Raw genomic sequence first — 57,671 nt, forward strand, 5'->3', positions numbered from 1 at the left:
TCGCATTGTCTGCAATTGCTGTAATGTGGTGCAGTCCTAATATTCGGTTTTCCATTTTGTTTTAATTTTTATACGACAAATTTATGGCAGCAAGAATTCCTGCACATTGAACTAGTTTAATAAATGAATTTTTTAATTAAATACAGATAAAATACTTTCAATATCAAACTCAACGACTCATTTTGCCCGTTCATCGAAAAACCTCTCAATTCCGCAATATTCCGACGGAACTTTACACCAGTAAAAAGAACAATTTAAATCTTACCATTATGAAAGCAAAAATCGGAATCACAGAAATGAATACAGATGCTGTTGCAGAACAATTGGCAAAACTTTTAGCTGATGAAACGCTATTGTATATCAAAACAAGAAACGCACACTGGAACGTAACCGGAGATAACTTCCACGCCAATCATATTTTCTTTGAAGTGCAATACAAACAATTGGATGAACTGATTGACAGCGTTGCAGAACGTATGCGAAAAATCGGGCATTACGCCCCCGCAACAATGAAAATCTATCTGGAATTGACTCACCTTACAGAATACAGCGACCGAACCAATGACGGCTTAGGCTATATGAAAGATCTTTTATCCGATCACGAAAACATCATCAAATTCCTAAGAGGAAACATTACTCCTTTTGCTGAAGAATTCAAAGATTATGGAACCAGCGATTTCATTACTGGACTGATGGAAACCCACGAAGAAATGGCTTGGATGATCCGTTCATATTTCAGATAATTGGGAAAAGAAAAAAGGAATAATTATATTTGTATCAAACATAAATAATTATTCCTATGAATGCTCTCATCGTCGATGACAACGACATTGCAAGAACAACATTATCACATTTGGCAAAACAGATTCCCAATCTCGCAATCGTCGGCGAGTTTTCCAATGCCATCGAAGCTTACAACCACTTGCAGACGAATCACGTCGATTTGATTTTCCTTGATATTGAGATGCCGGAAATGACGGGTATCGAGCTCACAAAAAATCTCTCAGGAAAAGACACTATCATTATTTTCACAACTTCCAATAAGGAATATGCACTGGAAGCTTTTGAACTGAATATTGCAGATTATATCCTGAAACCTATAATGCCTGCAAGGTTTTTACAGGCAGTAAGTAAAGCTCAGTCGATTATCGACAGCCGAAAAGAAAATGTAGAAGTAACCCGAGATGAGTTCCTTTTCGTAAGAGATTCCAATATCACAAGGCGCTTGAAACTGGATGACATTTTTTATGCAGAAGCAATGGGCGACTATGTCAAATTTTACACCCGGGAAAAAATGTTCGCCATCCACGGCAAAATGAAAACTGCGGAAGAACGCCTTCCGAAAGACGATTTTATCAGGGTTCACCGCTCCTACATCGTTTCTGTCGGCAAGATAGACACGCTTCAGGATGGCGGAATAATGATTGACGGAAAATTCATTCCCGTTGCGGATGCTTACCGAAAAGCACTCAATACAAGAATGAATGTTTTCTAAAATTTTTATTTGGGCGGGCAATTCCGCTGTTTTTAACCTAGGAAGTGATTCGGTGAAGTCAATATTTTTTGCAGACAATTTTGGTTTAAACAGAACCTGAAGGTTGGCAAAAAGCATTTCCGCTCAAGTGGGGCTGCAGATTCAGCGTTCAAAAAATGTCAACATAAAAGCAATATCTTGTCATTCCATCCGAATCGAAGATACCAATCTTATGTTCTTTGCTGAATGAAACGCCTTTGCGAACTTAAAAATGCTCTCATCAAGGATAAAAAATCTTTGCAGACTTTGCGTTAAAATTAATTCAGTAATAAAGAATTATGAAAAAAATATCCTCAGTAATGGGCAATAAACGATTCAGCTATTTTATCATTCTCACATTTATTGCGGGTTCTCTCCTGTTGATAGCGGTTCAAATCAATTCAGCTCAAAATACGAAGGAACTTATCCGGAATAACAATAAGCTTCTCAGCGAATTACGTTCCAGCAATCATCTGCGTGAAATCGACCGTGATATTTTGGGTGTTGAAAGTAGGATCAGAGCGTCCATTGCAACCAATGACACCACCCATCTAGAAGGCATCGACCAAAAAATCAGTCAAATAGAAAACTTTCTCGATTCATTATCAAAAGACAATGCAGATGATGTTGAAGAAAAGCTGATTCACAGACTGAGCGTTCTTGCGCTGGAAAAGAAAACAACCAAGGACAAATTACTGCTACGTTACAACACGCTGGGAAATATGGATGACAAAACTTCCATTGCCAATCCCAGAGCCAGAAAAATTTCCAATGAAATCACTTCAATCACAGCAAAAATCTACGAAAGCAGAAAACTACATATGGTCGACCTCAGCAAGGAGACTGAAACAATGGGGCAAAAAGCCAGATTGTATGATATTTCTTTATTGATTTTACTGATTTTAAGCGGTTCAATCGTTGGTTATCATATACTTCGTCAATTCAAGCGTCAGCGGTTATTGATTGAGGAGCTGGATGTTGCCGAGAAAAAAGCCTCTGTAGCCGCACAAACCAAAGAAAATTTCCTTGCCAATATGAGCCATGAAATCCGAACACCTTTAAGTGGAATCTTGGGCTTTACAAATCTTTTACAGAAGAGACCTCTCGATGAAACTTCGAAAGAGTTTGTCTCCTCCATTCAGCGTTCCGGGGAAAATCTGATGGCTATTATTAACGACATTTTGGATCTCTCAAAAATAGAAGCCGGGATGATGCGCATTACCAAAGGAATATTCAGCATTAATGGATTGATAAATTCTGTAGAAACTTTCTTCGCAGAAAGAGCTAAAGAAAAAGGATTAACGATTTCCAGCAAGATAGATTCATCCATTCCTGACACATTATATGGTGATGCGACAAGGCTTACCCAAATTCTGGTCAATCTCATCGGAAATGCCATCAAGTTTACACATCAGGGAAATATTAGCATTGAAATTTACAATAAGCAACAAACCGGAAGCGAAGTCATTGTCGGTTTTAAAGTTTCAGATACAGGAATCGGAATTGATAAAGAAAAGCTCAGCGAGGTTTTTGAAAGATTTAATCAGGGAGAAGATTCCACAACCAGAAATTATGGCGGAACCGGGCTTGGTTTATCCATCGTAAAAAGTTTAATTCAATTACAGAACGGAGATATTGAAGTTATAAGCAAACAGGGGAAAGGCACCACTTTCCATTTTTACCTTCCTTATTCGATTGCGAAAGAACAGCTTAATGTAATGATTCCCAAAGTCGATACAAATTATTTTAAAGATAAATCGAATGCGCCCTTAAAAGTTTTAATCGTGGATGACAACGATATGAACCAAAGCCTGATGAAACATCTTCTTTCACAATGGAATATCGATTTTGATACTGCGAATAACGGTTTGGAAGCGGTAGAATATCTCAGAAATAACGATTGCGCCCTGGTTCTAATGGACATCCAGATGCCACAAATGGATGGTTACACTGCAACACAAAAAATCCGCGAAGAATTAAAACTTGATATTCCGATTATCGCAATGACGGCGCACGCGTTGGCAGGAGAACGGGAAAGATGTATGAGCCGCGGAATGAACGAATATATCTCTAAGCCGGTAAAAGAAGACGAATTATTCAAACTAATTTCAGATTTAGGATTAAAAGAAGCCGAGAAAAGCGAAACGAAAATAGAGGAAACCGACTCTGAGTATGAGTTCATCGATATTACTTATATGAAATCCATCAGCAATGGAGATAAGGATTTTGAAAGGACAGTGACACAACAGTTTCTGGATAAAATCCCGGTTCATCTGCAGGAACTGAAACTAGGTTATGAAAACAAAGATTTTAAATTGCTGAAATTAAGAGCGCATGATTTGAAATCGAGTGTCGCCATAATGGGATTACTGCCATTATTAGAGGAAAAACTCAACATTTTGGAATTAACCAATGAAGACCGTCCATTATCGAAAGATACTTTGGAAGAAACAAAAGATATTTTGCTGAAATCACTTTTTGAAAGCAAATTATTTTTACAATCACTATAAATCTAAAACAAAATGAACTTATTCTCACCTTTAACCCTACGCCAGTTGACCCTGAAAAACAGAATCGTGGTATCGCCAATGCAACAGTACAGCGCAAAAAACGGAATCCCGGGAAATTGGCATCTTGTACATCTCGGTGGAAGAGCCGTTGGCGGAGCAGGTCTGATAATGACTGAATGCACCGCCGTTTCTCCCAGAGGTTTAGCCACTTTAAGCGACGTCGGAATCTGGAATGACGAGCAGAAAGATGCATGGAAAACCATTGTCGATTTTGTACACGAGCAGGATGCAAAAATAGGAATACAACTGTGGCATTCCGGTGGAAAAGGAAGTTTGAAACATCCCAGCGAAAGGATGAAACCCCTTACCAAAGAAGAAGGTGGCTGGGCTGTAAAATCCTCCTCACCTACAGAAATGAACGGTATAATTCCCCAGGAGCTGACAGTTGATGAAATTCAGGAATTGAAAGTAAAATTTGTACAAGCAGCACACAGAGCTGTGGAAGCAGGTTTTGACACTATAGAACTGCACGCCGGCCACGGCTATCTCTTCCACCAGTTCTATTCCGCAGTCATTAATAAAAGAAATGACGAATATGGCGGAAGTCTGCAAAACAGAATCCGCTTTCTGGTAGAGACTGTTGGCGAAGTACGAAGATCAATTCCCGATGGAATGCCCCTTTTAGTGAGAATCTCGGCAGTCGATTACCTGGATACACCGGATGCATGGACTTTGGATGACAGTATTATTCTCGCAAAAATTCTCAGAGAAAATGGTGTCGACCTCATCACGGCTTCAGGCGGTGGATTTTCCAACGTCAGCAAAGACCGTGTTTTTCCTAACTATCAGGTTCCGTTTTCATCAACCATCAAACAACAGACCGGGATTTCCACAGGTGCGGTTGGGATGATTACTGAAGCTGTCCAGGCAAATGATATTATTGTGAATGAAGAAGCAGATCTGATTTTCATCGCCAGAGAACATTTGCGTGACCCTTATTTTGCACTACATTCCGCTAAAGAATTGGGTGTGGAAGTTGAGATTCCCTGGCAGTATAAAAGAGCTTTTTAATTCTTATTCATTTAAAATTAAGGTTATGGAAACCCAGGGCGCATCGGTCGTAATTACCCATCACGTTTTAGACGGCAAAGAGACGGAATATGAAAAATGGCTGGAGCAGATTGTTCCGCTCACCAAGCATTCGGAAGGTTTTATTGACCATCAGATTGTGCGCCCGATTCCTCATCTTACCTTTATTTACACGGTTATTATCCGTTTTGACACGATTGAAAACCTCAAAAAATGGATGGAATCTGACGAAAGAAAAAAACTGATTGAAAAAGCTAATCCGCTGTTTCGGAAAAATGATAACTACAAAATCAGATCGGGGCTAGATTTTCTTTTTGAAACCGGAAATGAAACAAAGGTTCCCGTAAGATGGAAACAGTTTTTGGTAACCTGGTCAGCTATTTATCCTTTGTCATTGTTGATTCCACTGGTACTTCTCCCTTTTTTAAGGTTTTTAAAAATCCCTGCAAATCATTATTCCGACGGACTTATGATTTCAGGATGTATTGTTTTTCTAATGGTTTTCGTTGTAATGCCCAATTATACAAAACTGATCAGAAAGTGGCTTTTCAAGTAGTATTCTCTGACATCGATATGACTACAGATCACTGTTTTTTACAGTGATTTTTTCGTTTATCGCAAAAAGAAGAATCTCTATTTATCTTTTATAATTTCTTTGATTTTATCCAACAACAGGTTCTGCCCCGTTCATCAAACACCAATTGATTTTCCATTGAGTTGCCTGTAGTTTTACATCATCAAATTAATACAACAATTAAAACAAGCAATACATATTTTCATTAAAACCATTGGTTTTTCCAATGATTTTTATCTGCGAATGACCGTAACCAAACAACTTATATTTGTTTTCCGCAACCTGTTTGGAACAAAATACATTTTCCTTCAGTTTAAACAACCATGTTGGTTAACCAAACAACTTTTAATTTCAACCAAAAGCAATCCATCACCTATCTCATCATAAAACTCAACGAGTGATTTTGCCCATTCACCGAATAAGACCTCAAAAGAGCCTGATTCAGAGCTAGCTTTACAGTAGAAATAAAGGCAGGACTTATTTAGCCTAAAAAATATAATTATGAATACCGAGTCACTTAGTTTTAAATATGAATTAGAGAAAAAAGAGCCATGCACCAATGATGGCGGAACAACCAGAGGCGCTTCTGTAAAAGATTTTCCCGCTTCAGCCGGTATTGCCGGAGTTTCTGTGAGACTGCAGCCGGGAAGTATGAGAGAATTGCACTGGCACGCCAACACTGCAGAATAGGCCTATGTAATTTCCCCAACGGTTTGTGCGACGATCATTTATCCGGACGGAAAAAGCTATACGGATAATTTTGAGCCTGGTAATGTCTGGTATTTCCAAAAGGCTACGGTCCCTCGATTCAGGCGACAGGAACAGAAGAATGTCATTTTATTCTGATTTTTGATAACGCTAATTTTCCGAAAACCATACGTTCAGTGTTACAGATTTTGTTTCGAGCGTACCCCCTGAAATTGTTGCTTAGAATTTAGGATTACCCCTTGAGGGGTGGCAGCATTACCACAAAAGGAAGCTTATTCCTGCTTTTGCGGATGGGATTTTTATCCGGTGCCGCGGTGGCTTCTATCTTAATTAATGTATTGTTAAACCGGACTTTGATTTTACCAGCTGATTTATTGCTAACTTTTAGTAAATTAATTCCAGCTTCATAACCAAAAAAACTAAAATATTATGTTACAAAAAGGCACCGTTGCTCCCGATTTTACATTATTTGCGACGCCCGATCAGAAAATAACTTTATCTGAGTTCAAAGGGAAAAATATCATCTTGGCTTTTTATCCTGCAGACTGGAGTCCCGTTTGCAGCGACCAAATGGCTTTGTACAACGAAACCTTGAAGTTCTTCCATAAATATGATGCAGAACTCTTCGGAATCTCTGTGGATAGCAAATGGTGTCATCTTGCATTTTCACAATCAAGAAATTTACATTTTCCGTTGTTGGCAGACTTTGAGGCGAAAGGAGGAACCGCCAAAAAATACGGCGTTTATGATGACGAAGAAGGAGAATGCAAACGTGCTCTGTTTGTCATCAGCAAGGATGGCATCATCGAATGGAGTTACCTGTCTCCTACCACCATCAATCCTGGTGCTGACGGAATATTAGAAGCTTTGGAAAACCTTAACACAAAATAATTATGTCACTAAAACCATCAGTCAATACAAATGACCACGCCCAAGGTAACGAAAATGCCGACCTTGTAATTGTAGAATATGGCGACTACCAATGCCCGTATTGCGGAGCGGCTTATCCTGTTCTGAAAGAATTAATGAAAGAATTCGGAGGTCAGGTAAAGTTTGTTTTCAGGAACTTTCCGTTGTCGGAAATGCATCAGTATGCAAGACCTGCCGCCATTGCTGCAGAAGCAGCCAATCTTCAAGGAAAGTTTTGGGAAATGCATGATGCGATTTTCGAAAATCAGGGATTTTTGAATGAAAGCTTTCTGATAACACTGGCTGAGAAATTGGACCTGAATATTCCACAGTTTGAGAAAGATTTGCAAAAAGTAGAATTGAAAGAAAAAGTAGATTCGGATTTTGAAAGCGGGGTGATGAGCGGAGTGAACGGAACGCCATCTTTCTTTATCAATGGAAATAAATTCAATGGCGGTGCGGAGGATTTGCTTGAATTGGTAAGAGAAAACGTGAACTGATACCGAATCTGTAGCCTGCTTATCATCTTTCTGTTATTCTAATTTGAATTGATGACCACTTCGTTGGATTTGAGCAAAGCTCTTTTTGTCATTGCGATTGACTGAAAGTCCTACAGATTGCTTTACGTCGTTCACAATGACAAAAAAGCGGGAACGGAAGGCGGAAACAGCTGCCCAAATAAAAAATATTTATCAAAATGCACGAAATTAAACTGGATTAATTTCTGTGAAGTTTAGCTGCCCTACATTTGCTAAAGAAATAAGACAAAACAACTATTAAATAAATTAATCACAAACATTAAAAATTTAAACAAAATGAGTACACTAAAATTAAAAGACGGAACAGAGATTTTTTATAAAGACCAAGGAGAAGGACCGGTACTGATGTTTCACCACGGATGGCCTTTATCTTCAGACGATTGGGATGCGCAGGTCATTTTCTTCCTTCAGAGAGGTTACAGAGTGATTTCTCACGACAGAAGAGGTCACGGAAGATCAAGCCAGAATATTTATAACCATACGATTGAGCAATATGCTTCTGATGCTGCAGAATTGGTTGAATTCCTTGATCTGAAAGATGTAGTTCACATCGGTCACTCCACAGGAGGCGGTGAAGTGATCCGTTACGTTAACAAATATTCCAACGGAAGAGCTAAAAAAGCGGTTCTAATCAGCGCAGTTCCACCGGTAATGGTAAAAAGTGAAAGCAATCCTGACGGTGTTCCGATGGAAGTTTTCGATGGTATCAGAGAGCAGACTTTAAACAACAGAAACCAATTTTATATTGATCTGACTTTCCCTTTCTACGGATATAACAGAGAAGGTGCTAACGTAAAAGAAGGTGTACAAAGAAACTGGTGGCGACAAGGAATGATGGGTGGTATTGTAGCGCATTATGAAGGAATCAAAGCGTTTTCTGAAACTGATTTTACTGAAGATTTGAAAGCTGTGGATATTCCGGTTTTGGTTCTTCACGGGGAAGATGACCAGATTGTTCCAATTGAAAATTCTGCAATAAAATCTGCAAAACTGTTGAAAAACGGAAAATTGATTACTTACCCCGGTTTCCCTCACGGAATGCCAACCACTGAGCACGAAACGATTAATAAAGATCTTTTAGCGTTTATTGAAGGTTAATCAGAAATATATAGAAAGTAAAAGTGAATCAGTCGATTCACTTTTTTTATTGACTTGTAAGACAAAAAAGTTAGTCTGCAAGAAATCCTCTGAAAAATATGAACGTTGTAATTCTTTATTCCCGACAGTGCAGGATAATTTTCAGTTCAGGTTATCTTAGATTGCCCCTGTTTAATAATGTATTGATCATGAGATTCGTCAATTTCAAAATAATAATTCTGGCCTTTGCCGCTTTACACATCGGAATACTTTTAATTTCTGCCCAGGAAAAAATCAGCTTATGGCCGAAAGGTCAGATGCCGAATTCTAAAGGCCTATCATTAAAGACGGAAGAAAAAGACGGAAGAATTGTACAGATCCAAGAACCTGAACTTTTTGCCTTTCTGCCGCCTAAAGAAGAGAGAAAACCCATGACGGTAATTGTGATTCCCGGCGGAGGCTACTATAAACTGACTTATGATCTGGGCGGTTATCAGATTGCCAAGTGGTTAAACACATTAGGCATATCGGCTTTTGTGCTGAATTACAGGCTTCCTATTTCCCCTGACGTCATACAGCGGGAAATTGCGCCGTTGCAGGACATACAGGCTGCCATAAAATACATCCGCAAAAATGCCTCGTTGTACGGAATTTCTCCGGGACAGATCGGGGTGATCGGCACTTCTGCAGGAGGGCACCTTGCAGCGTCAGTAAGCAATATTAAAACCGATTACACAGGATCAGACAGCGATCCGGCCTCCGTTTCCACCATTCCCAATTTTGCAATCTTAGTTTCTCCGGTTATCGATTTGGGAGAATTTGCACACGCCGGAAGCCGCAACAGCCTATTAGGTGAAAATGCACCTCAGGAAAAAATCAGCGAATATTCCATGCAGAACAGGGTCACGGAAAAAACACCGCCCACCCTGCTGCTTCATGCCCAGGACGACAGAACCGTTCCCGTCATGAACAGTATCCTGTATTACCAGGCCATGACAAAACATAAGGTAAAAGGTGCCCTGTTTATCTTCCCGGAAGGGAGCCATAAAATAGGAATTACCAATAAATCTGAGCTCACCGATAAGTGGAAGATGCTGTGTTCCGATTGGCTGAAAACGCTTTTTCCGGAGAAATAAACCGCAACCGACAGTGCAGGATAATCATTTGTTATATTTATTCTAGATTGCAGATGTAGAAACATTAAACATTTACTTTGACCCCTTATGAAAAAATATATTCCCATTCTGTTTTTTTTAGTGCTGTCGGTCGCAGTTTCCGCCCAGTATAAGCCCTGGACTTCAGCAAAACAGCCTCTAAAGGAAATAAAAGCTCTTAAAAAGCAGATCACAAAGCCCGTATTCAGAAAAGCGGATTATCTGATCACAGATTTCGGAGCCGTTGGAGACGGAAAAACAAAAAATACCGAAGCCTTTAAGAAAGCCATTGAAAAATGCAATGCTGAAGGCGGAGGAAGGGTTGTCGTCCCAAACGGAGTTTTCCTGACCGGTGCCATCTATTTAAAATCAAATGTCAATCTCCATTTAAGTGACGGCTCTACGATTTTGTTCAGTCAGGACAGCAACGACTACCCGATCGTTTTCACCCGTTGGGAAGGAATGGAATGTATGAATTATTCATCCCTGATTTATGCCTACGAAGAAGAAAACATCGCCGTTACCGGAAAAGGGACTTTAGACGGAAATTCAGACAAGGACCACTGGTGGTTCTGGTGCGGTGCTACAAAATATGGCTATAACGAATCCCGTCCGGGAAGACAAAATCCGGCCCGTGCAAAGCTTCACGAATATATGGCCCAGAGAAAACCTGCGAGAGAAAGAATTTTTGGGGACGGATGGTATTTAAGGCCGAATTTCGTTCAGCCTTACAAATCGAAAAACTTCTATATGGCGGATGTTCTGGTGAAAAATTCTCCGATGTGGAACCTAAATCCTGTTTTGTGTGAAAATGTTTTGATAGAAAGAGTAAAAGTCATCAGCCACGGACCGAACAATGACGGCTTTGATCCTGAAGCCTGCAAAAATGTCTGGATTAAAGATTCCTATTTTGACACCGGGGACGACTGTATCGCCATCAAATCCGGAAGAGACGAAGACGGAAGAGACATCGGCAGACCTGCTGAAAACCACATCATCGAAAACTGCGAAATGAAAGACGGTCACGGCGGGGTTGTTATCGGAAGCGAAATTGCAGGCGGTGCCAAAAACATCTATGCGATTGGAAACATCATGGACAGCAAAAATCTTGACCGGGCTTTAAGAATCAAAACCAGCTCAAGCCGTGGCGGAATCATCGAAAATGTATTTTTCTATAAAACAAAAGTGGGTGCTTACAAGGAGGCTGCTGTCCGTTTCAATATGCATTATGAAAAGCCGGGAAACCACATTCCGACCATCCGGAACATCTGGGTTGAGAATTTAACGGTTGACAAAGGCGGAAAATATGCCGTGTTCTCTGATGCGTACGAATCTTCGCCGGTAATGGATTTCACTATGATAAATGCCAAAATGGTTGGTGTTGAGGTTCCTTATAAAGTGGACTATCTGAAAAACGTGACCTTAAAAAATGTAACGGTTAACGGACAGCCTCTCACCGAGCTAAAACCATAAGATGCGAAGGACAACCTTATTTGCCGGATTGGTTCTTCTATCGGCTTTTTCATCTGTTTCTTCCCAGTCAAAGCACTGGCAAAACGAGGAGCGGGAGCTGCATTATAAAGAAGATAAAGGCGACTTTTTGCTGGTTAACGGAAAGTACCGTTTCAACCGGGCGTTGTACGGAGATAACCGTGCTTCGAGAGTGGAAGCCGGAGATTTACCGGAATTTGCCCTTTACCTTCCGGGAATGGGCGGCAATCTTCAGTTTGTCATCCAGAAAGGAAATTTAATAAAGAAATTAATTAACGCTGATAAAATTGAAACCCGTTATCGTCCCGGCACAATGCTGTATGATATCAAAGACCCCATTCTTGGAAACGGGAGTATCAAACTAACCGTCCTGGCTCAAGCTAAAGAAGAAGGGCTGGTGGTAAGAATGGAAACCGCCAATGTAGATCCGTCAACAAAAATCTACGCTGTGTACGGCGGTGCAAGCGGAACGACGTTCAGCAGAAACGGCGACATCGGCGCAGACCCGGAATCCGGATTTTATCTGTTGACTGAATACTGTCTGAACAACCGATTTCAGCTGAATAAAAACAAATTTCAGCTCCGTTATTTAAACAAGAAAAAAGAGACGCAAACCGTCAGCGGAAATTTTTCAAACGTTACTTCCTTACAGCAAACCGATGCCCAAACCTTAGAAAAACTGTCTGAGTTTACTCAAAACAAAACAGACAGGTCTCCTATTATCTATGCTTCTTATTCTTCGCAGAAACAACCGATTTTCATTCAGGTTGCAAAGGGAACATCCCCCAAAAACTATTCGGATGAAGAGTTGAAAAACATATTTGAAGCAGCTGAACAATCAAGATTACATTTAACAAATCGAATTCAGTTGAAAACGCCGGATGCAGATTTAAATAATTTCGGAGCCAATCTGGCGGTTGCTGCAGACGGAATCTGGGAAAGCCCCACCTTTCTTCACGGTGCCGTTGCATGGCGGATGCGACTGAACGCCTGGCGTGGCGCTTACACTGCCGATGCTTTGAGCTGGCACGACCGGGCGAAAGAGCATTTTGAAAGCTATGCCCACTCACAGGTTTTGAAACCCGATTTTGCACCTGTCGAAATGGATACGATGCGGCACCTTGCCCGTCACGAAGAAAAAATGGGAACTTCCGTCTTTTCAAGCGGATACATTTCCAGAAACCCGAATGACAACACCAAACCGCATCATTACGATATGAACCTGGTGTTTTTTGACCAGCTGTTTTCACATTTCAATTATACCGGAGATAAAGAATTCCTGAAGAAAATGTGGCCGACAATGGTCCGCCATATGGATTGGGAAAAACGGAATTTCAAACGTGGCGATCTGTATGATGCCTATGCTGCAATTTGGGCGAGCGATGCGCTGCAGTATTCGGGCGGAAAAGTAACGCATACCTCGGCGTATAATTACCGGGCCAACCGCGAAATGGCGAAGCTGGCGAAAATCACTGGTGAAAATCCGCAGCCTTACGAACAGGAAGCCGATGCGATTTTAAGGGCCATGAAAAACGAGCTTTGGATTAAAAACAAAGGGTATTTTGCTGAGTATAAAGATGCTTTAGGCAACCGGATGGTTCACGACAAACCGGGAATATGGTCGGTTTACCACGTTTCGGATGCGTTTATACTGAATGAATTTGAGGATTATCAGAACATACAATACATTAATAATCACACGCCGAAAATTCCAATTACGGTAAAAGGGGCAGACAACAAAGATTATTTTACTTTGGCGACGACCAACTGGCAACCTTACGACTGGTCGATTAACAACGTGGCGCTGGCGGAAAATTTACAGACCGCGCTGGCGTATTGGCAGGCCGGAAGAAACGAAGAGGCCTACCAACTTTGGAAAGGAAATCTTGTGGAATCGATGTATTACGGCATCAGTCCGGGAAATTTTGAGCAGCTGTCTCACTACGATGCCTTCCGTGGCGAGTTGTACCGGGATTTCGCCGATCCGATTGGCGTGGCTTCCAGAACTTTGACCGAAGGACTTTTCGGGGTTTGTCCTAATTTACTGGAGAATAAAATCAGTATCAAACCCGGTTTCCCGAAAGACTGGAATTCTGCCGGGCTGAAACTTCCGGATTGGGAGTATCAGTTTAAAAGAACTCCGAAAAAAACTGAATATATTTTCAATTCAAAATATCAGAACTCTGTTTCTTTGGAAATGCAGATTCCTGTTAATAAATCCAGGGTTACATCGGTAAAAGTAAACGGTAAAAAAGCAGGCTGGAAGATCAAACCGAATTCCCTTCTTCAACCGGTTATCCAGTTTGAAACACCGAAAGGAAAGGATTTTACAATTGAAATCCATGATTCCGGGGAGGATATAAAAAATGAGCAAACCGATTACATCGCTTATATTTCTGAAAATCTTCAATTGAATTTTGATTCAAAAAAGAAAATTAAAGCTGTTCTCGACCCACAGGAATTAATTAAAATCCAAAATGGAAATCAATTTGAGCTGATTCAAGAAGAAAGAAAAGGCACTTTTTTCGTGCAGGTCGAACAAAACGGAACAGCCTGGTGGCAGCCGGTGAATGTAGACATCCGCTTTCCTTTGGAAGCAAAATGGGTGGACAAAAAACTTCAGGTTCAGTCTAAATTATCCAGTTCGATTAGTGGAAAACTATCTGTTAATGGTTTAAAAAAAACCTTCAGCATTCAGAAAAATCAAAATTCACTGATTGAACTTCCGACACCTTATCTGAGTAAAGGAACCAATTCTATCGAGCTTGATTACAACGGAATTAAACAATATATTGAAATTACGGATTGGGAAATTGAAAACCAAGGTCCGTTCAACAATATTTCATTGGCCTCAAAGTATAATGAAAAAGTAACGGAGATCTTCAATCAAAAATACCTTTCACCAAGATTAAATGTGCCTACCCTGCAGCTTCCGTGGCAGGGAATCGGAAACTGGTGTTATCCGTTGATTACCGCCCAGATCGACGACAGCGGACTAATGAATAAGATAAGAAATAATAAAGCTGACTTCCTTGGAATTCCATTTTTAATTGACAGAGCCGATAAGAATATTGCCTTCGTCAGTCAATGGGATAATTATCCTGAATGCATTGAATTTCCATTGAATGGTAGAGGAAAGAAAATCTATTTCCTGATGGCAGGTTCTACGAATCCGATGCAGTCTCAGATCGTAAATGGTATAATTACCGTTCAATATACTGATGGCTCAACCTCTGAACTGGAACTGAAAAACCCCACCAATTGGTGGCCGGTTGAGCAGGATTTACTGGATGATAATTTTGCTTTTGAAATTCCGGATGATAAAATTCCGTACAGAGTAAAACTGAAAACCGGAGAATTGTATAAAGGCGGAACTTTGGGTAAATATTCGAGTATCAAAGGATTTACAGGCCGTCAGGTAGATGGCGGAGCGGCAACGATTCTGGATCTGCCGACTAATCCGGAAAAAGAATTAAAATCGATAAAATTAACAGCCGTGAGCAATGATGTGGTGATCGGACTGATGAGTGCGACTGTTTTGAGATAAATATAATGAGGAGCGGCTTCGACACGCTCAGTCTGACAGCGCAAAACGAAACGTATAGTACAGAGTTGTCAGGCTGAGCCCAATAAATAAGTAAAGACATCAATAGAGTCGGGCTTCAGCCCGTCTGACAAAATTAAAATCCATGGCATTGGCCAAACTTAATGGGAAGTTTAGAAAAATGATTTAATCAATTTACAATGAATAAAATAGCTATATACTTAAGCCTTTTCTGCGTCGGATTCTCCTCGCTGAATGCCCAGAAAATCGACCGTCAAAAAGTCGTTCAGCGTCATAATATAGTCAATACCAAAGCGGATACTTTGTCCACTTTAACCGTTGGCAACGGTAAATTTGCTTATACGGTGGACATTACCGGAATGCAGTCGTTTCCCGAATACTATAAAAACGGGGTTTCACTGGGAACCCAGTCGGAATGGGGCTGGAACAGCTTTCCGAATACGGAGAATTTTAGATTTGAAGAAACTTTAAAACCTTACGACTTCAATCGTGACGGAAGAAAGGCTCTGTACAGCGTGCAAATCAAAGAGCCGGAACGCAGTAAAAAAGCCGTTGAGTATTTCAGGGTGAATCAACATCGTCTGCAATTGGGAAATATTGGAATTGAACTGATTAAAAAAGACGGTAAGAAAGCACAGGTTTCAGATTTACAGAACATCAATCAGACAATCGATTTGTGGACCGGAATTATTACAAGTGAATTTTCCCTGGAAGGAATTCCGGTAAAAGTCCGGACGGCTTCTTTCCAACATTCAGATCAAATCGGAGTTAAAATTGAGTCGGATTTAATTAAAGAGAAAAGACTGAAGATTTTCACCCGATATCCTTATCCGAGCGGGCAGTTTCTGGATGAAGCCGCTTTTTACGGAAACGCGGATCAGCACTCCACAAAAATCATTTCATCGAACTCAACGCAGGGATTGATTGAGCACAAATTGCAGACGGCGGATTATTTTACGCAACTGTATTTTACCGATGGAAAATTAAGTGAGGCCGGGAAACATTATTTTGTGTACGAGCCTTCTCCAAAGAACAAAACGGCTGAATTGACGGTTGGGTTTTCAGAAAAAAATCAGAAGACTTTAAAAACTGTATTTGCCGATGCCGAGAAAGAAAGCATTTCGGGCTGGAAAAACTTCTGGGAAAGCGGGGCGGCCGTAGATTTTGAAGGAAGCACGGATAAAAGAGCCACCGAATTGGAAAGAAGAATCGTATTGTCAGAATATTTAACGAAAGTTCAGTGCGGAGGAAGCAGTCCACCCCAGGAAACGGGCTTGACTTTCAACAGCTGGTACGGGAAACCGCATACGGAAATGCATTGGTGGCACGGCGTTCATTTTGCGTTGTGGGGAAGACCGGAAATCATGGAAAAGCAGCTGGATTATTATTTCAGATCATTTGATAAAGCAAAAAAATTAGCGGAAAGACAAGGTTATAAAGGTGTCCGCTGGATTAAAATGTCAGACAATGAAGGAAACGAAAGTCCGTCTTCGGTGGCAGCCTTTCTGATTTGGGAACAACCGCATTTGATTTATATGACTGAGCTTCTATACCGTCATAATAAGGATAAAAAAGTATTGGAAAAATATAAAGATTTAGTCTTCGCGACAGCAGAATTTATGGCCGATTTCGCAACTTATGATAAAGAAAAAAACCGTTATAATCTTGGAAAAGGCGTAATTCCTGCCCAGGAAGTTTTCCCGGCTAAAGATACTTTTAACCCAACGTATGAAGTGGCGTATTGGGATTGGGCACTGAAAGTAGCGCAGCAATGGAAAGAAAGACTGGGCGAACAGAGAGATAAAAAATGGGATGAGGTCATCAGCAAACTGGCTCCGCTTCCGGTTCAGGACGGTGTTTATCTATCGACGGAATCGGCAAAAGATTCTTTTACATTTCCAAAATGGATGACCGACCACCCTGCCGTTCTCGGAGCATTGGGAATGGTTCCGGAATCACCGAAACTGGATAAAAAAACGATGAAAAATACCCTCGACATTGTTTGGGAACGATGGAACTGGGGGCATACCTGGGGCTGGGATTTTCCGATGACTGCGATGACTGCTGCACGATTAAATCTTCCGGATAAAGCCCTGGATGCTTTGTTTATGGATGTTCAGACCAATACTTATCTTAAAAACGGGCACAATTACCAGGACGGAAGATTGCGGATTTATCTTCCGGGAAATGGCGGCGTTCTGACCACGGTTGCCATGATGCTGGAAGGCTGGGATTCTTCCACCGGACCGTTTCCCGGTTTTCCGAAAGACGGAACCTGGAAGATCAAAGCGGAAGGCTTTAAAAAAATGCCGTAATAATTTTATATTCTTATTCATATACTGTAAGTCTGCCCTTCAAGGGGCAGGCTTTTTAGGTTCTAAGTTTAAGGTTTAAAATTATAGCGGAAATGGATTCCAGTTCGGTTTACGTTATCAAACCGGTGATATTAAAATTTTAAACCTGTAAAAATATACCCGTATAATATTTTGGAAATCATATATTTAAAATAAATTATTTCATTAAACAGGATGATGATCAGTTATTGTAAATTTTTGTAACTTGTCTTCTGTCGCAAATCAATTTTTCTCAATTGAATTTTTTGTTAAACTAAATAATTTCGCTTAGGAAAGCTATGGCAGAAACTTTTGAAATACATATCAACGAAAACTCCAGAGTCCCCAAATACAAACAGATCGTCGATTCCATTCTTGATGGCATTGACGGCGGGGAAATTAAAATCGGTGAAAAGATTCCTTCGATCAACGAGCTCAGTGAATCCTGTTTCCTTTCCCGGGATACGGTGGAAAAAGCCTATAAAGAACTCAGAAGAAGGCAGATTATCGAATCTGTAAAAGGGAAAGGGTATTATATTTCTCGCATCAATAAGAATGATACAATTAATATTTTCTTCCTGATTAATAAGCCAAGCACTTACAAAATGATGATTTATGATTATTTTGTGAATGCAGTCGGCACTAAGGGAAATGTGGAAATGTATATTTACCACTGTGACGAAACGCTTTTCATCAATGCTCTGGAAAAGAACATGGGCGGATTTGATTATTATGTCATCATGCCGCATTTCCGTGATGAGCACTCCAAGCATACCAGCTCCACCGAAAAGGTGATCGACATCATTGAAAAGATCCCGAAGAATAAATTACTGATGCTTGATAATACCAAACCGAATATTTCAGGAGAATACGGCTCTATTTTCCAGGATTTTGAACATGACATCTATAATGCCCTGAAGGAAGGACTGGATAAAATTAAGAAGTATGAAAAAATAATCCTGGTTTATCCCGACAAGGATATCCATCCCTACCCTTTCCGGATTGCCCGTGGTTTCGAAAAATTCTGCAAGGATTTCAAGCTGGATTATGAAATCCTGGATGAAATCTATCCCGATATGGAATTGCAGGACAAAGATATTTTCATCACCATCCGTGAAAGGGACCTGGTCAACCTGGTAAAGCAGATCCGGCAGAAGGATCTTGAACTGGGAAAAGAGATCGGCATTATTTCCTACAATGAAACGCCGCTGAAAGAACTGCTGGGAATCACCGTGATCACTACAGATTTCAAAGCCATGGGTGAATCTGCCGCTTACATGATTTTAAAGAATAAAAAAGAATCGGTGAATAACGTATTTAAGTTTATCCAGCGTGATTCCCTATAACCTGCAGAATAATTTTATAATAAAATGCAATCGATTGCACAAGCAGGTACGTAAAGAAATTAATAAAAAATACTCTTTTAACATGACAAAGAAAATAATTTTTGCGCTCATTTTCATGACCTTTACTGCTGTTTCAGCGCAGAAAAAAGGCGATACGGAGATGGTAGCCGAAGCTTCTGAAAAACTCAGACTGGCCATGATAAGCGGTGAACCGTCAGCATTGGAATCCCTGATTTTACCTGAACTTACGTACGGGCATTCGGGAGGCCATATTGATGATGCAAAAGAATTTGTTGAGAAGCTGGCCAGTAAAAAATCAGATTTTGTAACGATTGACATCACCAGTCAAAATGTACAGATCGTGGGGAATACAGCGATTGTCCGCCATCATTTTTATGCAACAACTGCCGATCAGGGAAAAGCTCCGGGGGAGGTAACCCTGGATATCCTGCTGGTATGGGCGAAAGTGAAAAACAACTGGAAATTGCTGGCCAGGCAGGCCATAAAAGCGGAGAAGAAAAAGTAACAGGAAAGCCGGAAGTATTATATGTTTTATTTATAAACTTCCGGCTTTTCACTAAATTATTTTACCCTGAAATCCTGCAGCTGTTCCGGCCTTTCACAGCATACCTGTTCCATGACCTGTCTGAACTGCATCTTGAGCATCTCAATAATGTGGTCGCCACCCTGGTCTCCCAATGCCCCGACGGCATACATAAACGTTCTTCCCATAAAGGTAAATTCCGCACCGCAGCTCAATGCACGGGCTACGTCCGGGCCGGTTCTCACGCCGCTGTCCATCATGATTTTAATCTGGTCTTTATATTTTTCACTGATCTCTTTTACCACAGCAATCGTAGATTCCCCGGCATCCAGCTGCCTTCCGCCATGGTTGGAGATAATCATTCCGTCGAAACCCAAACGTACCGCTTCTTCTGCATCTTCATCGGAAGCCACTCCTTTGATGACCAGTTTTCCTTTCCACCGGTCACGGATGGATTTGATCCTGTCGGAATTTAACCGGCCTGAAAAAGTGGAGTTCATGAACTGTCCCAATTGTTTTACGTTCATGTTTTTATCCATGTATTTTTCCATGGTCTTAAAGCCCGGCACTCCATGTTTCAGCATTTCCAGACACCATTGTGGTTTTACCAACGCCTGGGAAACATTTCTGAAATTCAGCTGTGGCGGCATGGCCAGCCCGTTCCTGATCTCTTTGGCCCTGTATCCGAAGGTCGGAACATCGGCCAAAACAACCAGAACGTCATATCCGGAAGCTTCACAACGGTCGAGAATATCGTTACGCAGCCATTCTTCCCTGGGATGATACAGCTGATACCAGGCCTTTCCTTCCGTTAGTTCAGCAATCCTTTCAAGACTGCTTGTGGTAACTGTGCTCAGAATAAAAGGGATATTGTGCTTAAACGCTGCCTTTGCCAGGATCTCCGGGGCATTCGGCCACATCAGCCCCTGTAAGCCCACCGGAGAAATCCCGAACGGCGCAGAATACGTTACCCCAAACAATTCGGTTTCCATATCGGCTTCTGCAAAATTGTTATTCAGGTAACGCGGGCGGAGCTGTACCTCTCTTAGTTCGTCAGTATTCCGGTCGCGGTTTATATTTTCATTACAGCCCCCATCCAGGTACTCAAAAGCAAAACGGGGCATTCTTTTTTTGGCCCTTGCAATCAGCAGTTCCAGGGAAGCGTAACGGGTATCAAATGGAAATGCCATGATTTATACATTTAGGATTAACGGTTGAAGCAGTTTCATCTGGTAATGCTGCTGTAAAAAAGTTTCATCAGTTTTTTTGTTGGAAATCACCATGGAGGCGCCCAGTGCAGAACCTAACGGCGAATGGGTAGACATCACCTGGTAATGCTGGAAATGGTGCGACATCAGTTTCATGAATACATCATTGTCCGTAAATCCGCCATCAATGTAAATATTCTGAATGTCTGAATTTCCGATAGCGTTTGTAATGGTGTGGATCTGTAAATCCATCAGCTCAATCATCAGCTGATGGTAGGCTTCCTCGAAAGTAGCGAATGAATCTAAATCGGTTTCGCTGATCATTTTTCTTTTCAGGACAATCCCCTCAAAACGGAAATAAACTGCCTGATGCTTTATCAGACGCAGATACAGATCCTGGTCGAACTTTACTTCCCGGTGAAAGCCATATTCTTTTCCGTAATGGGCGCATAATTTTTCTACCTGGATCTTATATTCATTGCCCATGAAGAAACGGGATGCCTTTACGCGTTTCCCATCGATTCTCATATAGTTCAGGCAATTGTTCTGAATGTCTTTATCGGTTAAGCTTTCGTCATTAAAAGGATTGAGCGAAATACTCCAGGTTCCGGTTGAAAGCAGTAAAAACGGTTCTTTCTTACTTAAGATATAAGGTAAAAGAGCTGAAGAACTGTCGTGGATGCCGACACCGATTTTAATTTTCTTGTTTCTGTAAGACGTATTGATGCTTGCAGAAGTCGGAACGATGGGCGGCAGCAGGGCATCGATCTCCTCTTCATAGACCCAATCGTGATAATCTGCTTTATCATAGTCCCATAAATTGGTATGGCAGCCGATGGAAGTGAATTCCGAAACACAGATCCCGGTAAACAAATAGGATAAGTACTGCGGCAGATGAAGACTGTAGCGGATTTTTCCGAAAACTTCCGGATGTTTGTATTTCAGCCAGAACAGCTGCAATCCGGAGTTCAGCATCCCGGCCTGCGGAGAAGCTGTTTCGCGGGCGATTTTCAGCCTGCTCCCGTGTTTTTCATAAAATAAGTCCAGAATTTCTTCATCCATCACTTTGGTGTAATTGTACAAAGGCGTAAGAACATTCCCTTTCTGGTCCAGATGGACGAAACTGGCTCCGTAAGTGGAGAAGTTAATGGCTTTTACCTCATAATTTTCATCGTCGAGCACGGCATTGAAATTTTTTTTAATCCAGTTTCGGAGCGCAACCAGATCTTCAGTAGGAAAACCGTCTTCATCGGTTGTAAGCGGCAATTCGGTATACTCCCGAACAACTTCTTTGTAATTCTTATCAAACAGAAAGAATTTTTTATTGGTTTTCCCGATATCGAATACGATGGTTACCTTTTTTTTCTTGGACATTCCTGAGATGAATTAAATTTATAATTGAATGGTATGGGCCTGTTTACATTAAGATGCTGTGATGTTTATCAAAATGTAACCGGCCTTTAGTTTTTTTGATGATAAAATCCTGTTCTCGGTTGCACACCATTAAGGCGTGTCTGGATATCGGAACCGTAAAGAAATCCACTTATTCTCTGGCACTGCTGCCCTGGATCCCGACTGTCCAAACACGTTCAACCTTAATGATAAAGATAAGGATACATATAATTAAAAACTTTCGATTGCACTTGAAAGCTTAAATTATCAAATTAAAGCAGGCTTATAATCCTGTTGCTTTTGCATTCAACCCTCTTTCGGAGATTAAGTTTTCTCTTACTTTAAGATTTCTGTAGGCTGCGATAGGATCCAGTGCGGCACCGGTCTGCTGTCTCGCTGCCTTTAACAGGGGACGAACATCCGTTCTGTATGCATTCTGCAAAATTTCCTGTGCACGGACCACGTCGTTATTCAGCTGTGCGTCTTTCAGTGCTTTCTGGTCTACCAGAAGTGCCTGTGCGTAAGCAATTAAGATGGCTTCTAAAGACTGAATTAAATCTTCCAAAGGGTCTTTGATGTTATGGCTGGCGTCAATCATCCACGCCGGATAAGGGTTCTGCGGATTGTTTTCCATTCCATAGACCAATTCGTTAAAGATTAAAAACAAGGCATAAGGTTTTATGGAACCTACCGTAAGATCATCGTCCCCATATTTGCTGTCGTTGAAATGGAATCCGCCGAGTTTCCCCTTATACATCAGGGTGGCTACGATCTGCTCGATGTTTGAATTCGGCAGGTGATGCCCAAGGTCCACCAAGGTATAAGCCCTGTCTCCGCAGGCATTGGCCAGCATAAAGGAAGTCCCCCAATCCTGAATCGTTGTTGAGTAGAAATTCGGTTCGTACGGTTTATATTCGATGAATAATTTCCAGTCTTCCGGCATTCCGGCATAGATTTCCTTTAAACTTTGTTCCGTTTTTGACAAAGCGGTCTGGAAATTCAGCTGTCCGGGGAAACTTGCTCCGTCTGCCAGCCAGACCGTCAGGCTTTTTGATCCCAGTTCCTTTCCGATTCTGATGACTTCTTTGTTATGCTCAACGGCATAGGCTCTTGCACCTTCGCTTGCCGAATTTAAAGAACCGAATTGATAAGACTGCTGTGCTCCGGGCTGATCCTGAAACGTATTGGAATTCATTGCGTCGAAAACCAATCCGTGAGAAGCGGCTTTTTCTTTAATTGCTTTCACATCACCTGGAATATCCCAGGGAATATGAAGAGAAATGGCACCTGCAGAATGCGTCAGGGCATGAATAAGGCCTACATCATCGAGCTTCTGTTCCAACGTCGACGGTTCCCCGCCGTAAGAAAATCTTCCGAAACGGGTACCCCCCGCACCTAAAGCCCAGCTCGGAACCGCTACCTGAAAATCAGAGATTTTATTGACGATTTCGGAAACATCGGCTCCTGATTTTGTTAGTTTATTCGATAAAAAATCAAAGTCTGAATTGAAATGTTCAACTTCGTTTCTGTTATATTGTTCAAGGGTATCTTTTTCTATGATCATGATTTGATTTTACTGATTTAGCACAGGAGTCGTCCCGCTTATCTTGGGAATGCATTGGCCATTCCGCCGTCTACATTGATGATATTTCCCGTACTTTTATCCAAGATGGCTACACAGGCAAATACACCGTTAGCAATGTCTTCAGGAAGAATAATTTCGTTCAACAAATTTCTTTTGGCGTAAAAAGCCGGCAATTCTTCTACGGAAATCCCGTTGGCTTTGGCACGGCCTTCCGCCCATTCGCCTTCCCAGATCTTGCTTCCCACAATCACTCCGTCCGGGTTTACTACATTCACACGGATTTTATTGGAAGCCAGTTCTGCAGCCAGCAGCCGGGTCATGTGTTGCTGCGCTGCTTTTGCGGTTCCATAAGCGACGTTGTTCGGTCCTGCAACCAATCCGTTTTTGCTGGCAATGTTTACGATATCGCCACCCAGATTCTGTTTTTTCATAATTTCCGTTCCAATTTTGGACATCAGGAACTGCCCCTTTACCAGCACATCTTCCAGTAAGTCCCAATCCTGTAAAGTAGTATCTTCCAACGATTTGGAAATAGCCAATCCTGCAGAATGCACAATGATGTCTATTCCACCGAAAGCCAGCACCGCTTCTTTAAACGCTTTTTCGATGGCTTCGTCACTGGTAACATCACACTGAACGGCAATTGCCTGGTCTTTATTGTATTTCATGGCTGCAGATTCCACCGCTTGGGTACTAAGGTCGGTATATACGACGACAGCGCCTTCGGCAATCATCTTCTCGGCAATCGCCTGCCCGATTCCGCCTCCGGCGCCCGTAACGATGGCAATCTTTCTGGAGAGCGGCTTTTCTTTCGGCATTCTCTGAAGTTTGGCTTCTTCCAATAACCAATATTCGATGTCGAATGCTTCCTGTCTCGGTAACGAGGTGTATTCGGAAATGGCTTCTGCCCCAAGCATGACGTTGATGGCATTTACATAAAATTCGCTGGCAACACGCGTAGTCTGTTTATCTTTTGAGAAACTGAACATCCCCACTCCCGGATAAATAATGATCACCGGATTTGGGTCCCGCATGGCGGGGCTGTCTGGATGCCTGCAAGTCTCGTAATAGTCTTTATATTCCTTTCTATATTGTTCGAAAAGAGGATTTAGTTTATCTAAAACCGCTTTAGAATCGCTTAAATTTTCATTTTTATCTAAAGTAAGCACCAGCGGCTGAATTTTAGTTCGTAAAAAATGATCCGGACATGACGTTCCAAGCGGTGCCAGCCTTTCCAAATCATGGCTGTTGATAAATTGCAGAACGGCCTCGCTGTCGGTAAAGTGCCCTACCATTCTGCTTTCCGAAGAAGCCAGGCCTCTCAATACAGGCATGATCTGCGCAGCTTTGCTTCTGCGTTCTTCCGCAGAAAGGGACTCTATCTTCTGTCCGCCGAAAACCTCTCCTTTTTCCTCTATTTTCCGGGCGATATATTCGGAAGCCGTTTCAATCACTTCCAGGCTGTTCAGATAGCATTCATAAGAAGTTTCGCCCCAGGTAAAAAGCCCATGGCTTCCCAGCACGATTCCTCTGATTCCGGGATTGTCTGCCAGACATTTCTCCAGCTGTAAGCCTAAATCGAAACCGGGTCTCTGCCACGGTACCCAGCCCATCGTATCGCCCCAGATTTCTCTGGTAACGGCTTCGCTGTCTTTTGCTGCCGCCACGGCAATCAGGGCATCAGGGTGAAGGTGGTCGATATGTTTAAAGGGAAGAAGGCCGTGAAGCGGCGTATCAATGGAAGGTGCTTTGCTGTCGAGGTCATAAATGCAATGATTGAACAGGCCCACCATGCGATCCTCATCTTCCAGTCCTCCGTATACATTTTTAAGATTCCTCAACCTTTCGGTGTACAGGCCTGCAATTCCTTTTCTCGTCAGGGTTCCGATGTCTCCTCCCGAGCCTTTTACCCACATCACCTCAACGTCTTGATTGGTAAGCGGATCTTTTTCGATGGTCTTGCAGCTGGTATTGCCACCTCCGTAGTTGGTGATTCGGAGATCTGCGCCCAGGATGTTGGACCGGTACAGGAATAAAGCAACCTGATCGTCACCCAAAGCGGCTGCCTTTTTTTCATCCCATAAATAATTTACATATCTGAATGTCTTTACTTTTTCCATTGTCGGTTTTCTGTTTCTAAATTTTTACCCAAAATTAGACTGTTCTGATTTCTGCGGCATCCCGTACTATACTGCCGGATGCTTCATTTAAAGATAAATTAATGTTGCTCTGGTATTTCATTCATCTTACATCAGATGATAACAGCCTGATCAGTGGGGGTATCATGAATATTCTGTGATCTGATGTGTTTAAATTTAATATCCGGGCAATTGCGTCAGGTTAGGATTATCGATCATCGGATGGCCTGCGGAAGCTGCGGCAAAAGGAAGCAGTTCCGTTTTGTTTGGCTTAAAGCCGAAAAACAGCCCGTCGCTATCCGATTCGATCCAGCTTGGGTAAGTTCCGTTGTTTTCAGCATACCCGAATGGCTTGGAATACATGCTGCTTCCCATTTGCAAGGTATTAAAGCCGGCCTTGAATCCGACCGCTTTCCTTGCGTTACCGTTAAACGTGCTTGTATAAGCCTGGAACATCTGGGTAGGATACCATTTGTCTTCGGCCTGGTAAGCGACACCATGGGCTGTTACGATTGTTGCCAGTGTCGCCTGGTACGCTGCATAGTTTGCCGGATTGGTCGGTACATTCTGGATGGCCGCGATCTCTGCAGGACTGGTAATATCAATATAGGGCAAGGCCAGAAACGGATCACCGTAGACCTGGGCATTCTTATGAAATTTATACAGCCTGTAAGTGGCGATACTGGCGTATTTTCCGATTCTTTTGGTAAGGTCTTTCATATCCTGCCGGGTGGCATTGATTTCAGTGGTCAGACTGTTGGTCCTGATAAGATCTGTACGGAGATTGAATTCGCCTGCAAATTCCCATTTCCTTTCCTGTACGATTGCCTGAAGAAAATCGTTCTGTCCGGCAGGAATAGGCATCGACCCGATACCGGCTCTCGTGCGGACGGCCATCAGCGCGGCATTGGCAGCGGCTGTGGGACCATTATTCAGGTAGTTCTGGGTTTCTGCATACATCAGCAGTACATCAGCATATCTTAAAATCGGAATATTGAGGTTTCTGTCACTGGCTGCCTGAGGTTCGACACACCAGGAAAGCCTGAATTTCCCGGGCATAATGGCAGAGTACGGGGTGCCCACGTCAACCCATGTATCGGAAGCGGCACCGGTATCCAGAAAATAGATGCTGTATGAAGTGCAGGATACATCCCTGCGGGTATCGCTGCTGTTAAAGGAAAGATAATACGAAGGGAGCATAAACTGCTGTGCAGAACGGGAGCCATAGACGCCTCCACGGGATCCAGGATGCGCATACACCTGGAACGCGGAATTGGTATTTTGACCGTAAGAAGCAATATGCCAAAGCATCTCGGAGTTTACCGTTCCATAGTTTCTTCGGCAGAAATTGAACCACAAAGCTTCGAAACCGCTTTTCCCGCCCTGGCTCTGCACCAGGCTTTTGGTCCCGCCATTGATGATGGCTGCACAGGCATTGTCTGCGATCTGATAAAGTTCCTTTACCCGGTTAATATCTCCACGGCGCGATACGATGCCCGGATTTGAGGTATTGAGTTCCCAACGCAGAGAATATCCGGCTGCATATAATGCAATTCTGGCCAAAAGTGCGTTGATGCCTTCTTTTGACAATCTTTCGGTAGTCCCGAAACCGCTTTGTGACAGCGAAGGTACGGTAGCGACAGCTTCCTGCAGGTCACCTACGATCCGGTCATAAATCACATCGCGGGAAGCCCGCTTGGGATAAAACGTATTCGGGTCATTGGGATCCAGGGATTCCAAAGGTTCCCAGACGGCCGGTACGTCTCCGTAGATCCTGATGAGGTTATAATAACAAAAAGCACGGATCGCTTTTACCTCACCCATTAAGGCATCGCGTTTGGCACTGGCCGGCATTCCGGATAATTTGCTGGCTGCGATATTGGTACGTTCGATAACCGCATACATGGCGGAATAAATCCCCGTTACGGTAAACGGCGTATAGGCATCATAATTGTAATTGGCAATATTGTATTTGGAATTGTTCAGGGCTTCATTGGAATGAACCACCGTGTCACCGGCTCCGAGCTGGTAAAACATTTCGGTGGGGATCAGGCCCCTGTAACAGCCCAGGACAAACATCTCCGCCGTCTGAAGATTGTCGAAAACCGTATCGGCATCCGCATTATTATAAGACGGCTGATCCAGAAAATCATCACTACAGGAGTTGGAAGCCAGAACAGCAAGAAAAAGAGAGGAAAATACAGCCGCTTTCCTGATAAACTTTTGTTGATTGAATATATTTTTCATTTCAGATTCAGTTAAAAATTAAAAAGTTAAATTAATACCGAGCACATAGCTTCTTGATCTCGGAAATGTGGAACTGTCGTATCCCGGCGTTACCGCGACACCGCTGGCAGCTGAAACCTCGGGATCATAGCCTGAATATCCTGTAATTGTCGCCAGATTGTTAACCGTGAAATAGATCCTGGCACTGGTGACCATAATGTCTTTCAGATAGTTTTTCGGCAACGAATATCCTAAGGTTAGCTGTGCAATCCGAAGATATGAGCCGTCTTCCACATAATAGGATGAAGGATAGGTAATGGCCTGTGTATTGGTGTTGCTTAAACTCCAGAGTCGGGAATCCTCATCCGGATTGAGCTCTTTTAACCGGACAAGGTTGTTGGTCTGCTGACCGGTATTGGGATCGATCAGATGGTAAAAATTATTCCCGAATTCGGACGGGACATTCTGAAACAGGGAATACGGGCTCAAACTGTGTTTTGTCGCGTTATAGATATCCCCTCCGACGCTGAATTTCATGAAAATAGCCAGATCGAACCCCTTATATGCAAAATTATTGCTGATCCCTCCGATAAAATCGGGTGTCGCATCTCCGATCTTTACCATTTTCCTGGTAAACTGATCTCCTGCCGCATTGTCTGCCGCGAATTTAATGTCACCCGGTTTCGGGGTTCCCGTCGCCGGCTTTACGACGCCGTCTTTCAGGCTCAGTGTTCCGTTTGCATTCTGGATGAAATCATCGGTGGTATAAATTCCCTGGTAAACGTATCCGTACATTTCTCCCAACTGCTCCCCTACCCTTGCATAATAGGTAACTGCACCGGCCCTGTTGCTGCCGACACTGAAGGTTCTGAAATCCTGCCCTTTTTCAAGGGAAAGCACCTTAGACCTGTTATGCCCGACGTTCAGGTCGGTGGTCCATCTGAAGTTGTCCGACCGCAGGTTGATCGTATTCAATGTGAATTCAACACCCCGGTTTCTCATATTTCCGATGTTCTGGTACTGCCTGGCATACCCGGAAGAAACCGGAAGAACCGCCTGAAGCAGCATGCCGCTGACATTGTTGTTGTACCATTCGCCGGTCAGCCTGATCCTGTTGCTGAACAGGGCGATGTCAGCTCCTATATTGGTAGACTTGAGTTCTTCCCACTTTAAATTGGGATTTCCAAGGTTGGTGCTCGTTACATAAGCCGGAGTTCCCGGGGTATTATTGATCGGATAATCCGTAATCGAGTACGTCGTGGTAAACAGATTGTTGCCGATGTCATTATTTCCGGTGATCCCGTATTCAAATCTGAGTTTAAAATCGTTGATGATGTTTTTAATTTTGGAGGCCTGCCAGAAGCTTTCCTGCGATGTTCTCCAGGCAGCAGCTACCGATGGGAACGTTCCCCATTTATTATTTTTCCCGAATTTTGATGAGCCGTCCTGTCTGATGGTGGCCGTCAGAAGATACCGGTCATCATAATTATAGGTTACTCTTCCGAAGTATGACATTAAGCTGGTGCTGCTTCGATCCACGGATTTATCAGAAACGGTTGCCGTACTGATATCATTGAGCCCGAAATTCGGAAAAGGAAACTTAATCAGCGTCAATGCATTGTTTTCCGACTGAGAATAAACGGCTTCCTGACCGATCAGCGCATTCAGCTTATGCTTATCCCTAAAGGTATTGGTATAGGTAACCGTATTCGTGATCTGGTATCCGTAAGATTCATTATTCCCTATTTTCCCGTTAATTCCTGTAGTCGTAGGATCGGTAAGGTAAGCCCTGGAGTTTTCATCAGAAAAAGCCATGGATTTGCTGTTTCTCCAGTTGTACTGGCCTGCCGTTCTGAAGGTGAAGTTTTTTAAAAAATCGATTTCCAGTCCGGCATTGGCTACGAAATTTCTTGACCGTAGATTCGAAGTGGACGCATTGGTTTCAATGAAAGGGTTCTCGGTGTCATATCCTGGTTCCAGCGCAGAAAAATCACCGTAAGTCTGGGTATTATAAAGCTCATCCAGTGTAAAACGCGTTCCTCCTGTAATTGGCTGCAGCAGAATTTTCTTCATTCCGGAGTAAGCGCCGCCGCCATTGAGGGAATTGGAATTGAACATTGAATTGAAATCTACCCTTACGCCTTTATACAGCTGGGAATTGACATTTACCCGGAGAGAGTTTCTTGTTTCACTGAAATTGTCCAGCAAGCCGTTCTGTTTGTTATAATTATAGCTTACAAAAGCCTGGGTTTTATCCGTCCCTACGGAAAAGTTGAAATTGTGGTTTTGTGTTACGCCGGTACCGCCCAGCATCTTCTCCTGCCAGTCCAGCGTCGGGGCGTTGGCATATCGGTTATTGATCCTGCTGTAGACGCCCGTGTAAAAACCCGGTGAGTCCGCAGATAAATTATCATCGAAGATGCTGCTCCATTGCGGTGCGCGTCCCGCAAGCTGGGCCAGTTCATACTGGTATTTTACATAAGAACCTGCATCCGACAGCATGTCCAGCTTTTTGGAAAGCACATCAAATGACATGAAAGAGTTATAATTGACGGTTGTTCTGCCTTTCTTTCCGCTTTTCGTTTTGATGACGATAATCCCGTTGGAACCACGGGCACCGTAGATGGCAATGGCCGAAGCGCCTTTCAATACATCAATACTTTCGATATCATTAGGGTTGATAATATTCAATGCATTGTCAAGCTGGAAACCGTCTACGATATACAACGGCTCTGTTCCCTGGGTGATGGAAGCACCGCCCCGAATCGTTACATTAGCCCCTGCTCCCGGAGCACCGCCAGCCGTTACGATATTTAATCCGGCAGCCCTTCCCTGTAACGCCTGTAAAGCATTCATGGCCGGTGTCGCCGACAATTCTTTTGCTGAAACTGAGGATACCGATCCTGTAAGATCGGATTTCTTCACTTTTCCGTACCCGATCACTACCACTTCCTCGATCTCCTTGGTGTTTACTTTCGCCGTATCACGTGCCGTTTTCTGGCCCCAGAATAAACCTGACGAAAGAAAAAATGCCGGAAATACGATTCGGGTAATATCCTTGTGTTTAATGATTAAAGACATATATTAATTTTAATTTATATTACTTTACTGTAGCCAAAGTACACCGTTACAAAAATTTCGGCATCCTGTCTTATCCTGTATACCGATCTTCATTATTTTCCCTTATTTATTGCATATTGTGGTCTTAAAAACAAAAAAAAGTGATTATGTGACGATATATTGCGGTATAAGCTTTAGAATATAAAAACCGGGATATCAGAATCCAATACCGATTTCTGATACGCTTTCATGTAGTAAAAAAGGCAGCCGAAAAAATCAGTGCCTTTAGGAAGCCTTTCCAGGCTCAGAAACTATATGAATGTGATAAAAACAGCTGGTGACAGTTAAAAAAAATCTAACGTAATGAGTTTCCGTAGCCCACAATCAAAATGGATATAAACATTACGATCATTCCCATAACAATGGTAGAAATTGTTTTTTTGGAAACCCCTTTCCATTCTTTGATGATCACGCCCCAAAGATTGGCAATTAAAATAATAAATGCCATGTGGAGGATCCATGAGCTCGGGCCGTTCCCCATTTTACTCTCTCCCATCCCGTAGAAAAAAAACTGCAGAAACCACATCGTCCCTGCCAAAGCACAGAATATGATATTTTTTGCAACAGGAACATCCTGCCTGGTATAATCGGTATAGGATTTATTTTTAATTGAGAGAAAGAGACAGCCCATAAGATTGGAAGCCATCCCTCCCCAGAGAACGACGATGTAGGTTACATTATTCTGGAAAAGAAATTCTCCCTGTCCGGGATGAGCGGTTTTCCAGGCTTCATTTGCAACATGGGCCATCGGTTTTCCTGCTTCCAGCCCAAAGTTAAAACAGGCACTCAGGATTCCGGAAATAATCGCAACGGTAAGCCCGAGACCGAATTTATATTCCGTTTTTACCGGTATTCCGTGAGGATCTGCAGATTCATGCTGGAGCTCCTTATCTTTCATCACGCCTGCTTTTCCGCTAATAATAATTCCGATGATACATACGAAAAGCCCGAGAAGGACCATCTGCCCCCAGGAACTTGAAAACATCAATCCAATCGAATCTTTTCCGGTCTGGGGCGAAAATTCGTAGAAAACGGAGGGTACGAGCGATCCGATAACCATCGTCAGCCCCAGCATAATGCTGCTTCCCAGGGCAACGCCCAGATAGCGGACGCCCAGGCCGTACATGAAGCCGCCGATTCCCCAGAGCGCGCCGAATAAAAATGTGAAGCCTAAAATTGATGAACTTTCATTCCGGATGATGGTCCAGAAATCAGGAATTGTAAGAAAAGCGGCCAGCGGCGGAACGATAATCCAGGAAAAAACGCCTCCGATCAGCCAGAATGTTTCCCACTTCCACCCTTTTACTTTTTTATAGGGTAAATAAAAACTTCCGGAAGAAAACCCTCCTAAAAAGTGGAAAATAACTCCTAATAATGCATTCATAATTTTATCTTAAGGATTGAATCTGAAAATTAACAAGATGCAACCGATTGCGCATCTTGTACTGTCATGTCTGACCTTTTGAAAAATAAGAAATTTTATATTGTCTCAAAAAGATTATTTAAAATCCTGCTACCAATGCAGTTAGAACATTTTACCATCCGGATACGGCATCGCACTTTAACGAAAACCTGTGATCATCCCGGCTTTTTCCTGTTCCGAGAAAAAAAATCTGACAGGTTTTGAAGCCTGCCAGATTTAAATATTTATGAAATCAGGTATTCTCTGTTCCTCTATCTGATCCCCTAATTCAGCTTATAGACCTCACTTGCTGCAAGCAGCAGACATCCCAAGCCATAATCTTCAAAATCCGGCTCTTTACCGGCAGAAAGCGGCTGGCCATCCTTCGGTTCTTTTCCGGTACCCTGAACCCAACCCAGAAATCCGTTCGGCTGTACGGAATCTCTTACAATCGCATTCCAGGCCCGGATTAAAACAGGCAAATAGGTTTTCCGGTCAATCAGCTTATTATTGATCCCATACGCCATCCCGTAGACAAACAATGCAGTCCCGGTCATTTCCTTACCACCGAAATTCGTGGGATCATGAAGGCTTACATTCCAGAAACCGTCTTCACGCTGAACCGGAACCAATGCCGCCAACAGATCTTTATAATCCTTTAGATATTCCTGATAATGAGGATCAGATTTCGGTGTATCGTGAAGTGTTTTGGCCAAAGCTGCCACTACCCAGCCGTTTCCACGGCTCCAATAGCAATCTTCGCCATTCGGTTCCTTGTAAGGCGGAACAAAACTCTTGTCTCTCCACCAGATCTTATCAGCCTGATTGTACAAACCGTTTCCGCCGTGCCTGTATTTGGTGAAAGCATACATTTCGTAATTTCTGTCAAAATACTTTTGCTCACCGGTAATTCTTCCTAATTTCGTAAAAATCGGCATCGACATCTGAAGCGCATCAATCCACCACCAATCGTCAACTTTGTTCGTCGCAATCATGCTGTCCATAGCCGCCTTCACGTTTCTGATTCTTTCGGGATTTTTTCTTCCATCGATTTCATACAAGTCAATGTAGGTCTGTCCACAAGCCTGATGGTCGGCATTTCGGGTATAGGTACCGCGCTGCAGCTCCCAGTTGTGGCTGTCTGCCCAGGACATCGCATAGTTATAATATTCCTTTTTCGGATCCACGGAATATAAAGCCATCAGACCTTCGTAATATACCGCTCTTGTCCAAAGATTACTCGGCCATACTTTTTTACCGACAATTTCTTTTTTGGTATCGGGCCATTTGTTCATAAAGTATTGATTGGCCCGTCTTGAAACTTCCAGAACCTCCTTTTTGTTGGGAAGTTCTACTTTCGATGCGATGTTTTGCTTCTGAACCGAACAGGAAGTCATTCCCACAATCATCATTGCAAAACAGCCTGTTGTGAATAGTCTTTTCATTTTATATTTAAATTTAATTGTCAATCTTAGGTTTTGCCGTAAAAACATTCGGCTTCGGTATTTCTTTTACCGATTCATCCAGATAATAATCCGTATGCGGAGGCTGATTGTACCCTACATTCTGCCAGACAATACCCAACCGGTATTGCGGATTGTGCATCAAAGTATACAATCTGTGTTTCGTCGGAATGGTGGTGCTGAAAATTCTTAATTCCTGATTATCGGCTGTTCTGTACATCACTTCCTCACGCCAGTCTCCGAATAAATCGGCAACCAGAGCCGGGTTTTTCTTGGTTCCGTTATTTGATTCACACTGGAAATTTTTAGCGTCGAAAAAGACCTCTGACTTTTCCCTTTTCCAGTCCCATTTTGAAACAACGGTACCATCCAGAATTTCACTTAACAAATCGCCGTCCCAATAAATTCCCATATTCACTGCAGGATTTTTATCGCTGATTTTTTCGCCTTTTGCACTGTAAACGCCTTTCAGCCCGGCTCCTGCGGCCCAGCATTCGGAACCGTCATAACGGGGATCGATATTCAGAGACAGGCCTCTTCCCGGTCCCTGGAACTTGCTTGCCTTACTGTAAACGGCAGAAGGCAATTTCCACAGCACTTTTCCGGTTTTCGCATCCCGGAAATGCGCACCCGCATCGTCAAATCTTTCCTGAATATCAAAAATTTCCAGTCCGGGATTCGCCGGATCCAAATCTCCGACGTGCAATGCATCGCCGTGGCCGTAACCTGTACTGTTCAAAACTTTTCCGTCATCATCAACCGTCATTGCCCCGAAAACAATCTCGTCTTTTCCGTCATTATCGACGTCTGCAATGCTCAGATTATGATTTCCCTGCCCGCGGTATTTTTTATTTTCCTCTGAACTTTCGGTATCGAAAAGCCAGCGAAGGCTTAGCTTTTTATCTTTAAAATCCCAGGCTGCCATCGCCGTTCTGGTATAGTAGCCTCTCGACATAATTACGCTTGGCGCTTTTCCGTCCAGGTAAGCAACGGCTCCCAAGAACCGGTCGATGCGGTTTCCTTTGGCATCGCCCCAGGTTTCAGTCATCTGTTCAGCAGTCGGATGTAAACTGCCTGAAAACCTCGGAACCTGATAATTGACGGTGTGAATTTCCGCACCGGTCTGCCCGTCAAACACCGTCAGGAATTCCGGTCCCGAAAGGATCATCCCGTTTTCGTTAACGTAATTTTTGGTCGGGTCACCAATGAATTTTCCTTTCCCATCCTGGGTTCCGTCGGCAGTTTTCATTACGATTTCCGCTTTTCCGTCCCGGTCTAGATCGTACACCAAAAACTGGGTATAATGCGCACCTTCCCTGATGTTTCTGCCTAAATTGATTTCCCACAAAAATGTTCCGTCCGTTTTGTAAGCCTGAATAACCGGTGGGTCTGTTTCTCCTTTCTGGCTGTTATCTTTCGAGCGTCCCGTCTGATGCAGAATAATTTCGTATGTTCCGTCACCATCCAGATCGGCCACTGAGGCGTCATTCGGGGTATAACCTTCCGGTGTTTTCAGCGGAATTGACCAATACGGCTTCTGATTGGCAGTGTACTTCGCAAAATCCCGGTCAATCTCCTGATGCTGCGTATTTGATTTGACGAAATACGTATAGTTTTTTCCTTGGTCAGCGGTTTTATCTAAAAAATGAGTTTCGTGAAGCAAAGGTTTTCCGTTCAGCTTTCTGGTCTGATTATTTTCGGTGCGATACAGATCAAAATGCGTATTCTGAGCTTCCGTCCCCAGCAGTCGCCAACTTACAAAAACACCTGCATCTGCGGGAATAGCAACGATTCCTCTTTTCAGGTATTCCATCTGTCTCTGGGCAGAAAACGGCTGTGACAGAAATATGGCTGATGTAATGAATAGGTATCTGATTTTCATAATTCTAATTATCAATTTGTAAGGATAATCACTTTTATACTGACTATCAGTTCTTTGTCCTGAAACAAAAGAACCAAAAATTCAAGACTTGGAAACCCACCTGAAATTTTAAATGAATTCCTAAAATTTCCAAACTCGGACGGAAAAATGACCGGATTTCTAAATAACATGTTCTGCCGCCGCTCAAACACTGGAAATTTCTTAACGGAATTTCCTTAATTTTTTAATGCCTCCGTTTCCGATGTCATGATAAATATAATAACCCGATTGCATTTATTTAAAACACATTGAATAAAGAGACAGCTTATTGCTGAATAATTTAACCGTTAAATCTCTTGCAGCCCGACCTTAGTGGAGCTCTTTTTGCCGGAGCAAAGCGGAGGCAAAAAAGCGGGAACGGAGGGCGGATAAGCTGCCCAAATAAATATGAGATCCCACTTCAATCGATTGCACAGATTATTTATTTTTTATCAACCTGCTTCAGCAACCACTTCACCCACTCTTCTGTTCCCTGAGCATTGGTGAAATCTGCCGGAAGTTTTTTGCCGTCGATGTATTCATTGTAGCACCACGGATCACCCAATGCGAAAACGGTACCCCTGCCGACTTTTGCAATTGCTCCGATGTTTTTGCCTTCTGCCGTCAAGATGGCTTTGGCAGGTGCTTTTACATCCATGGAGCTTATCTCTTTCATATATAATTTCTGTACGGAGAACACTTCGTTTCCGGCCGGAACCATTACTTTGCCCTGCTCAAATTCTCTTTTCTGAACCCGGTTATAACTGTCATCATTGAAATGAATCCCGAATTCTCCCGCCAATTGGTTGAAATGCTCAAACTCAGAATTGCCGTTGTCATTGCTCATCAAGACTAAAACGCCGCCTTTTTTCACCCAATCCACCAAATTCCTGATAGAACCGGCGTCCATAAGGTTGGCTTTTCCTCCATACGCTTCTTTATCGGTATCGGGGTCAACGATAATATAGAGGTTGGCTTTTTTCAAATCTCTTTTGGAAGGCGCTGTCGTCAACGTGCTGATCTCTGCGCCCTGTTTCTGAAAGATTCCGCCCAATAAAGAAAAGCCGCCGTTGGAAGTGTCATTCCAGGTGTAATGCCACGGTTCCAAAGCTTTGGTTTCTTTATTTTCCTTTTTTTCGTTGTTGAAGAAATTATCCAAAACGACTTTCGGTTTATCCTGGGCAGTGGAAATCCCAAATGTAAGGAGACTTCCCAATGCTACTGTTTTTACGATGACTTGTTTCATAAATTTACTGATGTTTAATTTAACCTGTTTTTTATAATTTAAAAGCAAAGCCCGCAAAGTTTTTCTCTAACGGCGTACCGTTTTTTAAGTTCGCAGATGCGTAAACTCAGCTAAGCATGCGAAGGCTGTTAATTGCAGGCTATCATTACATTTATTTTGAAAAATATAAAGGAATCAATTGAATCTGCCCAGCCAGACCTGACGGTTGCACTTTCCAATCAGACGCATCAAACGGTTTATAATCAATATTGACAAAGTTGATTTCATGGTAATTCCGCCACGGGATTTTGTTCCGGTCCATATAACGGATCCGGTTGGCCATCAGGTTGGAAACTTCAATCTGAATGGTATTTTTTCCTTTTTTCAGGTATTTTCCGACATTGACTTCAAACGGAAGGCTCCACACCATTCCTGCATCCCGGCCGTTGATGATGACTTTGGCACTTTCGTATAATCGATCGAATTTCAGTACAAAATCGTCGGCTTTGCTTTTCTTTAATTTAAATGAAGACGTATAAATTCCCGTTCCCGAAAAACTTTGCGTGGAAGCATCCTCTGTAAAATCCGTCCAGGGCTGAAGTTCGCTTAAAGTTCTTGATTCCGGAAGTTCGGGACCGCCTTCTTTAAAAGTCAGCTGCCAGGGCCGGCTGAGAACAACCGGAGCATCGGTTTTTTCAGTATATTTCCATTTTGAAATGGATCTGTCCGCATCTTCAGACGTTTTGATAATTATGGATTCTCCTGATTTCAACTGAACTCTGATTGAACCGTCCTGCGTTTCGGCAGTACCGGAATTGCCGTTTTCAGGATTCATCAGTACCACCTGTTTTCCAATAAAATTCAAAGGAATATTCTGATTGATTTCTTTCGGACTGTGATTGACGAGGTAATAATATTTTCCGCCACTGTATTTCCTCCGTACAAATTTCAATCCGGTATCGGATAATTTTTCTCTTTCAATTTTTAAAAACGCCAACCCTTTTTCAACATCTGAACCCAATACAATTTTTCCTTTTCCGAAAATGGCTGATTTTACATTTCCGTCCTGCTGAAAAGGAATTTGGCTCCACAAAGACTGTAACTCATTTCTTCTTTTTTCCACCTCAAAATTTCCGGGAACATCTTTCGGCCCGCTTTGAAAAATAACAGAAGCGCCCTGCTCAGCCAGATGTAAAATATTTTTCAACGTAGATTCAGGCAGATAATCCAGCTTTGGAACAATCAATACTTTATAAGAACCTCCGTCTTTCGATATCTGAATTTTCTGATGATCAAGCTGTGCTGCGCCAATCATTTTATCCGAAATCATATCCAGGGAATAGCCGGATTTGCCTAATCTTTCAAGATTTTCATAAAATGCGGTCGGATGCAGCCACTTTTCGGTGTTGTGAATTTTGAATGCCATATCTTTCCCTTTCGGGCTCGCCCACTGGTCGTACACCGGCCAGTACATCAGGATTTCGTTATCCGGTTTCCCGCTTTGTAAAACGGATTGCGTTCTTGCGATATAGGCATTCAGGCCTTTGATATTCGGCCATAAACTGTTTTCAGGAACAAAATTGGTGGAAGCATAAAACAGCCAGCCCGGAAACTGAACATCAGCCGGCGTATACGTGGTTCCGTGATAAAAGATATGGTTGATTCCCGACAGAAAAATCTGTTCGGCTTCCGGTTTTACCTGTGACCAGGAGGTTTTGAAATGTTCCGTCAGCCAGGTAAAAGATTCGTTGGAAATCAGAGGCTTCCCCATAATATTGGCGGCTGAAGAGGCAAATTTCAGCATATTGATATCAGGGACTTCCTTGGTATTAAGGTCTTCCACATTTCGTTTTAAACCTTTAATATCGAATTTTGTGCTTCCAAAAGTTTCTGATTCCGGAATATCCACGGCTGCATACAGATCCAGCAGGTTCCCCGGCGAACCGTGGGCCTGATTGGTATTTTTCGAGTTTCTGGAATGTGCCCAACCGGTGAAGTTTTCCGTAAAGTTATGGAGAATGAGTTCGCTCATGGTTTCCCGGTAATCCGATTTTATCCTTCCTGCGATTTCACTTTCGTTGTCACTGACGAGATATCTGATATACGGGCTAAGATCATAGCCTCTTCTTTTTTTGAATTCATCCTTAAAACCGGCAGTCCAATCCGCATTGTACACCTCATAACTGTCATTGAAAAACGAACGGATTCCGTAGTCTGAATTTCCAAAAGCCTTATCAAATGTTTTCAGATAATCTTTGGTCGCATCCGGTGAAAAGTGATCCAATGTATAGCCGTCGCCGCCCGGAGCGGCACGTTTCACCTTTTGCAATGTTTTGCCAGCAAAAACGGCATAAACCGTCCATTTTCCTGATACCGGTTTCCAGTTCAGGGAACCGTCAGCAGTAACTTTATCCGTTAGAACAATTGCTTCATTTTTCTCATTGTAAGCAGTGACCATATCGAGTTCCGCCGTTTTTAAACTTTTCTGTTTTCCGTCTTTCAGAACCATCTTTTCGGAAAATTTTTCATCCGGCTGAATGCTATACGTCTGAACAATCATTTTTGTTGCCGCATCCTGTTCGCTGACCTGGGGCCCTCCGACCGGCCAGCCGGTTCCTACGGCCATATCAACACCCATGTTCAGGCTTTTCGCTTTGCCGGCCGTAAACCGGAGCATTCTCATCCATTCCGGAGAAAGGTAATTCAGATACCGGTTTTCAAATCCTTTTGCACCGTAAATCGGGACGATTTCAACGCCTCCGAAACCCGCCTGGGAAAGGGTCGTCAGTTGTTTGTCCAGACCTTTTTCATCCACGGCGCTTCCCATCCACCACCAGCGCGTCCAGGGCTGAGCAGTGTTGGCCGCTTCCGGCCACGGATTCTGTGCGGAGAGATTTCCGAAGACCAGACTGAGAGCGCTGAGTTTTATGATATTTCTGATATTCATCCTTACTTTATTTTATAGTTTTCGGTAAGATTCGCCGTTTCAGGTATTCTTACTCCTATAATTACTTTTCATCGGGCTTTATCCAATGCTATCGCAAGCCATTCCTTTATGGTTTGCAAAATTAAATCAGTTTCCATCCGGTTTTAAAGATTCCGTATAAATGCTTTCCGGCCAGTGAAAATCTTCTACGGCATCAGGTCTGCTGGGATCAAAACCTTTATAATTGCCGGAAATGTATTTCTTCAGCGGTAAGTTTTGGTCAATGATTGATTTTACTACACATTTTGCAAGTTCATAAGCGCCGTAAGTATTAAAATGGGTATCGTCTGCCAAAGCCGCCGGCTGATCCGGATAGGAATTTGCAGGATAATAGACAAATGCTTTTTTTGAAGCTTCCGGACCCATCGCTTCAAATAAGGTCCTGCTCAATGCATTCAAATCAATCAGGTCCACTTTTTCTTCTGCGGCAATTTCTCTAACGGCATCCGGAAAATCATCCAGCGTATTGATGATTTTATTGTTTTCATCAAAAGCCCTGCGGTTCATAGAAGTTACCAAAACCGGAACGGCCCCTAATTGTTTTGCTTTCTGAATCCATTCTTTCAGGCGTTTTCTATATCCTGATTTTTCGCTGTCTGCATACTTCTGGTCATTATGTCCAAACTGGATGAAGAGATAGTCTCCGGGTTTTATCTGATTCCGGATTTTATCGATCCGGTGGCGGTCTTCAAAGGCTTTCAGGGTTTCGCCGCTTTCGGCATTATTGGCAATCGCCACTTTATCCGGAACAAAAAAGTACGGCAGCATCTGTCCCCATGAAGCCCACGGTTCGTACTGCGCGTCCACAACTGTTGAATCTCCCGTCAAATAGATCGTTTTTGCTATTTTATTCGGCTGAATGACTACTGAACAAATTTTCGGTGCCTTACCATTGAATTCTATGGTCAGCAAATTGTCCCAGTGCAGGTATTTTCGTTCCCTCGCTTTTAATTTCACAATTCCGATCTGCGTTCCGTCCTGCTTCCGGATGATGCTGTCTTTTACGTGAACCGTGATTGTTTTTTCTACGGTTTCGCCCTGTTGGGTCCTGACCTCATTCAGCATCAGGCGGCGGTTTTCCACCCGCACTGTCGTTTCCGAAACTCCTCTGCTATCGCCTATATTCAGTTTAATGTTATAATTTCCTTCAGGAAGTACGACTGAAAAATAGAATGGCCTATCGCCCGTAATGAAGTCTCCCGTCAGGGGATTTCCGCCGTTGTCAACCGATTGCAAACCGGAAATATCCATAAATCCGTAGCCGGCTTTCTTATCGAATGCTGAAGTTGGAGTTACGGGAATATACCCTTTTTCAACTCTGTTTCCGCCAAAGTCAAATTTAAAATCCATCTGTTGAGCCAGCAAAAACGGACTCAGAAAAAGCATTATGATCGGTATCGGATTTTTCATTTCAATCGGTTAAAATATTTTCTTTCGGCATGGTAAACTGTTTATTTTCATCGCCTGAATCCGGCAGACCGAAGTAGAAATATAAAGTTCTTCTGAATGTGCCTTTCAGATGATTCGGTTCGCTCTCCGGTCCTGATGATCCGGTTTTATCGTTGATGTTAAACGCCAGCACTGTTCCCAACGGTGGAATTGCATCCAAAAACGAAATATTTCCGCCCGGCAATCCCGGATAGCCTTCGGCTCCGTAAATTCCGTAAAAATCAAAAAGCCGCACGAACATTCTTTCTTCCTTGGTCCCGACCGTTATTTTTCCTTCTGCCGTATCCAGCTGCAGCCACGAAACATCATCAAAATACCCTTTGAATTCAGGATAGATCCATGGCGACTGACCTGTTCTTGTTGAGTTTTTCAAATTCTGCCAGACATTATAAGCCTGCCCCTGGGTTCTATTTTTCCAGACATGATACGGTCCTTTTCCCAGCCATTTGGCATTGATCACATAATTTTCAGGCTCATCGAAACTTACGCCCGCAAACTGATAATCCCCCGATAAGGAATATTCATAACTCAGTTCCAGTATTCCGTTCGGATTGAGTTTCCAGAGAACCGTATTTCCATTTCTGTATTTTGCTTCGACCCATTGGCATTTCCCTTCTGCAAAAGACCTGATGCCGGACAGTTCCATAGTTCCGTTCACGAAAACCGGCCCGTTCCCGAAACTCATTTTTTTGCCTTTTTTATCGACGATGACCGATTTTAGCAATCCGTCTTTTTTTCCGATGGCCCATTCTTTTTCGTCTGATTTCAAAATGAACAGCGAATCATTTTCAACGACAGAAACCGGAAATTCTTTAATTAAAGATTTTGAAAACTGTTTTGAAACCTCATCATTCGACTTCAATTTCCAGGTCCAGGTGTAAATTTCTTTTCCGAAAGCATCGGCTGCGGTTAAAAGCAAACCTTCATTTTCTTTCCAGTCTGCAGGAAGATTCAGATGGATATATCCTTTTTCTGTTGGCAGAATATCCGGCGATTCTGCTTTTCCTTTTTGAATTGCATCAAATCCAGATTCAAAAGAAAATGGTGTTTTGAACTTCACCAATTTCCATTCAAACTCACAATCCCTTATGTTTGTAAAATGATACCGGTTTTCCACAGGAATTAAGCCGTTAAAATCATCAGGCAGGGTTTTCAATTCAATTTTTACCGGACTGTAAATTTCACGGATGGCGTAAAAGCTCCCTTCTTTTTCACGGTGCGGTCCCAAAATGCCGTCGGGGGCATTAATCGCATTCACATCGATTTGATTATTAAAATCCGTCCGCACCAGACCTTCATCTGCGAATGCCCACAGAAAGCCGCCTGCTCCTTTCCTGGAATTCCAGTGCAGCTCCCAGTAATCGGCTAAAGAAGTTCCGCCGCCGCCGTCATCCTGAGCATGGAGAAACTCAGTAGGCATGTAAATATTTTCTCCTTCCAGGATCTTTCTGGTGCTGTCATAATCTTCATAATGATTACAGTCGATTCCGTTGAAGGCATTCCCGGGTTTGTGGTGGGCATGGATCACCGGCCGGCCGGACAGGTCGTATTTGGCAAATTCCGCATCCAGATCAAAATTGTGGCCGCCTTCATTGCCGTTGCTCCAGAAAATAATTGAAGGGTGGTTTGCATCCCTCGCTACCATTTCTTTCACAAGCTTTTTCCCGGCTTCCGTGCTGTATTTTTTCTGCCAGCCTGCCAGTTCATCCAGGACATACAGCCCCAGCGAATCACAAATTCTTAAAAACGACTTGTTGGGTGGATAATGGGAACAGCGGACGGCATTCATATTCATTTCCTTAATGAGCTGAACGTCCATTAAATCAATATCTTCCGTAACTGCCCTGCCCGTTTCCGGCCACCAGACGTGACGGTTGATGCCTTTCATTTTGACTTTGGTTCCGTTGATGAAGATCCCGTCGCCTTTTCGGATTTCAATAGTCCGGAACCCGAATTTTTCTTCGGTTCGGAAGATTTTCTTTCTGTTTTTATTTAAAATGAATCTGGCTTTGTACAAATGAGGTGTTTCAGCCGTCCAGCGTTTTGGATTTTTAACGGAAAACCGAATCTGTTTTAAAGTGTCGCTCTTCTGAATCCGAACCTGTGATTCCGCCACCAGAGTATTTTGGGCATCAAACAGTTCTACTTTCAAAGTATTTCCGGAATCGATTCCTTTTAAGCTGATATCAGCACGGAAAGTTCCGTCTGCTCCGGCATCAATGGCCGTCCGTGAAATATGTTCCTTCGGGCTTGCTTCAAGATACACCGGACGGAAAATTCCGCCTAAAATCCAGTAATCGGCGAGACGTTCCGCATTGTTGACGGATTTATCAGCCGACATTTTGGAAACGCTGACTTCAATACTATTTTCTCTTCCGAACCGGATTTTATCTGAAATGTCATAATGGAATTCATAAAAGGCACCCTTATGAACGGCTCCGGCTGACTGTCCGTTGATTTTCACTTCCGTATCCGTCATTGAACCTTCGAAAACGATGCTGATGGTTTTGCCTTTCCAGGAATCAGGGACGGCGAATTTGCGTTTGTACAAACCCGTTTCGTCGTGAAACTTGAAGTTTTTACCATACGTTACATAATCCCGACCGTAATTGTAAGCGCCGAAACCCTGTTGCTCCCAATGAGAAGGCACCTGAATTTTACCCCAACTTCCGGATTTTCTTCCTGAATTGATCCAGAAATCCCATTCTTCCGTCCGCTGAGCATCTTTCCCGCTCAGGAATTGGATTTCCTTCGACTGAGAAAACAGAAGCTGTGAACAGACAGCTAAAAAAGCGAATATTTTAAAAGAGAAATTCATTATCGGGCAGCCGTATCGGAGTCGTCTTTTTTGTCGTAAGATCTTGTAGGAGAAGCAACTTTAGTTATACTGACTTTGGTTTGCCTTAAGTTTTTGATGTTGCTTAAATTCTGCTCTTCAGGCTTCAACGCTTTGATTTTCAAATTGTCAAAAGTAAAATCTTTCAGTTCGTACAAATCTGATTTTTCAACAGAGAAAGCGGTTTCGCAGGTGATGTCGATATTTTTTAAAGTGATGTTATTGGCCATCCCGGTTCCCGGTCTTTCCTCGCCCTTCAGATCAAAAAACTGGTTCCAGCCTTTTACATACAGGAATGTCTTTACGTTTCCTTTGATGTTTTCCACCGTTACATATTCATAGTGTTGCGGCGTATCGGGACGCATTTTCAGGTGCAGTAGCCTTGACGGGTCTTTCACAACGGCGTTGCGCAGAAGTACGTTGTAATTGTGTACCGATTCGCTGCCGCAGGTGAGCACCGAATGACAGAATCCGAATGTATTGTCTTCAATCAGGATGTTCCTGTTTTCACCGTTGTCTGCATCGGCATCGGCTTTCGGACCTTTGCCGCCCTTCAAAGCAATGGCGTCGTCATTCACGGACATATAGCAGTTTTTAATCAGGAAATTCGTACACGCATCAATGTCAACGGCATCGGTACTCGGTGCCTTTACCGGAGCTTTTGGTGCGAGGATCGTCAGATGTAATAATTTAACGAAATGAGATTTGTAATAATGCGTGCTCCAGAACGGCGAATTTTTCACGGTGATCCCTTCAATCTGAACATTTTTGGAATTGGAAACGTAGATAATTCTGGGTCTCATCTCATCCATATTGGTACATTTGGGGTTCCACTCGCGTCTTTTCCAGAACGACTTCCAGAATCTCAATCCGTTGCCGTCAAGCGTTCCTTTTCCGGAGATGGTAAAACCGTCCAGTCCGTCCGCGTTAATCAGGGCCGGAAAATATTTTACGGTCTGGCCTTCCATTCTGGTGGTGACCACCGGAAAATCGTTGATGTCATCGCTTCCTTTTAATTTTGCACCGTTTTCCAGATATAAATGCGTTCCCTGCCTGAAGAATACTGAGCTGATCAGGAAAGTCCCCTTCGGTACGATAACGACACCGCCTCCGTTTTTCGCTGCCATGTCAATAATTTCCTGTAGCTTTTTGGTCTGAAGAACCGTACTGTCGTTCTTCATTCCGTTTTCCGTAACGATGTATTTTTTGCCTAATGCATTGATGTCTGTCGGTTTGTTCTCCTTGAACCATTTCGGGATGGCTGTCCCGTCGGGAAATTTATCCTGGCTTCTCACTGCCGGTGAAAACAGCAATGTTACAAGAACGGGAAATAAAATACGGGTGATCTTCTGAAACTTCATAATTCAACTTTTAGGTAAAGGCTGGCTTTCCGGACAGCTTTCAGCATATCTTGTTCAAAAGGATAAAATAAAGAAATATCATCCTGAAACCCTAATATCTTAACCTTTTTTTACGGAAAACCGGCAGAATATTTCATACAGCGGTAATTAAAATATTCTTTTCCTTCGTTTTTCATAAAAGTAGATATTTTAAAAGCCTGCGGCATCCTGCTCTTTCATGGGTTGAATGTGTATGGATTCAGAAGGATGGAACAGAATTCTTATCGCTGTGTATTACGTTCCGGCACGGTAGGAGACAAAAAAAAAGCAGCCTTTTAAAGACTGCTTTTTTACAAATATGAATGAATATTACGTTATTTCAAAACAGACAACCTATTATCTGTTTGACTTTCAATTATTTTAAAACCAAACAGATAAACCTGACGGAATTGGATGGGAAACTTCCCTTCTTCCGTATTCCCGCCTATCCATCTGACCGGTATTTTATATCATTTACCTATTCAACCATCACCTTGAAACTGCTGTTCAGCTTTTCTCCTGAAACATGAAGGATGTAGCTTCCTGATGCTTTGACGGTATTTACCGGGAGGATAAAAGTACCGTCGCCCTCGCGTTTCAGTTTTTCCCGGATTATGGCTTTCCCGGTCATATCGGACAGCACCGCGTTCAGATCCGGCAGTTTATACCCGGGAAGGCTGATAAAGAGTTTGTCCTTCACAGGATTTGGGTATACCGCTCCGGCATTCCTGCTGATGCTGAATTCTTCATTGGCCAGCACGGCCTGGTTATACAGGGCGCTTACTTCTGACGGGGATAGGGCATAATTGTGCATCTTCAGCTCATCCAATGCGCCTCTGTAAGGTGCCGGTGCATTGGCCGCAGCCTGAAACTCCAGTTCACCGATATTGCCGAGGATCAGGCTGCTGGCTTCGCCGATGCCGGTGACTGCCGTTTCATCGCCTTCCGTCGTTAAGGTTCCATTGGTATAGATCCTCATCTTATGAGCAGCAATATCCCTCATAATGGCAACATGGACCCAGCTTCCGGTGTAATAATTGGCGGCCGGGGAAGTAATTTCTTTCTTGGTAACATTGTCATCAATGGCGTACCTGAGCTGGCCGCCTTTGATTTCGATATTGAAACGTCTGCCGGTGGCTCCGGTGGCGGCATTGGCTGTAATGGAGCCTTTGCAGAGAAGGTATTGGCTTGCCGACGAAGAAGACGGCAGCAAAGCGGGGGCCGCTTTCATCCAGAAGGAAACCGTAAACGACTGGTTGTTGAAAAGGATCCGGTCATGATGCGGGATGCTTGCGATATATGGCGTATTGGGTGAAGTTCCCAGGTCCAGGGCGTAGTTTTCCTTTCCGGGAACCCTCACGCCGGAGTTGTCATACGCCGGATTCAATATTCCGTGGTTGGCGTAAACCGTGGCATCGGTAATCTGCGGGCCCGCGGAAGGTGTTTCCGAAAAAGGCCAGTGCCCCACCATTCCCGGCGTAGGAGCCCGGAAATTCCAGACGTCTCCGGTTACCGTTCCCAGCGCATTGGAAGCATCCACCCGCCAGTAATAATCGGTTGCGGTACTGAGGTTGGTGAGCTGGTATGAAGGTGCCGCAGCATAAGGAACGGTAGCCATATTACTCAGATTCTGGGGGTCTGTCCCGAAATAGACCGAATAGGTGGTGGTATTGGCACTGCCGGTCCATTTCAAAAGCAGATTTCCGTTGCTGAGACCCACGGTATGGTTACCGTTTGCAGGCATTGGATTGCCCGCTTTCACGGGAGCAGACGGCACCGGCGGTGCCGTAACGGATGCATTGGCGGTATACACGGACGATTCGGAGCCCTTAACCGCTTTTACCCTGTAATAATACAGGGTATCCGGTGTCAGGCCGGTGTCATTATAGCTGGTGGTGTTGGCCGGTAATGCAGCAATTACGGTGAAAGCGGTACCGTTCGATGAACGTTCCAGGACATACCCGGTTTCGTCAGCCGCATTGTCGTTCCAGCTGACGGTCAGCGATCCGGACGGCGGGTTGCCTGCCGTAAGGGCATTGGTAAAGTTTACACCGGAGGGCGGAATGACGAAATCGGGAGCTGCCGTATCGGGAAGACTGTTGATGTAGACTTCAATATTCAGGTACGGAGGATGGCCGGTGCTGACAGCAAGGGCATCAAAAACATTGGGATCAAGACCGTTAGCGGTTTCCCACGCATCGGGCATGCCGTCATTGTCGGTATCCTGGGGAGGCGGTGCCCCGTAGACATGCCCTGCCCCGCCGTTGGTAAATCCGAACTGGGTGGCCAGGTCATTCTGTACGTAGACATAAGTGGCGGTTGTCCCTTTCGACATCACGTCCGAGATCATCAGCTGGTCTACCTGGTCACGTCTCGGATAGGAAGCTCCGGCACTTTCCACTATTTTATCGTATGCTGCCTGGGCCGTCAGCGACGGGTTTTTTAACGGGTAATCGTACGGGGCTGCCATGATAGCTGCAGGATCGCCTACCGGATAGCCCGTAAGATCCTGCGGTACCTGTGTGCCGTCCAGCAGTCCATTTTTATTGTTATCGAAATAATTGCCGGCACCGTACAGGCTGAAGTTCGAGTTTCCCACACTGAACGGTGTTGCCACCGAAGCGTTGGTATTGGGCCCGCCGATGAAATAATTGTTGATGATGTTCGCAAAAGAGCTTCCTGCTGAATCTCCGCCCATGATATAGGCTTCCCCCGACTGGGTGTGGCCGTAGGTATTGCCATAGTTGCCCCAGTTGTAGACCACATTATTCACAAATTCATTGATTCCCTTGATTTTATTGTTCCGGGTTTTGTTGCAGATGTACAGGTTCCCGATCAGGCTTACCTTGCCGCCCGGAGGAGGCTGGATCAGCCCGCCCGCGGAATGGTTGTGGCGGTGCATGCCCTGCCCGATGATGGAGTTCTGGATGGTGATGTTATCGGGGCTGGTCCCGTTGCCGTCCCAGTTGATGGAGAACACCTCATCGGTTCCCCAGGTGAAGGTCATGTGGTCGAAGATCATATTGGCTCCGTTGGCCACGCCTGAGGCATCCTGGTTCTGGGAAGTTCCGCCGTACCGGATCCGGAGGTAGCGGGCAATCGTATTATTGGAGCCTGTGAAAGATACCCTCGGTCCCAGGAACACGATGCCTTCTCCCGGCGCCGTCTGCCCTGCAATGGTGGTATTGGCGGCTACCGCCACCACCGACTGTAAACTGACGATCCCGCCCACCCTGAAAATAACAAACCGGCCCGGCTGGCTTACGGCATCACGGAACGAACCCGGCCCGCTGTCATTCAGGTTGGTCACCAGGTACACCTGCGGATTTGCCGCACCCCGTGCGCCTGTCGTATACCTCCCGAACCCGGAAGCTTCCGGAAAAGCCGGCGTCTGGGCGCTGACACCGGCAGAAGATAGCAGCAGCCCGCAAAACAGTGCCGCTGCCGGCTTACAACGTAAAGATTTTTTTACCATAAAATAGATTTTTGTGATGAACTAAATCTAGTCACAAACCCACACAGCCGCATCCTGCCCCGTCCTGTTGCCCTTTATGGGTCAGGCATTTATGGAATAAAAAGAATGGACGGAAGGATTTGAAAATGGAAGACCCATACTGAAATCCATCCATTCCGCCTGAGGTTTACTGCCAGACCTTTTGAAATGTTTTTCAGCTATAAAGTGTCGGTCCTGATATAATGAAACCTGCCTTCTAAACCTTTCGGTATAATAATATTGGGTTCGATGCGTAAATGGAGATATCTGCATCTTCTCCAGCAGAATTTGCAAACCAACGAAGAAATAAATTCTGATCTCTAAAAAGTTTAGTTTTAAAGAAAACTGTAAAAGTGAGCTTTGCAATTCTTGTTTAATTAACCGAACCCAATCATCGATAAACTCTTTGAAGATCTGCTCGTCGAGGTCGCAAAAAACCGACCTTTTTTCTGAAATTCAGGCCGTTCATCTATTTGTATGTAAAAATGCGGTTTAAATCCGAAAAGTCAGCCGTCCTTGAGTTCCTGCTGTCTCTTTCTGATAAAATCAATCGGCCTCATTCCGTTGATCTCCAGGAATTGTGAGGAGAACTTTTGACGGTTTGTCATTCCGCACTCCGCCGCAAGAGCGTCTATACTGTAGTTTAGGTATTTGCTATTTTCCAGAAGGAGGTTTGTCATATATCTTATCCGTAAGGCTTTCAGATACATCGGAAACGTCATCCCCCGGTGTACATTAAGCACATACGACAGATGTGTCCGGTTACTCCCGATCATTTTTGCAACAATGGGAAGGGTAAGGTCACGGTGAAGGAACATTTTCCTTTCTTCAAAATCCTTCAGTTTACCCAGTATATCATCAATGATTTCCGGGCTGTACAAACTTTTTTCCCGGCTATCTTCTGTATGGGTCTTTACAGCAGAGGACTGATCTTCAGATTCTTTTAATTCTGTCAGCAGATTCCTGTATTTCACGTTGAGTTCCTTTTCTCTTTTCCGGGACCTCCCTATCATATAAGATAAAAAGATGATTCCTGTACCCACAGAGATGTAAATAAGAACAAGATCTTTATGATGTTTTTTCTCAAGCTGCTTCTTCTCCTCCATCAGGGTATCCGCATCATATTCACGGTGGATCTTTGATGAGAGCACCGCAAAATCAGCGTTGATCACTGAATCTGCCCTCAGCAGCTGCCCGGTATAATACAGCTGCCTCTCTTTATTCTCAGCCTCCTGTGCATCTTTGATCAGATATTCATAATTAGACCGGATTTCAGGCGTCACAAACCAGAACTGGTTCACCAGGGAGTCTACTTTATTGAAATAATCAAGTGCATGCCTCCTGTCCCTTTTTAGCCAGTAAAGTTTTCCCATGTAAAAGTAAACGGTCGTCAAGGATGCATAATCCTTCTGCCTGCTTAATATATCCTTTGACGCTACAAAATACTCCAGCGCCTCATTACTTCTTCCTTTTCTCAGCAGCTGCCCCCCTTTTCCCTTTCGAAAATAACCGAGCTCCAGCAATAATCCGCTGTTCTGGGGCAAGCGTTCCAGCCCTATATCAATAAGCGAGTCTTCCTTTTTATAAAGCTGTAAATTCTTATAGCATGTACTGAGCCTGTAAATGCTGTTAAAATAGCCCGCTTCATTGTTAATCCTTATTTCAGGGGGCTGGGTATCTTTCATCTTTCTTTCGAAATAACCGGCCGCTTCTCTAAAGTGGAGCGCTGCCTCGCTGTAATATCCCAAATAACACTTTACCATTCCCAGATGATAAATGATTTTATTCTTAAGATAAAGGTCTTTTGAATTTTTTGAATATTTGAAGGCGGTCAGGTACTCTTCCAGAGCAGGTTTGTATTGGCTGCGGTTATAATAGTAGATAATACCTTTTCCCAGATAGGCTCTTGAAATCTGATCACAGTCGCCGGATTGCAGGGCTGAAACAATGGCACTGTCGGCATACAACAACTTCCTCTCCGCCTTCCCACTATAATAAATGGCTTCTTCATAACCCCTGACCGTTTTTTTCAGGTTATGCTCCTTTTTTGCTTTTTTAATATACAGGTTTACAAAAACAAGGGCCCTTTCATCGTTTTCGGGATAGGCATCGAACAATGCAGAAATTTCTTTATAAGATCGTTTCGGGAACTGACAGCCCTCAATAAGACACCAAAACAGATTAAAGATCAGCAGTAAAATCTTTTTATTACAGTGCATAACGATGAGATATTTTCAAATTTAATTAAAAATCAACAATTAACACCCGTTTTACCCGGATAGTACCACATTTATTTTTAGCAATTGATTATCAATATAATAGGTGAAGAAAAACAGGGAACAATGGACCAATTATTCCCACAAAAAGGACCTATCGTTACAGCATTTTCTTTTTTCGATGGCTGATCCCTGCTAATTTCGGTATCCGAATTCAAATTAATATCCGGCCGGGATAACTTTTTAAGTCAACAAAAAAACAGTATGAAAAAGTATATCTTACTTTTAGGTCTGGCGGCTGTGCTTGGTATGCAGTCCTGTGATAGAGAAGAAACGTATCATGCAGGCCTGAACCATATCCCACACAAGATGGAAGGTTCAGATACCCGCCGGGCATCTGAAGCTGCAAATAAGATGAGGAACCAGACGGGCTCCCGGTCTCGGGACACCGGTAATGATGATGACGAACCCAAAAGGGATAAGCAGCACTGGAGGACCAGTAATGATCCGATCCGGAAAATCAGAGGTGAAATCAGATGAAGGTTCCAGGTGGAAAATCATGCACTGGTTCCCAGCATAGGAAAGAAACGCACCGTAAGCAGGTGAAAACGAAAAACGGCCCGGCACAATGGGCTCTATATCAAAGGGAGCATTTATGCCTGCCTATTGTAATACGAAGGTCAAATGGGATTTTAATCAGAAAAGGATAGAATAATAAGCAATGAAAACCATCAAATCAAGATTTACAGAATACACCGGCTATTTTTTCATCCTGCTGTTCTGTTACGCCAGCATCAGTAAGATTATGGATTTTGAAAATTTCCAGATACAGATTGCCCAGTCGCCTCTTTTAAGTGCCTATGCGGTCCCGGTCAGCTATGGGATAGTGGTTCCGGAACTTATCACCTGTTTTCTCCTGGTTTTTCAGAAAACCAGATATGCCGGACTGTACGCCTCCTATATCCTGATGGTCCTGTTTACGGTCTATATTTACCTGATCCTTCATTACAGCGAATTTATTCCCTGTTCATGCGGGGGAATTCTCGAAAAGATGGATTGGGATACCCATCTTGTATTCAATATCATCTGTATCCTGCTTGCTTCTATGCCGCTGCTGATGGCATATCACCGGACACTTTCCAGGATAAAGTCAGCGGCCTGCCTCCTGCTAACCGCTTTAATCTGCGCTGCCGGCATGTTTGCCCTGTACCGGCAGTCGGAAGATACAGTAACGAAAGACAATGGTTTCCAGAGAAGATTTTTACATCATCCGCTTTTAAAGGAAGGGACCCGTAACCTTGGGCTGAATTCATATTATATGGCAGGCTTCTGCCGGGATACCATGTATTTAGGGAATTATACCGCCCCGTTTACCATCACCAAGATCACAGGTTTATCGAATCCGGTACAGCAGAATGTACGACCGGACCGGACCGATATCACCTTCAGATCCCCTGTACTGGAAGTGGCTGACAGCATGACCTATCTATATGACGGGACGGTACCTGTGGTCTTTGCCGGAAAAACAGGGACCCCCTATCTCAGGGAACAGAATATAGGGAAAACCTATTTCAGGAAAATCAAAAGTATGGATCCAGATCATTTTGTGATCGCTGCCTATCACCGCCGGAAGCAGATCCAGGCTTTAGGAATCATTTCCAGAGGCAGCAAGGATTCGGTAAAGCTGAATCCCGGCCTGCTGGAGAAACAGAAGGACGGCTTTTTTGAACCGGACGGGCAACTGAACTATGATGCTTTTACAGGAAAGGTGGCCTATGTCTATCATTACAAAAACCGGTTTGCCGTTACAGATAAGGATCTCAGATCAAAAACTGTTTTCAGGACTATTGATACGGCAGCAACACCGCATCTGGGCTTATCAGTCCTGCGCAACGGAAGCCGTAAACTGAACAACCCGATTGTGGTCAACAAAAGATCCTATGCTTACAAAGGCGTCCTGTTCATAGAATCCGACCGTAAAGGAAAACTTGAAAAAGACCGCGGCAAAAAAGCGATTATCCTTGACCTCTATTCGCTGCAGGAACAAAGGTACCTCGGGAGCCTCAGCATTCCAAACCGGCTGGAAAAGCGGCGGATACAATTTTCGGTTTATAATGACCGGCTGTATATCATCATTGAAAATGAACTGATCAGATATCGTTTTGCGCAAAACATCCTTCAACATTTCATTTCAGGGGAAGCCGAAAACCTGAACAAAGAGTAGGCACGCACCACAAATTCATCATTATGGAAAAAATGAGAAAAATCGCACTGCCCCTGGCCATCCTGCTTATCGGAGCCGGCAGTGCGTATGCTACCACCGTAGCATCACAGTCAGCCAAAGCCGAAATCCCCGGCTGGAAAATCGATCCGGCAAACCCTGCAGCGCCGTGTGTAATGACAGAGCAGCAATGTACAACAGACAATACAGGAGTTGTATGTACGGTAAGCGATGCCTCCGGTGTCCAGAACCTTTACCAGACCGGATGCGAGCAGGAATTATTCAGAATTCCTTAAAGCAGGTCCAGGCATTGAACCACAAAAAGAAGGGTGCTATTCAGCACCCTTTATGTATTTCCGTATCCACGGGATATTTTCCTGACCTTTCAGATGATAATTGAACCAATCTAAAATCCTAACCGTAAGATCTTTTTGATTCACAAATTTCCCGAGTGAATGTCTTTCTTTATCATAAAAAAGTGCAATGACAGGCTTCCGGTATTTCCTCAAAGCTATAAACATCGATTTTGTTCCTTCAGGACTTACATTTCCATCATCGGTACCGGTCCATAAAAGCATCGGCGCGCTCACATTCTGGGCATACATGATCGGGTTGTTCCGGATATACTTTTCGGGATCTTCAGCAACGGTCTTCTTAAACCAGTACTGGCGTCCTTCGTACCGGTAATAGTCCGGCGCATGAAAGTTATAATTGTAGGCATAGTAAGTACGGATCACATCCGAAACGGATGCTCCGGACACATATGCTGCAAAACGACTGGAGTGGGTAGCGATAAAATTCGTTTCGTATCCTCCGAACGACTGCCCCATCAAGCCTACCTTCGTCATATCGATGTATTTGATTTTCCGGAGTTCGTCCAACGCATGATGGATACTTTCCAGAGCAGATATTCCCGCACCTTTATCAGATTGCGAGATGTCGGCCAGGAGAACCGCAAATCCTTCTTCCATGAGCAACGGGATATTATACCCGGTCGGGTTCGAGAAAGAAGGCCTCAGAAACTTTTTGGTAAGATAGTCCTGTTTCTCGTAAATATGGATCACAACCGGATATTTTTTCGTCCGGTCAAAGTTGAGCGGCATATAAAGCGCTCCGCTGATGAGGTCGCCACCCGATCCTTTATAGGAGATCCTGATCAGCTCTGCCTGCTCGAATTTCCGGTCATGAGCATCCGAGACGTACAGTTTTCCCGGCGCTTTCTTTCCATCTTTCATCATTATGGTGGGGCGCTTATTGTAATTTTCAGCGATCCAGACATACTTTTCCTTAGGTCCCAGCTGCCTGAATTCCGTGATCTGGTCAGAAGTATACGGAAGAATGGTATGGAGCCTCCTGTTTTTCAGGCAGGCATAAGATATGTTCTGATTATCCAGGTCCGTGATCCTGACCACCAACGGCCTTTTCAGGTCTGTGGTCCTGAAATCCCTTTTATTGCCGATCTCGGCATATACCTTTTTAAAATCAGCCAGTTCCATCATCAGATGCCCGCCCTCATATACTTCCCTGATCTTTCTGGCAGCGAGATCATGCTCGGCAATTCTATTCCCGCCCACCCACAGGATGTCACTTCCTGATGTAAAATAAGGCATGGCTTCCGGTGAAACATTCAGGTTTTCCATAGCAAGGGTTGCCGTATTGTAGAGCTGCCAGCCGTCTTCCAGTTGGATGAGGAGGTAGCGGCCGGACGGAGAGATCACCATTTCTTTCTGTACATCGGAAATGAAGGTATAGGTATCGGTAAGTGCATTCCATAAGTAGAGCTTATCGAAGCCGGCTCCGCCGGCCTTGTCCATCCGGTCTACCTGCTCCGGGTCCACCCGGTTCATCAGATACAGGTTATTCCCGATAGCAGTCTCCCCGAAATAACCCGGCCGGGTCATCACAACTTCTTTTCCACTGAACGGATCCCAGTCGATATGAACAGATTTCAATACGGATGAATTGTGGGCGGCCAGGTCAAAGTCGGTCCCATACCAGACATCGACCATTTCTTTTTTTGCCTTTACCTTCTTCTCCAGCTTTATGACAATCCGTTGGCCGGAACCGGATGGTGCGAGGGTCATCCGGTCATAGTCGCTGTACCGGCTGACGTCCAGCAAAAACTGCTTTTTGTCTGAAGTGAGATAGTAAATTTTCGAATGGCCGGCTCCCGAAGTATGGATCACAAAGCCCTTTCCCGGCATTCCGGAAGGCACTATATTTTTAACTTCATCCACCGTTGAAAAAATAGTTTCAAAAGTTCCCTTATCCAATACCAGGACTTCATTCAGATCCCCGTTTTTCCTTCTAAGTATCGCCTCCTGATTTTTTGAATACAGGTACTGGACCTCAGCAATCGTCTGTTTAAGATTCAGACCGGTATCAAAAACCTCTGCGCGGCTTCCGCCTTTTGCCGTATATAGGACTGCCAACACCCGGTATTGGCGATTGTAAAAGAACCTGCTGACATTCTGTAAGAAATGGGACCTGCCGGTCGCCGGGTCAAGATATTCCAGGGTATCGCCGGTCTGTACCGCCAGGTGGTTCCCGACAAATGACATCAGGTTGACGTTTTTCCTTTCCGTCACCCGATCCGGATCTGAAACGCTTGTCAGCTTCAGGTTCTTGGAACCGTCGCCCAGAACGGAGTACCAGGCCAGCCATTTTCCATCATCGGAGGCTTCCGGAAACCGGATTTCTTCCGTCCGGCTGACGAGCTTTTCCAGGTGACCATAATTTTGGGCATGCAGCCTCCCGGTCAATATCCCGGTAAGCAGGAGGATGGCCAATATCAACGCTCCATGCCCGGAGCCACAGGCTGCTCCCCCCAACTGCTGTACAGGAGGGCTGATGCTGTCCGAAGATCTCCTGCAAAAATCCGGCATCACTGCATCTCCTCCTCTCCTGTTAATACCCATCATTCTGCGGCGTCAGGTTTTTGTTCAGAAGCATTTCCTTCTGCGGCAGCGGAAAAAACTGATTCGTCGGCTTCCAGTTCGGCTTTACAGGTTTCAGCTGATCCAGCTGGCCCCACCTTTTCAGGTCAAGAAACCGGCTGCCGTGTTCTGCGAAGAATTCCCTTCGCCGTTCATTCTTCATTTCATCCATAGCCTGGGACTGGGAAATGGAGGTGCCCAATGCAGTCAGTCCTGCCCTCTGCCTGGTATGGTTGATGAAAGGCACGGCCTGGCCAGTTTTGTTTTGCCTGTTCAGCGATTCTGCCAGCATCAGATAAACATCCTCCAACCGGTATACGACAGAATATTCCGTGGTGTTGGAAGTGGCTGTCACTTTGTATTTTGTCTGTTTATAATTCGTCTGGGAACCGGATACGACTGCTGTAAAATAGTGGTTCCAGCGGAGGTCGCCGGCGGAGAAAGAACTGATAAGGTCAGGGTTCAGGACAAATGAGGTGGGCACGGATACAAAATTATAGAGCAGGGCTTCATTGGTCGGGTCCGTATTGTTCTTCGGCTTCAGCTGCCAGATGAGGTGCTTGCCGGTTTTCTGAAACACTTTGGAGAGGTCGCTTTGGAAAACGTAATCTCCGTTCTGGATAATAGTCCGGCAGAGCAATTCCGCTTCCTGCCACTTCCCGGCCAGCATTTTCATCTTGGCCAGCAGCACATATCCTGCTGCCTTATTCACATAAATCCTTTCCGCATTCCGGTAAGAGGCCGGGAGAAGGTTTACCGCTTCGGAGATATCCGTCTCCAGCTTTACCAGAAAGTCATTCTTAGGCATTCTGTTCAGGTTGCTGTTGTACACATAATCCGTGGTTGCGGTATAGGGAACTTCCCCGTAGATGTTGTAAAGATAGAAGTAGACCAGGGAGCGGATCAGCAGCGCTTCCCCTATTATCCTGTCTTTCGCCGGCTGGGAAAGGCTTTTCGATCCTGCCGTTCCTTCGATGATGCTGTTGGCCATATACACCTGCTGATAGGCATTCGTCCAGACAAGGCTTACGGTGGAATTCGTTGCCAACGGTTGGTTATTATAAATATCCAGGATCGGGTTTCCCGCGCCGGTAAAGACGCAGGTGACATCATCGGCATAGGTGCCGAGTAAGGCTCCTGAACC

Annotated in this window: 36 protein-coding genes (1 of these 36 running past the window's edge); 18 read left to right on the forward strand and 18 right to left on the reverse strand. The window is 43.8% G+C overall.

Features of this window, described 5'->3' with window-relative positions:
* Positions 1–269 precede the first annotated feature (269 nt).
* From FY557_RS15770 to FY557_RS15840, 15 genes are all read left to right on the forward strand, one after another.
* Positions 270–743, forward strand: coding sequence for a Dps family protein (locus FY557_RS15770; RefSeq protein ID WP_149248206.1), 474 nt, complete (start codon positions 270–272; stop codon positions 741–743).
* A gap of 56 nt (positions 744–799) precedes the next feature.
* The gene (locus FY557_RS15775) at positions 800–1,495 is read left to right on the forward strand and encodes a LytR/AlgR family response regulator transcription factor (RefSeq protein WP_149248207.1); all 696 of its coding nucleotides are present in this window, start codon (positions 800–802) and stop codon (positions 1,493–1,495) included.
* 317 nt (positions 1,496–1,812) lie between these two features.
* On the forward strand, positions 1,813–4,023 hold the full coding sequence (locus FY557_RS15780) for a hybrid sensor histidine kinase/response regulator (RefSeq protein WP_149248208.1): 2,211 nt from the start codon (positions 1,813–1,815) through the stop codon (positions 4,021–4,023).
* A 12-nt stretch (positions 4,024–4,035) separates the two neighbouring features.
* The gene (locus tag FY557_RS15785; protein ID WP_149248209.1) at positions 4,036–5,094 is read left to right on the forward strand and encodes an NADH:flavin oxidoreductase/NADH oxidase; all 1,059 of its coding nucleotides are present in this window, start codon (positions 4,036–4,038) and stop codon (positions 5,092–5,094) included.
* Between the two features lie 25 nt (positions 5,095–5,119).
* Positions 5,120–5,668: an antibiotic biosynthesis monooxygenase gene (locus tag FY557_RS15790; RefSeq protein WP_185151747.1), complete on the forward strand. Its 549-nt coding sequence runs from the start codon at positions 5,120–5,122 to the stop codon at positions 5,666–5,668.
* Between the two features lie 519 nt (positions 5,669–6,187).
* A complete protein-coding gene (locus tag FY557_RS20390) occupies positions 6,188–6,376 on the forward strand; it encodes a cupin domain-containing protein (RefSeq protein WP_228451807.1) in 189 nt (62 codons plus the stop codon).
* A gap of 447 nt (positions 6,377–6,823) precedes the next feature.
* Positions 6,824–7,285 (forward strand): redoxin domain-containing protein, encoded by a 462-nt coding sequence (locus FY557_RS15800; RefSeq protein WP_149248211.1) that lies wholly within the window; start codon positions 6,824–6,826, stop codon positions 7,283–7,285.
* 2 nt (positions 7,286–7,287) lie between these two features.
* Positions 7,288–7,803: a DsbA family protein gene (locus FY557_RS15805; protein WP_149248212.1), complete on the forward strand. Its 516-nt coding sequence runs from the start codon at positions 7,288–7,290 to the stop codon at positions 7,801–7,803.
* Positions 7,804–8,118: 315 nt separating this feature from the next.
* The gene (locus tag FY557_RS15810; protein ID WP_149248213.1) at positions 8,119–8,940 is read left to right on the forward strand and encodes an alpha/beta fold hydrolase; all 822 of its coding nucleotides are present in this window, start codon (positions 8,119–8,121) and stop codon (positions 8,938–8,940) included.
* Positions 8,941–9,128: 188 nt separating this feature from the next.
* Positions 9,129–10,055, forward strand: a complete 927-nt coding sequence (locus FY557_RS15815; RefSeq protein WP_185151748.1) for an alpha/beta hydrolase — start codon at positions 9,129–9,131, stop codon at positions 10,053–10,055.
* An 87-nt stretch (positions 10,056–10,142) separates the two neighbouring features.
* On the forward strand, positions 10,143–11,546 hold the full coding sequence (locus tag FY557_RS15820; RefSeq protein WP_149248215.1) for a glycoside hydrolase family 28 protein: 1,404 nt from the start codon (positions 10,143–10,145) through the stop codon (positions 11,544–11,546).
* 1 nt (position 11,547) lies between these two features.
* The gene (locus FY557_RS15825; RefSeq protein ID WP_149248216.1) at positions 11,548–15,111 is read left to right on the forward strand and encodes a DUF4450 domain-containing protein; all 3,564 of its coding nucleotides are present in this window, start codon (positions 11,548–11,550) and stop codon (positions 15,109–15,111) included.
* Between the two features lie 197 nt (positions 15,112–15,308).
* Complete coding sequence (locus FY557_RS15830; RefSeq protein WP_149248217.1) at positions 15,309–17,444, forward strand: hypothetical protein; 2,136 nt, start codon at positions 15,309–15,311, stop codon at positions 17,442–17,444.
* A gap of 317 nt (positions 17,445–17,761) precedes the next feature.
* Entirely contained in the window at positions 17,762–18,808 is a 1,047-nt protein-coding gene (locus FY557_RS15835) for a GntR family transcriptional regulator (RefSeq protein ID WP_149248218.1), read from the forward strand.
* Positions 18,809–18,890: 82 nt separating this feature from the next.
* Positions 18,891–19,334, forward strand: coding sequence for a nuclear transport factor 2 family protein (locus tag FY557_RS15840; protein ID WP_149248219.1), 444 nt, complete (start codon positions 18,891–18,893; stop codon positions 19,332–19,334).
* A 56-nt stretch (positions 19,335–19,390) separates the two neighbouring features.
* Here FY557_RS15840 and FY557_RS15845 read toward each other — a convergent pair whose 3' ends face one another.
* From FY557_RS15845 to FY557_RS15920, 16 genes are all read right to left on the reverse strand, one after another.
* On the reverse strand, positions 19,391–20,542 hold the full coding sequence (locus FY557_RS15845; RefSeq protein ID WP_149248220.1) for an alpha-hydroxy acid oxidase: 1,152 nt from the start codon (positions 20,540–20,542) through the stop codon (positions 19,391–19,393).
* Between the two features lie 3 nt (positions 20,543–20,545).
* A complete protein-coding gene (locus FY557_RS15850; RefSeq protein WP_149248221.1) occupies positions 20,546–21,934 on the reverse strand; it encodes an FGGY-family carbohydrate kinase in 1,389 nt (462 codons plus the stop codon).
* A 301-nt stretch (positions 21,935–22,235) separates the two neighbouring features.
* Positions 22,236–23,516 (reverse strand): sugar isomerase, encoded by a 1,281-nt coding sequence (locus FY557_RS15855; protein WP_149248222.1) that lies wholly within the window; start codon positions 23,514–23,516, stop codon positions 22,236–22,238.
* Positions 23,517–23,554: 38 nt separating this feature from the next.
* Positions 23,555–25,657, reverse strand: coding sequence for a bifunctional aldolase/short-chain dehydrogenase (locus FY557_RS15860; RefSeq protein ID WP_149248223.1), 2,103 nt, complete (start codon positions 25,655–25,657; stop codon positions 23,555–23,557).
* A gap of 195 nt (positions 25,658–25,852) precedes the next feature.
* Complete coding sequence (locus FY557_RS15865) at positions 25,853–27,922, reverse strand: RagB/SusD family nutrient uptake outer membrane protein (RefSeq protein ID WP_149248224.1); 2,070 nt, start codon at positions 27,920–27,922, stop codon at positions 25,853–25,855.
* An 18-nt stretch (positions 27,923–27,940) separates the two neighbouring features.
* Positions 27,941–30,982: a SusC/RagA family TonB-linked outer membrane protein gene (locus FY557_RS15870; RefSeq protein WP_149248225.1), complete on the reverse strand. Its 3,042-nt coding sequence runs from the start codon at positions 30,980–30,982 to the stop codon at positions 27,941–27,943.
* 334 nt (positions 30,983–31,316) lie between these two features.
* Positions 31,317–32,405 carry an L-rhamnose/proton symporter RhaT gene (gene rhaT, locus FY557_RS15875; protein WP_149248226.1) on the reverse strand — a complete coding sequence of 363 codons (1,089 nt, stop codon included), beginning with the start codon at positions 32,403–32,405 and terminating at the stop codon, positions 31,317–31,319.
* A 302-nt stretch (positions 32,406–32,707) separates the two neighbouring features.
* On the reverse strand, positions 32,708–33,868 hold the full coding sequence (locus tag FY557_RS15880) for a glycoside hydrolase family 88 protein (protein ID WP_228451808.1): 1,161 nt from the start codon (positions 33,866–33,868) through the stop codon (positions 32,708–32,710).
* A 13-nt stretch (positions 33,869–33,881) separates the two neighbouring features.
* Positions 33,882–35,768: a rhamnogalacturonan lyase gene (locus tag FY557_RS15885; protein ID WP_149248227.1), complete on the reverse strand. Its 1,887-nt coding sequence runs from the start codon at positions 35,766–35,768 to the stop codon at positions 33,882–33,884.
* 460 nt (positions 35,769–36,228) lie between these two features.
* On the reverse strand, positions 36,229–37,032 hold the full coding sequence (locus tag FY557_RS15890) for a DUF4350 domain-containing protein (RefSeq protein ID WP_149248228.1): 804 nt from the start codon (positions 37,030–37,032) through the stop codon (positions 36,229–36,231).
* 151 nt (positions 37,033–37,183) lie between these two features.
* A complete protein-coding gene (locus FY557_RS15895; RefSeq protein ID WP_149248229.1) occupies positions 37,184–39,958 on the reverse strand; it encodes a glycosyl hydrolase in 2,775 nt (924 codons plus the stop codon).
* A 126-nt stretch (positions 39,959–40,084) separates the two neighbouring features.
* Positions 40,085–41,407 carry a rhamnogalacturonan acetylesterase gene (locus FY557_RS15900; protein WP_149248230.1) on the reverse strand — a complete coding sequence of 441 codons (1,323 nt, stop codon included), beginning with the start codon at positions 41,405–41,407 and terminating at the stop codon, positions 40,085–40,087.
* A 1-nt stretch (position 41,408) separates the two neighbouring features.
* Complete coding sequence (locus FY557_RS15905) at positions 41,409–44,264, reverse strand: glycoside hydrolase family 2 protein (RefSeq protein ID WP_149248231.1); 2,856 nt, start codon at positions 44,262–44,264, stop codon at positions 41,409–41,411.
* The gene (locus FY557_RS15910) at positions 44,264–45,643 is read right to left on the reverse strand and encodes a glycoside hydrolase family 28 protein (protein WP_149248232.1); all 1,380 of its coding nucleotides are present in this window, start codon (positions 45,641–45,643) and stop codon (positions 44,264–44,266) included. Before FY557_RS15910 ends, FY557_RS15905 begins: the two co-directional genes overlap by 1 nt.
* A 496-nt stretch (positions 45,644–46,139) precedes the next feature.
* Positions 46,140–49,136, reverse strand: coding sequence for a LamG-like jellyroll fold domain-containing protein (locus tag FY557_RS15915; RefSeq protein ID WP_149248233.1), 2,997 nt, complete (start codon positions 49,134–49,136; stop codon positions 46,140–46,142).
* A 524-nt stretch (positions 49,137–49,660) separates the two neighbouring features.
* Complete coding sequence (locus FY557_RS15920) at positions 49,661–51,373, reverse strand: helix-turn-helix domain-containing protein (protein WP_149248234.1); 1,713 nt, start codon at positions 51,371–51,373, stop codon at positions 49,661–49,663.
* Positions 51,374–51,634: 261 nt separating this feature from the next.
* Between FY557_RS15920 and FY557_RS15925 the strand changes: the two genes are divergently transcribed.
* From FY557_RS15925 to FY557_RS15935, 3 genes are all read left to right on the forward strand, one after another.
* Entirely contained in the window at positions 51,635–51,910 is a 276-nt protein-coding gene (locus FY557_RS15925) for a hypothetical protein (protein ID WP_149248235.1), read from the forward strand.
* Positions 51,911–52,091: 181 nt separating this feature from the next.
* Positions 52,092–53,594: a MauE/DoxX family redox-associated membrane protein gene (locus tag FY557_RS15930; RefSeq protein ID WP_149248236.1), complete on the forward strand. Its 1,503-nt coding sequence runs from the start codon at positions 52,092–52,094 to the stop codon at positions 53,592–53,594.
* Positions 53,595–53,617: 23 nt separating this feature from the next.
* Complete coding sequence (locus FY557_RS15935; RefSeq protein WP_149248237.1) at positions 53,618–53,887, forward strand: hypothetical protein; 270 nt, start codon at positions 53,618–53,620, stop codon at positions 53,885–53,887.
* Between the two features lie 36 nt (positions 53,888–53,923).
* On the opposite strand, the gene FY557_RS15940 is transcribed toward FY557_RS15935, so the two are convergent.
* Positions 53,924–56,512, reverse strand: a complete 2,589-nt coding sequence (locus FY557_RS15940) for an alpha/beta hydrolase family protein (RefSeq protein WP_149248238.1) — start codon at positions 56,510–56,512, stop codon at positions 53,924–53,926.
* Positions 56,499–57,671 carry the 3' portion of a RagB/SusD family nutrient uptake outer membrane protein gene (locus FY557_RS15945; RefSeq protein WP_149248239.1) on the reverse strand. 213 nt of this gene lie beyond the right edge of the window, so only the last 1,173 of its 1,386 coding nucleotides appear in the window; its start codon lies beyond the right edge, outside the window; the stop codon is at positions 56,499–56,501. The genes FY557_RS15940 and FY557_RS15945 overlap by 14 nt, the downstream gene beginning before the upstream one ends.

This window comes from Chryseobacterium sp. SN22, from assembly GCF_008329705.1.
GTDB lineage: Bacteria > Bacteroidota > Bacteroidia > Flavobacteriales > Weeksellaceae > Chryseobacterium.

Bases quoted from the DNA above. Each gene is read 5' to 3' on its own strand.
- FY557_RS15770 (WP_149248206.1), top strand. From the start codon at position 270: ATGAAAGCAAAAATCGGAATCACAGAAATGAATACAGATGCTGTTGCA.
- FY557_RS15775 (WP_149248207.1), top strand. From the start codon at position 800: ATGAATGCTCTCATCGTCGATGACAACGACATTGCAAGAACAACATTA.
- FY557_RS15780 (WP_149248208.1), top strand. From the start codon at position 1,813: ATGAAAAAAATATCCTCAGTAATGGGCAATAAACGATTCAGCTATTTT.
- FY557_RS15785 (WP_149248209.1), top strand. From the start codon at position 4,036: ATGAACTTATTCTCACCTTTAACCCTACGCCAGTTGACCCTGAAAAAC.
- FY557_RS15790 (WP_185151747.1), top strand. From the start codon at position 5,120: ATGGAAACCCAGGGCGCATCGGTCGTAATTACCCATCACGTTTTAGAC.
- FY557_RS20390 (WP_228451807.1), top strand. From the start codon at position 6,188: ATGAATACCGAGTCACTTAGTTTTAAATATGAATTAGAGAAAAAAGAG.
- FY557_RS15800 (WP_149248211.1), top strand. From the start codon at position 6,824: ATGTTACAAAAAGGCACCGTTGCTCCCGATTTTACATTATTTGCGACG.
- FY557_RS15805 (WP_149248212.1), top strand. From the start codon at position 7,288: ATGTCACTAAAACCATCAGTCAATACAAATGACCACGCCCAAGGTAAC.
- FY557_RS15810 (WP_149248213.1), top strand. From the start codon at position 8,119: ATGAGTACACTAAAATTAAAAGACGGAACAGAGATTTTTTATAAAGAC.
- FY557_RS15815 (WP_185151748.1), top strand. From the start codon at position 9,129: ATGAGATTCGTCAATTTCAAAATAATAATTCTGGCCTTTGCCGCTTTA.
- FY557_RS15820 (WP_149248215.1), top strand. From the start codon at position 10,143: ATGAAAAAATATATTCCCATTCTGTTTTTTTTAGTGCTGTCGGTCGCA.
- FY557_RS15825 (WP_149248216.1), top strand. From the start codon at position 11,548: ATGCGAAGGACAACCTTATTTGCCGGATTGGTTCTTCTATCGGCTTTT.
- FY557_RS15830 (WP_149248217.1), top strand. From the start codon at position 15,309: ATGAATAAAATAGCTATATACTTAAGCCTTTTCTGCGTCGGATTCTCC.
- FY557_RS15835 (WP_149248218.1), top strand. From the start codon at position 17,762: ATGGCAGAAACTTTTGAAATACATATCAACGAAAACTCCAGAGTCCCC.
- FY557_RS15840 (WP_149248219.1), top strand. From the start codon at position 18,891: ATGACAAAGAAAATAATTTTTGCGCTCATTTTCATGACCTTTACTGCT.
- FY557_RS15845 (WP_149248220.1), bottom strand. From the start codon at position 20,542: ATGGCATTTCCATTTGATACCCGTTACGCTTCCCTGGAACTGCTGATT.
- FY557_RS15850 (WP_149248221.1), bottom strand. From the start codon at position 21,934: ATGTCCAAGAAAAAAAAGGTAACCATCGTATTCGATATCGGGAAAACC.
- FY557_RS15855 (WP_149248222.1), bottom strand. From the start codon at position 23,516: ATGATCATAGAAAAAGATACCCTTGAACAATATAACAGAAACGAAGTT.
- FY557_RS15860 (WP_149248223.1), bottom strand. From the start codon at position 25,657: ATGGAAAAAGTAAAGACATTCAGATATGTAAATTATTTATGGGATGAA.
- FY557_RS15865 (WP_149248224.1), bottom strand. From the start codon at position 27,922: ATGAAAAATATATTCAATCAACAAAAGTTTATCAGGAAAGCGGCTGTA.
- FY557_RS15870 (WP_149248225.1), bottom strand. From the start codon at position 30,982: ATGTCTTTAATCATTAAACACAAGGATATTACCCGAATCGTATTTCCG.
- rhaT (WP_149248226.1), bottom strand. From the start codon at position 32,405: ATGAATGCATTATTAGGAGTTATTTTCCACTTTTTAGGAGGGTTTTCT.
- FY557_RS15880 (WP_228451808.1), bottom strand. From the start codon at position 33,868: ATGAAAAGACTATTCACAACAGGCTGTTTTGCAATGATGATTGTGGGA.
- FY557_RS15885 (WP_149248227.1), bottom strand. From the start codon at position 35,768: ATGAAAATCAGATACCTATTCATTACATCAGCCATATTTCTGTCACAG.
- FY557_RS15890 (WP_149248228.1), bottom strand. From the start codon at position 37,032: ATGAAACAAGTCATCGTAAAAACAGTAGCATTGGGAAGTCTCCTTACA.
- FY557_RS15895 (WP_149248229.1), bottom strand. From the start codon at position 39,958: ATGAATATCAGAAATATCATAAAACTCAGCGCTCTCAGTCTGGTCTTC.
- FY557_RS15900 (WP_149248230.1), bottom strand. From the start codon at position 41,407: ATGAAAAATCCGATACCGATCATAATGCTTTTTCTGAGTCCGTTTTTG.
- FY557_RS15905 (WP_149248231.1), bottom strand. From the start codon at position 44,264: ATGAATTTCTCTTTTAAAATATTCGCTTTTTTAGCTGTCTGTTCACAG.
- FY557_RS15910 (WP_149248232.1), bottom strand. From the start codon at position 45,643: ATGAAGTTTCAGAAGATCACCCGTATTTTATTTCCCGTTCTTGTAACA.
- FY557_RS15915 (WP_149248233.1), bottom strand. From the start codon at position 49,136: ATGGTAAAAAAATCTTTACGTTGTAAGCCGGCAGCGGCACTGTTTTGC.
- FY557_RS15920 (WP_149248234.1), bottom strand. From the start codon at position 51,373: ATGCACTGTAATAAAAAGATTTTACTGCTGATCTTTAATCTGTTTTGG.
- FY557_RS15925 (WP_149248235.1), top strand. From the start codon at position 51,635: ATGAAAAAGTATATCTTACTTTTAGGTCTGGCGGCTGTGCTTGGTATG.
- FY557_RS15930 (WP_149248236.1), top strand. From the start codon at position 52,092: ATGAAAACCATCAAATCAAGATTTACAGAATACACCGGCTATTTTTTC.
- FY557_RS15935 (WP_149248237.1), top strand. From the start codon at position 53,618: ATGGAAAAAATGAGAAAAATCGCACTGCCCCTGGCCATCCTGCTTATC.
- FY557_RS15940 (WP_149248238.1), bottom strand. From the start codon at position 56,512: ATGATGGGTATTAACAGGAGAGGAGGAGATGCAGTGATGCCGGATTTT.